The sequence below is a fragment of the Rhizobium sp. AG855 genome (genome assembly GCF_003610655.1).
GTDB classification, from domain to species: Bacteria; Pseudomonadota; Alphaproteobacteria; order Rhizobiales; family Rhizobiaceae; genus Allorhizobium; species Allorhizobium wuzhouense.
Map to the genome: position 1 here is coordinate 2740896 of NZ_RAQG01000003.1, position 56857 is coordinate 2797752.

Annotated in this window: 56 protein-coding genes (2 of these 56 only partly in view); 19 read left to right on the top strand and 37 right to left on the bottom strand. The window is 62.7% G+C overall.

Going from position 1 to position 56857, the window contains the following annotated elements:
• From DFO46_RS13675 to DFO46_RS13710, 8 genes are all read right to left on the bottom strand, one after another.
• Positions 1–128, bottom strand: the 5' portion of a protein-coding gene (locus DFO46_RS13675; protein ID WP_110789738.1) for a F0F1 ATP synthase subunit C. The gene continues 100 nt to the left of window position 1, outside the view; 128 of the gene's 228 nt are visible here — the first part of the coding sequence; its start codon is at positions 126–128; its stop codon lies beyond the left edge, outside the window.
• A 69-nt stretch (positions 129–197) separates the two neighbouring features.
• Positions 198–950: a F0F1 ATP synthase subunit A gene (locus tag DFO46_RS13680; protein ID WP_110789739.1), complete on the bottom strand. Its 753-nt coding sequence runs from the start codon at positions 948–950 to the stop codon at positions 198–200.
• Between the two features lie 57 nt (positions 951–1007).
• Complete coding sequence (locus tag DFO46_RS13685; RefSeq protein ID WP_110789740.1) at positions 1008–1370, bottom strand: AtpZ/AtpI family protein; 363 nt, start codon at positions 1368–1370, stop codon at positions 1008–1010.
• A gap of 460 nt (positions 1371–1830) precedes the next feature.
• Positions 1831–3003 carry a cell wall hydrolase gene (locus DFO46_RS13690; RefSeq protein WP_110789741.1) on the bottom strand — a complete coding sequence of 391 codons (1173 nt, stop codon included), beginning with the start codon at positions 3001–3003 and terminating at the stop codon, positions 1831–1833.
• 179 nt (positions 3004–3182) lie between these two features.
• Positions 3183–5084: a potassium transporter Kup gene (locus DFO46_RS13695; protein ID WP_120277674.1), complete on the bottom strand. Its 1902-nt coding sequence runs from the start codon at positions 5082–5084 to the stop codon at positions 3183–3185.
• Between the two features lie 15 nt (positions 5085–5099).
• Positions 5100–6077, bottom strand: a complete 978-nt coding sequence (locus DFO46_RS13700) for a magnesium transporter CorA family protein (RefSeq protein WP_110789743.1) — start codon at positions 6075–6077, stop codon at positions 5100–5102.
• 150 nt (positions 6078–6227) lie between these two features.
• Positions 6228–7382 carry an iron-sulfur cluster carrier protein ApbC gene (gene apbC / locus DFO46_RS13705; RefSeq protein WP_120277675.1) on the bottom strand — a complete coding sequence of 385 codons (1155 nt, stop codon included), beginning with the start codon at positions 7380–7382 and terminating at the stop codon, positions 6228–6230.
• 367 nt (positions 7383–7749) lie between these two features.
• Entirely contained in the window at positions 7750–8487 is a 738-nt protein-coding gene (locus tag DFO46_RS13710) for an autoinducer binding domain-containing protein (RefSeq protein ID WP_120277676.1), read from the bottom strand.
• A 393-nt stretch (positions 8488–8880) separates the two neighbouring features.
• Here DFO46_RS13710 and DFO46_RS13715 point away from each other — a divergent pair, with 393 nt between their 5' ends.
• Both DFO46_RS13715 and DFO46_RS13720 read left to right on the top strand, forming a co-directional pair.
• Positions 8881–9720: an SMP-30/gluconolactonase/LRE family protein gene (locus tag DFO46_RS13715; protein WP_120278256.1), complete on the top strand. Its 840-nt coding sequence runs from the start codon at positions 8881–8883 to the stop codon at positions 9718–9720.
• A gap of 282 nt (positions 9721–10002) precedes the next feature.
• Positions 10003–10653, top strand: coding sequence for a PRC-barrel domain-containing protein (locus tag DFO46_RS13720; RefSeq protein WP_110789746.1), 651 nt, complete (start codon positions 10003–10005; stop codon positions 10651–10653).
• A 68-nt stretch (positions 10654–10721) separates the two neighbouring features.
• Here DFO46_RS13720 and DFO46_RS13725 read toward each other — a convergent pair whose 3' ends face one another.
• Positions 10722–12764 (bottom strand): NADH:flavin oxidoreductase, encoded by a 2043-nt coding sequence (locus DFO46_RS13725; protein WP_120277677.1) that lies wholly within the window; start codon positions 12762–12764, stop codon positions 10722–10724.
• A 17-nt stretch (positions 12765–12781) separates the two neighbouring features.
• The gene (locus tag DFO46_RS13730; RefSeq protein ID WP_110789748.1) at positions 12782–14323 is read right to left on the bottom strand and encodes a trimethylamine methyltransferase family protein; all 1542 of its coding nucleotides are present in this window, start codon (positions 14321–14323) and stop codon (positions 12782–12784) included.
• An 88-nt stretch (positions 14324–14411) separates the two neighbouring features.
• Between DFO46_RS13730 and DFO46_RS13735 the strand changes: the two genes are divergently transcribed.
• Positions 14412–15314: a LysR substrate-binding domain-containing protein gene (locus DFO46_RS13735; protein WP_120277678.1), complete on the top strand. Its 903-nt coding sequence runs from the start codon at positions 14412–14414 to the stop codon at positions 15312–15314.
• Positions 15315–15326: 12 nt separating this feature from the next.
• Here the strand turns inward: DFO46_RS13735 and DFO46_RS13740 are convergent, their stop codons facing one another.
• Together DFO46_RS13740 and DFO46_RS13745 are read right to left on the bottom strand one after the other, a co-directional pair.
• Positions 15327–16688, bottom strand: a complete 1362-nt coding sequence (locus DFO46_RS13740) for an EAL domain-containing protein (protein WP_110789750.1) — start codon at positions 16686–16688, stop codon at positions 15327–15329.
• 105 nt (positions 16689–16793) lie between these two features.
• Positions 16794–18500: a response regulator gene (locus tag DFO46_RS13745; RefSeq protein ID WP_183041898.1), complete on the bottom strand. Its 1707-nt coding sequence runs from the start codon at positions 18498–18500 to the stop codon at positions 16794–16796.
• 278 nt (positions 18501–18778) lie between these two features.
• Between DFO46_RS13745 and mutL the strand changes: the two genes are divergently transcribed.
• Together mutL and DFO46_RS13755 are read left to right on the top strand one after the other, a co-directional pair.
• Positions 18779–20638 (top strand): DNA mismatch repair endonuclease MutL, encoded by a 1860-nt coding sequence (gene mutL / locus DFO46_RS13750; RefSeq protein ID WP_120277679.1) that lies wholly within the window; start codon positions 18779–18781, stop codon positions 20636–20638.
• An 85-nt stretch (positions 20639–20723) separates the two neighbouring features.
• Complete coding sequence (locus tag DFO46_RS13755) at positions 20724–20954, top strand: DUF2093 domain-containing protein (protein WP_110789752.1); 231 nt, start codon at positions 20724–20726, stop codon at positions 20952–20954.
• On the opposite strand, the gene lpxK is transcribed toward DFO46_RS13755, so the two are convergent.
• The 6 genes from lpxK to DFO46_RS13785 form a co-directional block, all read right to left on the bottom strand.
• The gene (gene lpxK / locus DFO46_RS13760; RefSeq protein WP_120277680.1) at positions 20951–21991 is read right to left on the bottom strand and encodes a tetraacyldisaccharide 4'-kinase; all 1041 of its coding nucleotides are present in this window, start codon (positions 21989–21991) and stop codon (positions 20951–20953) included. The genes DFO46_RS13755 and lpxK overlap by 4 nt on opposite strands.
• A gap of 111 nt (positions 21992–22102) precedes the next feature.
• A complete protein-coding gene (locus tag DFO46_RS13765; RefSeq protein WP_110789754.1) occupies positions 22103–22810 on the bottom strand; it encodes an HAD family hydrolase in 708 nt (235 codons plus the stop codon).
• 34 nt (positions 22811–22844) lie between these two features.
• A complete protein-coding gene (gene waaA / locus DFO46_RS13770) occupies positions 22845–24164 on the bottom strand; it encodes a lipid IV(A) 3-deoxy-D-manno-octulosonic acid transferase (RefSeq protein WP_183041938.1) in 1320 nt (439 codons plus the stop codon).
• 159 nt (positions 24165–24323) lie between these two features.
• Entirely contained in the window at positions 24324–24560 is a 237-nt protein-coding gene (locus DFO46_RS13775; RefSeq protein WP_110789756.1) for a DUF4170 domain-containing protein, read from the bottom strand.
• 63 nt (positions 24561–24623) lie between these two features.
• Positions 24624–25445, bottom strand: coding sequence for a 3'(2'),5'-bisphosphate nucleotidase CysQ (locus tag DFO46_RS13780; protein ID WP_120277682.1), 822 nt, complete (start codon positions 25443–25445; stop codon positions 24624–24626).
• Entirely contained in the window at positions 25432–26778 is a 1347-nt protein-coding gene (locus DFO46_RS13785; RefSeq protein WP_120277683.1) for a TldD/PmbA family protein, read from the bottom strand. The genes DFO46_RS13780 and DFO46_RS13785 overlap by 14 nt, the downstream gene beginning before the upstream one ends.
• Positions 26779–26917: 139 nt before the next feature.
• Here DFO46_RS13785 and DFO46_RS13790 point away from each other — a divergent pair, with 139 nt between their 5' ends.
• Positions 26918–28726, top strand: coding sequence for a monovalent cation:proton antiporter-2 (CPA2) family protein (locus DFO46_RS13790; RefSeq protein ID WP_110789759.1), 1809 nt, complete (start codon positions 26918–26920; stop codon positions 28724–28726).
• A 4-nt stretch (positions 28727–28730) separates the two neighbouring features.
• Here DFO46_RS13790 and DFO46_RS13795 read toward each other — a convergent pair whose 3' ends face one another.
• The 3 genes from DFO46_RS13795 to DFO46_RS13805 are packed head-to-tail and all read right to left on the bottom strand — an operon-like array spanning position 28731 to position 32149.
• Positions 28731–29606: a patatin-like phospholipase family protein gene (locus DFO46_RS13795; protein ID WP_120277684.1), complete on the bottom strand. Its 876-nt coding sequence runs from the start codon at positions 29604–29606 to the stop codon at positions 28731–28733.
• Between the two features lie 26 nt (positions 29607–29632).
• Positions 29633–30193: a 16S rRNA (guanine(966)-N(2))-methyltransferase RsmD gene (gene rsmD, locus DFO46_RS13800; RefSeq protein WP_110789761.1), complete on the bottom strand. Its 561-nt coding sequence runs from the start codon at positions 30191–30193 to the stop codon at positions 29633–29635.
• A 6-nt stretch (positions 30194–30199) separates the two neighbouring features.
• A complete protein-coding gene (locus tag DFO46_RS13805) occupies positions 30200–32149 on the bottom strand; it encodes a pseudouridine synthase (protein WP_120277685.1) in 1950 nt (649 codons plus the stop codon).
• Positions 32150–32218: 69 nt separating this feature from the next.
• Between DFO46_RS13805 and DFO46_RS13810 the strand changes: the two genes are divergently transcribed.
• Positions 32219–32674, top strand: a complete 456-nt coding sequence (locus DFO46_RS13810; RefSeq protein ID WP_110789763.1) for a nucleoside deaminase — start codon at positions 32219–32221, stop codon at positions 32672–32674.
• Positions 32671–32991, top strand: coding sequence for a hypothetical protein (locus tag DFO46_RS13815; protein ID WP_120277686.1), 321 nt, complete (start codon positions 32671–32673; stop codon positions 32989–32991). Before DFO46_RS13810 ends, DFO46_RS13815 begins: the two co-directional genes overlap by 4 nt.
• Positions 32992–33017: 26 nt before the next feature.
• Here DFO46_RS13815 and DFO46_RS13820 read toward each other — a convergent pair whose 3' ends face one another.
• The 11 genes from DFO46_RS13820 to chrA all read right to left on the bottom strand — a co-directional run bounded on the left by DFO46_RS13820 (position 33018) and on the right by chrA (position 44418).
• Positions 33018–33809, bottom strand: coding sequence for a GGDEF domain-containing protein (locus tag DFO46_RS13820; protein ID WP_120277687.1), 792 nt, complete (start codon positions 33807–33809; stop codon positions 33018–33020).
• Between the two features lie 51 nt (positions 33810–33860).
• Positions 33861–34343: a GNAT family N-acetyltransferase gene (locus tag DFO46_RS13825; RefSeq protein ID WP_120277688.1), complete on the bottom strand. Its 483-nt coding sequence runs from the start codon at positions 34341–34343 to the stop codon at positions 33861–33863.
• Positions 34344–34411: 68 nt separating this feature from the next.
• Positions 34412–35041 (bottom strand): hypothetical protein, encoded by a 630-nt coding sequence (locus DFO46_RS13830; RefSeq protein ID WP_110789767.1) that lies wholly within the window; start codon positions 35039–35041, stop codon positions 34412–34414.
• A gap of 136 nt (positions 35042–35177) precedes the next feature.
• Complete coding sequence (gene ileS, locus DFO46_RS13835; protein WP_120277689.1) at positions 35178–38174, bottom strand: isoleucine--tRNA ligase; 2997 nt, start codon at positions 38172–38174, stop codon at positions 35178–35180.
• A gap of 247 nt (positions 38175–38421) precedes the next feature.
• Positions 38422–38661, bottom strand: coding sequence for a BrnA antitoxin family protein (locus DFO46_RS13840; RefSeq protein WP_110789769.1), 240 nt, complete (start codon positions 38659–38661; stop codon positions 38422–38424).
• Positions 38662–38757: 96 nt separating this feature from the next.
• Positions 38758–39984, bottom strand: coding sequence for a GGDEF domain-containing protein (locus tag DFO46_RS13845; protein WP_120277690.1), 1227 nt, complete (start codon positions 39982–39984; stop codon positions 38758–38760).
• A 150-nt stretch (positions 39985–40134) separates the two neighbouring features.
• Positions 40135–40578, bottom strand: coding sequence for a DUF6691 family protein (locus DFO46_RS13850; RefSeq protein ID WP_120277691.1), 444 nt, complete (start codon positions 40576–40578; stop codon positions 40135–40137).
• Positions 40578–41006, bottom strand: a complete 429-nt coding sequence (locus tag DFO46_RS13855) for a YeeE/YedE family protein (protein WP_205908134.1) — start codon at positions 41004–41006, stop codon at positions 40578–40580. Before DFO46_RS13855 ends, DFO46_RS13850 begins: the two co-directional genes overlap by 1 nt.
• 105 nt (positions 41007–41111) lie before the next feature.
• The gene (locus DFO46_RS13860) at positions 41112–42092 is read right to left on the bottom strand and encodes a bifunctional riboflavin kinase/FAD synthetase (RefSeq protein ID WP_110789772.1); all 981 of its coding nucleotides are present in this window, start codon (positions 42090–42092) and stop codon (positions 41112–41114) included.
• 13 nt (positions 42093–42105) lie between these two features.
• Positions 42106–42954 (bottom strand): TIGR01459 family HAD-type hydrolase, encoded by an 849-nt coding sequence (locus DFO46_RS13865; RefSeq protein ID WP_120277692.1) that lies wholly within the window; start codon positions 42952–42954, stop codon positions 42106–42108.
• Between the two features lie 108 nt (positions 42955–43062).
• Positions 43063–44418, bottom strand: coding sequence for a chromate efflux transporter (gene chrA / locus DFO46_RS13870; protein WP_120277693.1), 1356 nt, complete (start codon positions 44416–44418; stop codon positions 43063–43065).
• Between the two features lie 149 nt (positions 44419–44567).
• On the opposite strand from chrA, the gene groES reads away from it, so the two are divergent.
• The 4 genes from groES to DFO46_RS13890 all read left to right on the top strand — a co-directional run bounded on the left by groES (position 44568) and on the right by DFO46_RS13890 (position 48556).
• A complete protein-coding gene (gene groES / locus DFO46_RS13875) occupies positions 44568–44864 on the top strand; it encodes a co-chaperone GroES (protein ID WP_110789775.1) in 297 nt (98 codons plus the stop codon).
• Positions 44865–44932: 68 nt separating this feature from the next.
• Positions 44933–46573: a chaperonin GroEL gene (gene groL, locus DFO46_RS13880; RefSeq protein WP_120277694.1), complete on the top strand. Its 1641-nt coding sequence runs from the start codon at positions 44933–44935 to the stop codon at positions 46571–46573.
• An 806-nt stretch (positions 46574–47379) separates the two neighbouring features.
• Positions 47380–47820 carry a hypothetical protein gene (locus tag DFO46_RS13885; protein ID WP_110789777.1) on the top strand — a complete coding sequence of 147 codons (441 nt, stop codon included), beginning with the start codon at positions 47380–47382 and terminating at the stop codon, positions 47818–47820.
• A gap of 298 nt (positions 47821–48118) precedes the next feature.
• A complete protein-coding gene (locus tag DFO46_RS13890) occupies positions 48119–48556 on the top strand; it encodes a DoxX family protein (RefSeq protein WP_110790352.1) in 438 nt (145 codons plus the stop codon).
• A gap of 191 nt (positions 48557–48747) precedes the next feature.
• On the opposite strand, the gene hisG is transcribed toward DFO46_RS13890, so the two are convergent.
• The 4 genes from hisG to hisS all read right to left on the bottom strand — a co-directional run bounded on the left by hisG (position 48748) and on the right by hisS (position 52703).
• A complete protein-coding gene (hisG, locus tag DFO46_RS13900; protein ID WP_120277695.1) occupies positions 48748–49443 on the bottom strand; it encodes an ATP phosphoribosyltransferase in 696 nt (231 codons plus the stop codon).
• Positions 49440–50561, bottom strand: coding sequence for an ATP phosphoribosyltransferase regulatory subunit (locus DFO46_RS13905; protein WP_120277696.1), 1122 nt, complete (start codon positions 50559–50561; stop codon positions 49440–49442). The genes hisG and DFO46_RS13905 overlap by 4 nt, the downstream gene beginning before the upstream one ends.
• Before the next feature lie 177 nt (positions 50562–50738).
• Entirely contained in the window at positions 50739–51104 is a 366-nt protein-coding gene (locus tag DFO46_RS13915) for a VOC family protein (protein WP_120277697.1), read from the bottom strand.
• Entirely contained in the window at positions 51105–52703 is a 1599-nt protein-coding gene (gene hisS, locus DFO46_RS13920) for a histidine--tRNA ligase (RefSeq protein WP_120277698.1), read from the bottom strand.
• Positions 52704–52857: 154 nt separating this feature from the next.
• On the opposite strand from hisS, the gene DFO46_RS13925 reads away from it, so the two are divergent.
• The 7 genes from DFO46_RS13925 (at position 52858) to DFO46_RS13955 (ending at position 56463) form a co-directional block, all read left to right on the top strand.
• Positions 52858–53085, top strand: coding sequence for a DUF6290 family protein (locus tag DFO46_RS13925; protein WP_110789782.1), 228 nt, complete (start codon positions 52858–52860; stop codon positions 53083–53085).
• Positions 53069–53338, top strand: a complete 270-nt coding sequence (locus DFO46_RS13930; RefSeq protein ID WP_120277699.1) for a type II toxin-antitoxin system RelE/ParE family toxin — start codon at positions 53069–53071, stop codon at positions 53336–53338. The genes DFO46_RS13925 and DFO46_RS13930 overlap by 17 nt, the downstream gene beginning before the upstream one ends.
• 3 nt (positions 53339–53341) lie before the next feature.
• Positions 53342–54088: a hypothetical protein gene (locus DFO46_RS13935; RefSeq protein ID WP_120277700.1), complete on the top strand. Its 747-nt coding sequence runs from the start codon at positions 53342–53344 to the stop codon at positions 54086–54088.
• 53 nt (positions 54089–54141) lie between these two features.
• Positions 54142–54534: a hypothetical protein gene (locus DFO46_RS13940; protein ID WP_147412770.1), complete on the top strand. Its 393-nt coding sequence runs from the start codon at positions 54142–54144 to the stop codon at positions 54532–54534.
• A 4-nt stretch (positions 54535–54538) separates the two neighbouring features.
• Positions 54539–54985 carry a DUF305 domain-containing protein gene (locus tag DFO46_RS13945; protein ID WP_120277702.1) on the top strand — a complete coding sequence of 149 codons (447 nt, stop codon included), beginning with the start codon at positions 54539–54541 and terminating at the stop codon, positions 54983–54985.
• Between the two features lie 96 nt (positions 54986–55081).
• Positions 55082–55789: an HAD family hydrolase gene (locus tag DFO46_RS13950; RefSeq protein WP_120277703.1), complete on the top strand. Its 708-nt coding sequence runs from the start codon at positions 55082–55084 to the stop codon at positions 55787–55789.
• A gap of 8 nt (positions 55790–55797) precedes the next feature.
• Complete coding sequence (locus DFO46_RS13955) at positions 55798–56463, top strand: DNA-3-methyladenine glycosylase I (RefSeq protein ID WP_120277704.1); 666 nt, start codon at positions 55798–55800, stop codon at positions 56461–56463.
• 3 nt (positions 56464–56466) lie between these two features.
• On the opposite strand, the gene DFO46_RS13960 is transcribed toward DFO46_RS13955, so the two are convergent.
• Positions 56467–56857, bottom strand: partial view of a DNA-3-methyladenine glycosylase I gene (locus DFO46_RS13960; protein ID WP_120278258.1) — the 3' portion only. 239 nt of this gene lie beyond the right edge of the window; only the last 391 of its 630 coding nucleotides appear in the window; its start codon lies off the right edge, out of view; its stop codon occupies positions 56467–56469.

The window sequence follows — 56857 nt, forward strand, 5'->3', positions numbered from 1 at the left end:
GCGGCAGACGGGTTGCGCAGTGCGCCCGACAGGTAGCTGCCGAAGATGTTGCCGAGGCCGAGAGCCGTGCCGGCCATGCCAAAGCAAGCCAGACCTGCGCCGATGTACTTTGCTGCTTCCGCTTCCATGAATGAACTCCTTCGAGATGGTTGTTTGCGGCTTTTGACTGGCGCCAACAGCGCCGATGTCGGTGATCCTTAGTGCCCGCCGGGGTGTATTGCGTCGTTGAGGTACATGCAAGTCAGCACCGCAAAAACATAGGCCTGGAGGAAGGCGACGAGGAACTCGAGACCCGTCAGGGCGACGGTCATGAGGAGGGGCAGGATGGCGCCACCGATGCCGAGCGCGCCGAGTGCGCTGAGCGAGGTAACGAAGCCTGCGAAAACCTTGAGCGTGATGTGTCCGGCCAGCATGTTGGCGAAGAGACGCACGGAGAGCGAAATCGGACGCGACAGGAACGAAATCACTTCAATGGCGACGACCAGCGGCAGAAGCGCACCGGGGACACCGCTCGGCACAAAGACCTTCAGGAAGTGAAGGCCGTGCTTGTAGAAACCATAGACCAGAACCGTGCCGATGACGAAGAGCGCCAGGGCAAACGTCACGATGATCTGGCTGGTGATGGTGAAGAAGTAAGGCACCATGCCGAGCAGGTTCGCCGTCAAGACGAACATGAACAGCGAGAAGACCATGGGGAAGAATTTCATCCCATGACTGCCGGCACCTTCGCGCAGCATCGAGGCGATGAATTCATAGGACATCTCGGCGACCGACTGCATGCGAGTCGGGATCAAGCCGCGATTGGCCGTGGAGAAGTAGAGGAAGCCGGCGGCGGCGGCCACCGTTGCAACCATGAACAGCGAAGCGTTGGTGAACGAAAGATCAACTCCGCCGATTTCGATCGGCACAATCTTCTGAACCAGGAACTGATGAGTAGGATCGTTCGACACGTTCTGCTCTTTCGCTTTTGCCGCCGAAGGCGGGCATTCTCTTCCGGCTCAAACCGACTAGCGGTCTTTGCCCTTGTTTTCCAAATCCATCTTGCGTTCGACCGGATTTGGCGTTGCCACCGCTCCGACAGTCCGCAGGACGTTCAACACACCGGCACAGAACCCCAAGAGAAGCATGATTATCATGCCCCAGGGGGACGTGCCCACAAAGTGGTCAAAAAGATAGCCTAGGATCGCACCGACGATCACAGCCGAGATGAATTCACTCGAGATCTTCATCGCCATTCCGTAACCCTTGCGGGTCTCTTCGGCGCGGATCTCGTCGCGTTCCTCGGCCTTGTCCGCGATACCCCGCTGTGCGAGTTCCGCAGTCAGTCGTCGACGACGTTCGTCCAGACTTTCTTCTCGGTTATCCGTCATGATCTCTCCGCCCGCTCCGTCTTTCACGGGCCGTTTGTGCCCGATTTGAATGCAGAAACGGCCGGAGACAAACCCTTCTGGCCCGCTTTGAAGTCGGCCGCACCATAATTTTGAGGCCCCACATAGTCAAGGCATAGAAAGGGCAACTTACACGACAAATTAACCCATAAAAATCATTGACTTAACCGTACTGCGGCGTTTCCGGCCAAATGACATCGGGCAAATCGTGTCACTTGGCCGCGGCGGACGGCCAGAATCCCTCCACCGGCAGGCGGGCGGAGTCGGGTCGAAGTCCGGCCATCCGAGGGCCTCGCCTTCGATGCATCCGGTGATGCTGGACGAGCGTTCCAGCCTCCCGACACAAGGGGCGACATGGTATGATCGTCAGACAGATAGAAGGCTTGGTCAGACGGTGCCTTGGCTCGGGGGTCCCTAGACCTTGGCGCCTGTGCACATCCCGTCAGCTCCAGCCACCGCCATAGGTGCGGTAGAAGATGTGTTTGCCGATCTTTTCCACCCGCTTCATCGTCGGGCCCCAGGCCGGGCGGACATAGGTGGCGTGGTAATGGGTGGCGGAGCCGACATCCTTGAACCAGATCTTGCCGGCCGTCACCGCCATGGCGATGTCCTTGGCGATCTTCCAGTGGCGCGGAGATGTGACGATGTCGGGGATGCGGTCACAGGCGAAGGAGAACTGGCAGCGATTGCGCCAGTCTTCGTTCTGATACACGACGCCGCAAATGCTGTCGGGATAATGCGGATTGCGCACGCGGTTGAGGATGACCTGGGCGACGGCGGCCTGCCCTTTCACCGATTCTCCACGGGCCTCGAAATAGATGCCCTCGGCGAGGCACTTCTGTTCCTTGGCGGAAAAGACGGTCGCTGGAAGCGGCGTTGCAGCCCAGGCATGATCCTGCGGACCGATCTCCGGGATGAAGCGTCCGGCGTTTTCGTCCTTTTCGGTCAGGATCGAATCGAAGGGGGAAACGCTGGCATAGTCCGGGGCGGGCGGTGCATAAGCCGTGGCCAGCACATCCGGCGTGGTGTTGGTGACGAGATCGGCGATCATGGACGGGACGGCGGGATCCACGACCGGTGTCTCGCGCTTGAAGTAGAAGCTCGCAAGTTCAACCGGCTTTGTCTTCTTGTCCTTCGGCGCAAAGGCCGCCGGAGCATTGACCTCAGGATCGAGAAGAAAGCTGGTGCGCTGGAGGATCGAGCCGGCGGAAAAGGCGCGCGGCGGCAGCATGGGCTCGACGGCGACCACCCTGCCCTTCTTCAGGTCACGGGTCACACGCATTTCATCAGGCAGCGCATCGGGATCGGCCTTGCCGCCATCGAAGGCGATGCGGCGACCATCGGGAAGCACCAGACCGGCCCCGGCCTGCAGGCCTTCCGACTGTTCGCCTGGGAAAGAGAGGCTCGCCTCGTGGATGGAGCCGGCCGGCGAGGCCGTCAGCACCATGCGCCAGTTGCTGGCGCCGCGGTCGAGACCTGCCAACATGCCTGCCATATCGGCCTGGGCGGCGACGCTTGGGAAGATCAGCCAGGATGCGAGGCCGAACACCAGGGGAGAGGCCCAGGTCTCCAGACGAGACAGGGCCTTCTTCGAAGGACGGAACGAGAGACGCAAGGCCAAACTCCAAGGCTACGCGGACCCAACGGGAACTACATTAGCAAACTATCTCTCGTTAACCTTGATGGACAGTTAACGGCGGATACCAAGGAGACGGAGCAGACGCGGCTCGGGCGCAAAAAAGCCGCCGGGTTGCCCCGACGGCCTGATGTCTCTTTGCAGCAACCAAAGGCCGATCAGATGATCACGTGCGAGCCAAGTTCGACCACGCGATTGGCCGGCAGGCGGAAGTAATCCGAGGGGTCGGCGGCCAGATCAGCCAACGCGATATAGAGCCGGTCCTGCCAGTGCGGCATGCCCATGGACTTGCCCGGCACCAGCTTGCGGCGGCCGAGATAGAAGGAGGTCGACATGATGTCGAACTTCAGACCGCCGCGACGCAGGCTCGCCAGTGTCTTCGAGACGTTCTGGGTTTCCATGAAACCGAAGCGGATTTCGACGCGCGAGAAGCGATCCGACAGTTCCTCGACCTCGAAACGCTGGTCATCCGAGACGCGCGGACGACCGAGCGTGCGGATCGTCAGGATGATGTTGCGCTCGTGGATGACGTGATTGTGTTTGAGGTTGTGCATGAGGGCGGCGGGTGCACGCGTGGGATCGCTCGTGAGGAAGATCGCGGTTCCCGAAACACAGGCCGGGCCGTGATCACCCTTCTTTTCGATCATGCCGATGAAGGATTCGAGGGGAATGTCATCGCGACGGGTTTTCTGGAAGATGATCGCGGTACCGCGCCGCCAGGTCCACATGACGATGGTGAAGCCAGCGGCGAAAAGCACCGGAATGTAACCGCCGTCATGGATCTTCAGAAGATTTGCGCCGAGGAAGACGAGTTCCAGCACCAGCAGAGGCGTCAATACGGCCACGGCAAGTGCGGCACTCCACTGCCACTTCTTCCGGACGAATTCGAAGGCCATGATCGTGGTCACGACCATCGCTCCGGTGACCGAGATCCCGTAGGCGGTGGCGAGGCCTTCCGAACTCTGGAAGAGCAGGACCAATGCAATCACACCGAAAAGCAGCAGCGTGTTGACCGAGGGCAGATAGATCTGGCCGGTCTGCGTCTCGGATGTGAACAGGATCTGCATGCGCGGCAGGAAGCCGAGATGGATGGCCTGGCGGACCAGAGAGAAGGCGCCGGTGATGACGGCCTGGCTGGCGATGATCGTCGCGCAAGTCGCGAGGATGACGATCGGCAGCAGTGCCCAGGACGGAAACATCAGGAAGAAGGGATCGGAGGCGGTTTCCGGATGCTGCAGGACCATGGCCCCCTGGCCGAGATAATTCAGCACCAGGGAGGGAAACACCAGCATGAACCAGGCCCACTGGATCGGACGGCGGCCAAAGTGGCCGAGGTCGGCATAAAGGGCTTCCGCACCCGTGACCGTCAGGAAGACGGCACCAAGAACGACCACGCCGAGAAAGCCTTCGCGCAGCAGGAAGCTCACCGCGTACCAGGGATTGAAAGCGGCAACGATGCCCGGATCGTCAAAAATGTGGCCGATGCCTCCGGCTGCCATGACGAGGAACCAGACCGCGGTGATCGGGCCGAAATAGCGGGCGACCGCACCAGTCCCGCGCGATTGCACGGTGAACAGGCCGACAAGAATGACGATAGAGATGGGCAGGACAAATTCGCCCATGCTGGGCGCCACGAGCTTCAGGCCTTCGACCGCCGAGAGGACGGACAATGCCGGCGTGATCATGGAATCGCCGAGAAAGAGGGCTGCGCCGATGAGGCCGAGCACCATCAGGATCTTGCCGTGACCATTGGCGGTCTTCGACAGAAGTGCCAGAAGCGAGAGTGTGCCGCCTTCGCCGTCATTGTCGGCGCGCAGCAGAAACAGGACGTATTTGAGCGTCACGATGATCGTCAGCGCCCAGATCATCAGAGAAATGAGGCCGATGACCTCGACACGGGTGATGCCGTCGTGGCCGATCGGCTTCAATGCCTCGCGAAAGGCGTAGAGCGGGCTCGTACCGATATCGCCATAGACGACGCCGACGGAGCCAAGCGCGAGCAATAGCAGGCTTCGCGCACCCTTGGGGCCAGTCTCGGACTGGTTGTCACTGTGTTGCATGGGACTACAGGCTCGTCAGAGCCAGCCTTTCCAACGGAAAAACAAAAAGGGTATCACTGCCGATATCAACATGGCGACCAGCGCCATGGGATAACCGAAGCCCCATTCGAGCTCCGGCATGAGGCGGAAGTTCATGCCGTAGATCGACGCGACGAGCGTGGGCGGCAGGAAAACCACGGACGCGATCGAGAAGATCTTGATGATGGCATTTTGCTCGACACTGATCAGGCCGAGCGAGGCGTCGAGCATGAATGTGATGTTGTTGCCGACAAAGGCCGCATGCTCGCCCAGCGACTGAATGTCGCGGGCAACGATGCCGCAGAGTTCAGTCGCCAGCGCATCCGAACGAACGACCGACTGGGAGCTCAGAAAGGTCACCAGGCGGGAGAGCGAAACAAGGCTGTCGCGCACCTTGCTGACCAGTTGGTGATGGGCAGCGATGTCGAGCAGCTTGTCCTCAAGAAAGCGCGGCGGTCGGCGCTTGGCAGCCTTTCGATCCACGAAGACGGAGACCGACAGCGTGTCCAGGCGGACGGCCAGGGTTTCGAGAATCTCGGCCGTGCGATCGGCAACCGTTTCCAGCAGGCTGCCAAGCAGGGTTGCGCCGGACTTGCACTGGTCGTTGAGCCGCAGGAGGCTCGCGCTGAACAGGGCGAAGGATTTTGGCTCGGCATAGCGGATGGTAATCAGCCTGTTGTCATGCAGGATGAAGGCAATATCGGTCAGCTGTGGCAGGGCCGTATCGGCCTTGTAGATCAGCGAGGCGGTCATATAGACCGCTTCGTTCTCGACATAGAGCCGGCTGGACGGTTCGATGTCCTTCAACTCCTCACGCGTCGGCAGCGGAATGCCGATCGCATGCTCGACAGCATGCTCTTCTTCGACGCTCGGGCTTACGAGGTCGATCCAGATGATGTCGGAAGAAATATGGTCTTTGGCAGCGTCGGGGCCGAATGTTACGGCGCTTCCGTCTGTTCTATAGGCCCTGATCAAGGACAGGTCGCTCTCATGGCACGCCTCGGGTGACTTTGGCCGGACACAATCACAGTCTGCTGATAAAGCCAAGATGATTCATACAGACCGAATTGCAGGTTTTGCACAGCAGCTGCGCAAAAACGACGCATCACCGCCACGTTTCAGGCTTCACTCGAACACAATGGCCGGTGCCGTGCGGCCGGAACGGGCCTTCACTTCTGCCCAGACTTTTTCGGCAATCGACAGATAGACGGCTGTCTGCGGGCTCTCCGGTTCAGCGACCACGACGGGGGTGCCGTCGTCGGAATGCTCACGGATGGAAATGGTCAGCGGCACTTCGCCGAGGAAGGGCACGCCGATTTTCTCCGCCTCCTTGCGGGCGCCGCCATGGCCGAAGATATCGTAGCGATTGCCGGTATCCGGCGCGATGAAGTAGCTCATGTTCTCGACGATGCCGAGCACCGGCACCTCGACCTTGTTGAACATGTTGAGACCCTTGCGGGCGTCGATCAGGGCCAGATCCTGCGGTGTGGAGACGATGACCGCGCCGGACAGCGGCACCTGCTGGGCCATGGTGAGCTGGGCATCGCCCGTGCCCGGCGGCATGTCGACGACGAGCACGTCGAGATCACCCCAGGCGACTTCGCGCAGCATCTGCATCAGAGCGGACTGGACCATCGGGCCGCGCCAGATCATCGCCGTACCTTCGTCGACCAAAAAGCCCATCGACATGACCTTGATGCCGAAATTCTCCATGGGCACGATGATGCGGTTTTCGATCTGCTGCGGGCGGCCGGTGATCCCGAGCAGTCGCGGCATGGACGGGCCGTAGACATCGGCGTCGAGGATGCCGACACGCAGACCATTGGCCTTCAGCGCCAAAGCGAGATTGACGGCCGTCGTGGACTTGCCGACGCCACCCTTGCCGGAGGCGACGGCAATGATCGCCTCGATGCCGGGAACACCGGCCTTCGAACGCTGGGTGCCCGAAGGGGCCGGCGCGTGACTGTGACCATGGGAATGCGCCGGGGCACCCGCCTGCGGACGCGGCGGCGGGGGTGCAGACCCCTGCTTGCGCTCCGCCGTCAGGCTGACCACGGCGCCCTTGACGCCGGGCAGTGCCTTCACGGTGCGCTCTGCTGCCTGGCGCAAGGGCTCCAGTTCCTGGGCGCGTTCTGCGGGAACGTTGATCGAGAAATAGACCTTGCCATCCGAAATGAAGATGTCGGAGACCATCTTCATTTCGACGATGCTGCGATCAAGGTCCGGGCCGCGGACGCGACCGAGCGCTTCCAGAACCGTATCGCGCGTCAAATCGGCCATCGTCTTCCTCTTTCCGCTTCACTGTGTTGCCGAACCAATAATGGAGTGCTGCGGCTTCGCCAACCGCAAATGCAGCGAGCCGCTGCGACAGATTTTCGGGAACGAAGAAACGACCACAAAAAAGGAAAGCCGCCTGCAGGGGGATGAGCTCCCTGCGGCGGCTTGTCCTTGCAGCACCCTTTACGGGCGGCTTGCAGCGTCCCCTCTGGACTGACACTTGAAATGCAGGAAGCGTGCCAATCCGAATAGAGGAGTTCTGCGCCGGATTTACCGGCAAATCAGGGCAAAGAACCGGTAAACTGCGAGGGGATCTGCCAGCAAACTAGGCTCGTCTCGCAAATCCGCCCAAAAAAGCGACAGGTCCGACCTACTTGATCAGACCAAGCCGAAGCGCCTTGGCGACCGCCTGGGTGCGGTTGACCGCATCGAGCTTCTTGGTCGCCCGATTAAGGTAGTGGTTGATCGTGTGCTCCGACAGCGTCAGAATCTCCGCGATTTCGACACTGGTCTTCCCGGCCGCCGTCCAGTTGAGGCAGTCCAGTTCGCGTTCGGTCAGCATGTCGCTGTTGCGGCTGTCCATCTCCCGGATTTCGGCCAGGCGGTTGAAGACATGGACCGACAGATAGGTCAGTTCCATCATCTCCGTTGTCGTGAACGGCTCACGGTCGCCGTTGAAGGAGACGGCCCCGCGGGCACCGCTTGCGTCATGCACCGGGAAATAGGCGCCGCGATTCATCCGGAAGCGGCAGAAAAGCGACTTCGCCACCTCGGTCGAGCGCGGATCGCGAACGAAGCTGGTATCATCCATGTCATAGCGGAACGGGATCGATGCGCGGCGCAGATGGGCAAGGACCGGGCTGTCGGACAGCAGGGAGACCTGGTCGAACTCGGTCAGAAGGTCGGAGGGCCAGTTGGTGATGATCGAACTGCTGCTGAGGTCCCTCGCCGTCGGCCCCGGCATGTTGAGCACCATGAAGCAGCGCGCACCGAACGCTTCCGTGGCCCGCTTCATGAAGCGAAACACGTCGAATTGGGTCTTGAACGTCTTGACCTCGGTCACGAGGCCTTCGATGCGTTCAAACGTGGGCGGATCCAGATCTGTCATGAGCGCGTTTTCTTCACGGCCGGTTCGCCATCAAGAGGAATCCAAACTTGATCGATGAATACGTCAACTGTTTTCCAAACCTACGGTTGTTCGAGCGCCGGTGGGAGGCATCATCCACGATTTGATCCGCAAGCGCCAATCCCATTCCTGGGTACCTGGACACCGTATCGAAAAGAACCCCGGGAGAGCAGAAGTGAGCATCCACGCGAATCTCGACCCCTTAAGGTTATAAACCATAGACTTCTAAAGGCGGGAGGGTCCAGAGAGACCCTGTATTTTACCGTAAACCCCTGTCAGAAATCGGCTAATGGCGACAGATTCACACAGTCCAACGAGGAGAAGAACGTGATCCCGACTAAAAGCTTCAAGGGTAAGGTATTGGTGGCCGAGCAGATGGAACTGGGAGAAGGCCCGACCTACGACCCGCTGAGCGGCTCGCTGTTCTGGTTCGACATCCTGGGCAAGACCCTGTGCGAGCTGACCGTCGAGACCGGCGCCCTCGTCAAACACGACCTGCCCTTCCTCGGCAGCGTGCTCGCCGTGATCGACAAGGATCGCCAGCTGATCGCTTCGGACCAGGGGCTTTTCCTGCGCGAGCGCTCTTCCGGCGTGTTGAAACCGTTTGCCAAGATCGAAGCCGACAAGCCGCAGAACCGCTCGAATGACGGGCGCGTGCATCCAAGCGGCGCATTGTGGATCGGCACGATGAGCAAGACGGCCGACACCGGTGCCGGCGCGATCTATCACGTGGCCGGGACGCAGGTGACGAAGCTGTTCGAGGCGGTCAGCATTCCGAACGGCATCTGCTTCTCGCCGGATGGCGCGGTCGGCTATTTCAACGATTCCAAGGTCAACCACATGATGCGCGTCGACCTCAACCCGGCAACAGGCATGCCGACAGGTGCGCCGCGCGTCTTCATCGACCAGTCGGCGCGCAATGGGGTGATCGACGGATCGGTGGTCGACCTCGAAGGCACGATCTGGAATTCCAATTGGGATGGCGGTGCCGTCGACCGTTATGCCCCGGACGGAAGCCAGATCGGACGCTTCGAGATCCCGACCCGTCGTCCGACCTGCCCCGCCTTCTTCGGCCCAGGCTTCGACCGACTGGCAGTCACCTCCTGCTGGGAAGGGCTGAGCGATGCCGAACGGCAGACAGATGTGCATGCCGGATCGCTGTTCGAACTGGGGCTTCCGGTCCAGGGCAAGCCAGAGCCTGTCTTCAAGCTTTGATCCTCCATGGCCGGCGTGCTCCAGCGCGCGCCGGCCGCGACTTACAGGCCAAGGCGCACTACGGGCTTTCCCAACCCAGGCCCGGCCCGGCCCGGCCCGACCCGACCCGACCCGGAGGCGCCGCGAAACCGCCAAGTCTCTGATTTGTTCCGCATAACAGGCAAAAATAAAGCCGGGAACGAAGCCGCCTCCCAGGCATTTTCCTCTCGAACCGACGCGGCCCAGGCAGTTTTCGCCAAGCCTCGCCAGTCACCAGTTATCTCAGAGGAAAGGTAGCCCACCATGAAAAAGACCCTTACCACGATCGCCGCCGCCATGCTGCTCGGCTCCACTGCCATGGCACCGGTCGCTTTCGCCCAGGACGCCACGGGCACGACCACGACCACTCCTCCGGCCGCCACCGAAATGGCACCGGCAACACCTGACGCCACTGGCGGCGCTGCCACCACCATGGCGCCGAACACGACTGCGGACGCCGCCGGCTCTGCCACCTACCTGACGGAACAGGCTGAAAACCAGATTTCGGTCAACGACTTCATGGGTCAGGCGATCTACACCGCCGACAACCAGTCGATCGGCAACATCAACGACCTGCTGGTGCAGAATGATGGCGGCGTTGTGGCTGCAGTCGTCGGCGTCGGTGGCTTCCTCGGGATCGGCGAAAAGAATGTCGCAATCCCGTTCGACAAGATCACCATCACCCGCGAAACCGCGACGGGCGACGCAGCTGATGCGGCTGCCGATGGCGACACCAAGGCTGAAGTCGTTGCCGAAGCCGAAGTGCGCCTGACGACGACCGAGACGGCTGACAGCCTGAAGAACGCGCCTGAGTTCAAGACCCTGGATGATCAGGCTGCCGACGCAAGCAGCACCACCGGCACGGGCATGACGACGACCGACGGCACCACCACCTCGTCGACGGACAACAACTAATCCCGGAACGAGCTTCGTGCTCCAGGTCCTGATGGGCGGCGCTTCGGCGCCGCCTTTTCATGTTTGGGTTACAGCAGGCTGCAATAGCGCAGCGCATCATAGATCGCGGCGTGGATGTTTCGGCTCTCGATCGCATCGCCGATGCGCAGCAGATCGAAGCCTGCCGTCTCGTCCTTGAGCGGCAGCGGATCCTGACGGGCGATGAGGGCGGTGTAATCGACGGCCCCTCGATTGCGGGAGAGCGGCTTCAGTTCCAGATAGAGATCGGCATTGGCCATGGTGCCATGTTCGACCACCACCTGGGCGACCCGCCGTTCGACCTTCACATCCGAGAAATCGGAGCCGAGCGTGGCGACGAGACCATTGCCCTCGCGGCGAACGCCTGACAGCCTTGTGTTGATGGTGACGCGGACATTCTTCTCGGCAAAGGTTTTTGCATAGGGCACGTGGTTCATGCCGCCCATTTCAGGGGCGAAGAAGCGTTCGGGCGAGACCACTTCGAGTTCTGCGCCCGCATGGGCAATCACTTCCGCAGCGCTCATGCCGGGATGACCGCCATTGTCGTCGAAAAGCAGGACCGGGCCTTCCGGCTTCACGGCGCCCGCCAGGATGTCCCAGCTCGATATCACCAGATCCTCGCCCTCTTCCAGTTCCGGCGATTGCGCGATGCCACCGGTTGCGATCACCACGAGATCCGGTTGATGGGCGAGTACGTCGTCAGCACCGGCATAGGTGTCGTAGTGGATCGTGACGCCGAGGCGGTCGAGTTCGGCGAGACGCCAGTCGACGATGCCGACCATTTCCTTTCGGCGCGGGTTGCGCGTCATCAGGTTGACCTGACCGCCGGCCTTGCCCGACGCCTCGAGAACATCGACCCTGTGCCCCCGCTCGGCAAGCACGCGGGCGGCTTCGAGTCCGGCCGGGCCTGCCCCGACGACGACCGCCTTGCGGGACTTCGCCGCCTTCGGAAGTTCATGCGGGACCAGCGCCTCGCGGCTGGTCGCGGCATTGTGGATGCACAGCGCCTCGCCGCCTTCGTAAATGCGATCAAGACAATAGGTGGCGCCGACGCAGGGCCGGATCTCGGCTTCGCGGCCCTCGATGATCTTCCGGACGATATGCGGATCAGCGATATGGGCGCGGGTCATGCCGACCATGTCGAGCTTGCCTTCGGCGATCGCATGACGGGCGGTCGCGACATCGGCGATGCGGGCGGCATGGAAAACGGGGAATTTGGTCGCGGCGCGCACGTCTCCGGCAAAATCGAGATGCGGCGAGGCAGCCATGCCCTGGATGGGGATGACGTTGTTGAGGGAGGCGTCGTGTTCGATATGGCCTCGGATAATGTTGAGGAAGTCGATCTTTCCGCCGCCGGCAAAACGTTTGGCGATCTCAACGCCCTCGTCACGGCTGAGGCCCTTGTTCCAATCCTCATCGGCGACCATGCGGATGCCGACGATGAATTCCGGGCCGACGGCCTTGCGGACGGCATCGATCACCATGGTGGAGAAGCGCATGCGGTTGTCGAGGGAGCCACCGAATTCGTCATCACGACGGTTGGTCGCTGGCGACCAAAAGCTGTCCATCAGGTGGCCATAGGCTTCGAACTCGATGCCATCGAGGCCGGCATCCTGCATGCGGGCGGCGGCGGTCGCATAATCTGCAACGATGCGCTCGATGTCCCAGTCCTCGATCTCCTTGGGGAAATGGCGGTGGGCCGGCTCGCGAATCGGCGATGGCGCGAGCACCGGCAGCCAGTCGCCCTTGTTCCAGTTGGTCCGGCGGCCGAGATGGGTGAGCTGGATCATCACGGCGCAGCCATGCTCGTGACAGTCATCGGTCAACCACTTCAGATGCGGGACGATCTCGTCCTTCCAGGCCAAGAGATTTCCGAAAGCGGGTGGGCTGTCGCGGCTGACGCTGGCGGAACCGGCCGTCATGGTAAGCGCGATGCCGCCCTTCGCCTTTTCGACATGATAGAGCCGGTATCGCTCGGTCGGCATGCCGGCTTCCGAATAGGCCGGTTCATGCGCCGTCGACATGATGCGGTTCTTCAACGTGAGGTGTTTCAGCTGGAAGGGCTGGAGGAGCGGGTCCCGGCTCTCAGTCATGCGTCATTGCGTCCTATTCAGTACCAGGCATCCGGCTTGGCGCGCTTCGTGCGTTCCACATAATCAAGGAGCGCTTCGTCGGTGGCGATGTCCAAAGGCGGCGCTTCGTATTCGGCGAGCGTCTTTTTCCAGCGCGCATTGGCCCGCGTCGCCATGTCTGTCGAGCCGGCTTCCGACCATTTCTCGAAGGGTTCATTGTCGGAGAGCGCCGAATCCCAGAACGCGGTCTGGTAATTGCGCATGGTATGGGCGCAGCCTAGGAAATGGCTGCCGGGGCCGACCTCCTCGAAGGCATCCATGGCGAGCGTGTTGTCGTCGACCACGACGCCGGCGAGGTAGGAGTGGAGGGCACCGCAGAAGTCGGTGTCCATCACGAACTTCTCATAGGACATGGCGAGCAGGCCATCGACGAAGCCGGCCGAATGCAGGATGAAATTGGCGCCGCAATGCACGGCAGACAGCATCGACATGACGCCCTCCTGCATGGCCTGGGCATCCGGCAGTTTGGAATTGGAGAAATTGCCGGCGCAGCGGAGCGGCAGCTTCAGGCGGCGGGCGAGCTGACCGATGACCATGGAGCCGATGGCGGGTTCCGGCGTGCCGAAGGTTGGCGAGCCGGAGCGGAGTGACATGGAGGAGAGGAAGTTGCCGAAGATAACTGGCGCGCCACGGCGTTCCAGCTGGGTGAGCGCGCAGCCGGCCATGGTTTCGGCCAGCGACTGGGCGATGGCACCGGCCGAGGTGACCGGGCCCATGGCGCCGCCCAGAATGAAGGGCACGATGACGGCGGCCTGGTTGGCGCGGGCATAGGCGCGCAAGGCCTTGGTCATGGTGCCATCCCAGACGAGCGGCGAGTTGACGTTGACATTGCCGAGGATGACGCAGTTTTGGTCGACGAAGTCGGCGCCGAAGAGGATGCGGGCCATCTCGATCGACTCTTCCGCGCGCTCCTCTGCCGTGACCGAACCCATGAAGGCGCGGTCGGAATATTTGATATGGCTGTAGACCATGTCGAGATGGCGCTTGTTCACGGGCACGTCGACCGGCTCGCAGATCGTGCCGCCGGAGTGATGCAGATAAGGCGAGGACTGGCCGAGCTTGATGAGGTTGCGGAAGTCCTCGATCGTGCCGTAGCGACGCCCCTTGTCGAGATCCATGACGAAGGGCGAGCCATAAGCCGGCGAGAAGACCACGGCACTGCCGCCGATCTCGACATTGTTCGCAGGATTGCGGGCGTGCTGGGTGAAGACCGGCGGGGCTGACGCCAGGATCTCGCGCAGCATGCCCTTGGGAAAGCGGACGCGCAGGCCGTCGATCTCGGCACCGGCCTTGCGCCAGAGCTCCAGCGCTGCCGGGTCATCGCGGAATTCGATGCCGATTTCGGCGAGGATGCGATCCGCCACGGCCTCGATCCGTTGCAGGTTCTCCTCGGACAGGATGTCGTAGGTTGGAATGTTTCGGCGGATGAAGGGGACCTTCAGGCCCGCCTGCGAACCGGCGCTGCGTCGCACCGGTCTGTTCTTTCTGCCACCCGTCTGTTCCGCTGTTACGCTGTCCATCGCCCTGCCCTCGCTTTTTTCGCAGGCTAGAGCAGCACAAGTTGCCTGTGACGCTGGAAAAATCCTCGCGATGCAATAAGCTGAACTTATGACACCCTATCGGCACCTGATCCCGTCGGCCAATGCGCTCATCGTCTTCGAGGCGGCCGGGCGGCACGAGAATTTTACCCGCGCGGCGGCTGAGCTCGGCATGTCGCAGGTCGCGGTCTCCTATGCCATTCGCGGGCTGGAGCAGCAGCTTGGGGTCGCGCTGTTCGAACGCCAGCATCGGGCGGCGCGGCTGACGGAGGTGGGCGAACGCTTTCACGCGGATGTTTCGGCCGGTTTGTCGCGCATTGGCCGGGCGGCGGAGGATATTCGCAGCAAGGGGCGGGAAGTGAATGTCACGCTCGCCGCCTCCACGGCCTTTGCCTCGATGTGGATGCTGCCGCGGCTGACGGCCTTGCGGGAAGACCTGCCGGATATCGACTTGCGCATCCAGACCAGTGTGCGGGATCTCGACCTTGAGGAAGAGGCAATCCCGCTCGGCGTGCGCGGTGGCAAGGCGGAAGACTGGCCGCATTACCATTCCGCGCTCCTGGCGCCCGAGGTCATCACGGCGGTGGCAAGCCCGGCTTTCGTCGAGGCGCATGGCATGCCTGAAACACCCCAAGCGCTCACGCGCCATCCGCTGATCTGGCTGGAAGAGCCGGTGCGCCAGGCCTGCAGTTGGCCCGAATGGTTCTCATCGGCCGGCATCGACTACAAGCCGGCCAGCCGGCGCCTCGCAATCAACGACTACGTGCTCGTCATCCAGGCGGTGCTGGCCGGCCAGGGGATCGCGCTTGGCTGGACGCATCTGGTGCGGCAGCTTGTCGCGCAGGGACAACTGGTGGGGGTGGGCGGACACGCCCTTCGCACGGAGCTTGCCTTTCACGTCGTCTGGCCACGGTCGCGTGACCTCAGCGGTGCGGCGACGCGCGTGCGCAACTGGCTGCTCGATCACGCGTGATAGGACAGGGGCTTACGCCGAGATGCGATCCACGAGGGCGAATTCGTGGTGATGTTCGGCGAGATAACGCAGGGTCGCGGCGGCATCGGCGGGGCGGCCGAAGTGATACCCCTGCCCCATGCCGCAGCCGAGATCACGCAGCTTCTGCGCCTCGGCTTCCGTCTCGATGCCTTCGGCGACCACTTCCAGATCCAGCCCCTCGCACATGGTGATGATGGCCTTGATGATGTGTTCGGAGGTGCGGTCGGTGGTGATGGCGGAGACGAAGGCGCGGTCGATCTTCACCTTGTCGAAGGTGAAGTCACGCAGGCGCCCGAGGCTCGACTGACCCGTGCCGAAATCGTCAAGCGAGATGCGGATGCCGGCGTCCTTCAGGTCCTTGATGATGCGGCGCGCGGTATCGGCCGACGTCATCACGGCGGTTTCGGTGATTTCCATCTCCAGCCGGCGCGGGTCGAAGCCGACGCTGTTGAGGATCGACAGCGTGTTGTGCGAGGTGCGCAGATCCATCAGCTGGACGGACGAAAGATTGAACGAGAGGAAGAGGTCGCGCGGCCAGGCGAGCGTTGCTTCGGCGGCCTTGCGCAGCAGGGTCTCCGACAGCGTGTCGATGAAGCCACGCTCCTCGGCGAGCGGCACGAAGACGGCGGGCGAGACGAAGCCGAGATCGGGATCGATCCAGCGGGCGAGCGCTTCGAAGCCGACGACGCGGTTGTCGCGCAGGCGCACGATCGGCTGGAAATGCACGTCGACCGTGTCGTTGATGATGGCGTTGCGCAGGGCCTGCTCAAGCTGCGTCGCGCGCTTCATCTCCTGGGCGATCTCGCGCGAATAGACGGTGATCTGGCCGCGGCCACGACGCTTGGACCGGTAGAGTGCGGTCTCCGCACTCTTCATCAGCTCTTCGAATTCCTCGCCGGCGAAGGGATAGACGGCAAAGCCCAGCGACGCCGAGAGGCGCACGTTGCGGTCACCGAGATCGTAAGGGGCGGAGAGCACGTCCTTGATCAACTGGCCGGCGCGTTCGGCCCCGGTGCGCTCGAAGACCAGCGGCAGGACTATGGCAAACTCGTCGCCATCGTGGCGGGTGACGGTGGCGCCATCGGGCACGCAGGCTTTGAGGCGATGGGCGACCTGGCAGAGGATTTCGTCGCCCGAGGCCTGGCCGAAGAGATCATTGATCGGCTTGAAGCCGTCGAGGTTGACGATGCCGACAGTGAAGGGGGCAGGATCGGAGGCGCGATCGGCAGCGAGTTGGCGGATCTTGTCTGCAAGGCGGTTGCGGTTGCCCAATCCGGTCAAATGATCGGTGTAGGCCAAGCGCTGAAGCTCTTTCTGGTTGTGCTGCTCAAGGGCAGTGCCAGCGGGACCCATTCATTCTTCCTGCTACGGTTCCTTCCACAGCCGGGATAATGGATCCAAAGCATTAATATAATAATAGCAACGGGCACTTGCGGGAGGGCGGCCGCCTGGCGCAAGTCAGCCGGTCGTCGCGCGAGCCACCTGCGGGACGAGGCGCATCAGAGCCTGTTCGACGACATCGGGGCTCAGTGGCTTCAAAATGACGTCATTCATGCCGGAGGCATAACAAGCCTCCCGGTCGCGGTCGAAGGCCTGGGCGAGCACGCCGATGATCGGAGTTCCCTCCGCCTGGTCACCGGCGGCTTCGCGAATGCGCCGGGCCGCCTCGAAGCCGTTGATGCCGGGAAGCGTCACGTCCATCAGGATGACAGCCGGATTGAGTTCGGCCCAGAGCCTCACGACCTCCTCGCCGTGGTCGCAGATCTGATAGGAATAGCCGAGACCTTCGAGGATCTGCGAAAAGACGATCTGGTTGATCTCGTTGTCCTCGGCCACGAGAACCAGCGAGGATACGGGCTGTGGAGCCGGCGAATGCGGTTCCGGCACCTCCGGCGCAGCCAGGTCATGATCGGTGCTGATTTCCCAGTCATCGACAGGTTCCGGCCGTCTCCTCAGGTCTGCCAAACGCTCGAGCACGATGAAGGCGAGTTCAGCGGCGACGTCGTTTTCGGCGATGCTGGCATAGTCGACTTCGGCCGCCTGGAGGACTTGCAGACATCTCGGATCGGCATGGGTGTCGACGATCGCGAGATCGATTGTGACGCGGACGGAACGGGCGGCGTCGAGAAAGGCCTGCAGTTCGTCCTCGCCGCGCACACAGCAGCTGTCGAGGCCGAGAAGTTCGAGAATGTCGAGAGCGGCGGCCTCGAACCGCCGATCGCCCGAAACGATGAGCGCCTTGCGGCCCGCGAGGCTGCGGTCGGGTCGGATCGGCCTTGCAGACGGTGCAGGCGGAGATGGTTCGGCAGCGGACGGGATGGCAACGACGGGAACCGTGCCGATAGCCCCCACTTCCCCGAGGCTTGCCACGACGAAGTAACGGCCCGGCTTGCCGACGCGCTGGACGTGGACGAGGATCGGACGCGGCGGGTCGCCGTAGAGACGCATGGACTGGGTGATCGACGCCGTCAGTCCGCTCTCCAGGACGTCGCGCGAGACAGCTTGAAGCCTCGCTGCGAGCTCGGCATCGAAAACGCGACGAAGGTCGGCACCGAGCGCATTGTCGGCCCCGATCGATAGCGCCGAGCAGAAGACCTTGTTGACCGCGACCAGTTGCAGATTGCGGTCCTGGACGAACACCGGGTGGCCGAGGTTGTCGAGGATCTCCTCGGTGATCTGCACGCGTTCAACATCGGCGCGCCACTGCTCCTCGCGACGCTTCTGCTCGCTGATGTCGGTCATGATGCAGAAGCCGTAACCGGACGGGAGGCGACGCTTGGAAAAGCGCGTCCAGCGTTTGCCGTCCTCGCTGACCTGGGCCTCGTAGCGCTCTTTCCAGTTGGTGGCGATCTGGCGCGTCAGCCATTCGTCACGGCTGAGTGCCGTATCGGGTTCGCCAGCGCGCAGGCCGAGATCGTAAGCCGCACCCAGGAGATGACGCAGGCGATTGCCCCGGTGGAAATGTTCTAAGGGCAGCGGCAGGAAGGTGGTGACCGATCGGCTGGCAAAAATCAGCTCGTCATTGCGGTCGTAGATCAGGAAAGCCGCCTGGAAGGCATCGGACACCGCATCCATCAGCGCAAGGTCGAGCGAGGCCTCGGGCAATGGCGCATCCGGACCCTGGTGTCCCTTTCTGTCGCCGGGGGCCGGTGGATACTCGCTCACACTGCTGCCTCTAAGACCATTGCCGCTGATGCGACAAGCCTGAATTCCTGCTGAAGATAGGCGCTGAACATGCCGATCGTGCTTGATGTGGCAAGGAGTGTGGCAAAGGACACACCGGCTGTGTCCTTCTTCCTCTGGTCCGCAGACCCGCCGAGAAACATCTCAAGTCATTGGTCAAACTAGAATCATTCCGTTAAAACCGGCTTAATGATGGGGGCAGTCAGAACGGACGGCGATTTGGCCTTTCCCGCAGGCGGCGAATCCCGGAAAATGGCTCCATGATCATCAAGCAGCTTTCAGAGACCCTGATCAACCAGATCGCCGCCGGCGAGGTCATCGAACGACCCGCCAGTGCCGCGAAGGAATTGATCGAAAACGCGATCGACGCAGGCGCGACGCGCATCGAGGTGGCAACGGCCGGCGGTGGCAAAACGCTGCTGCGCGTCATCGACAACGGCTCGGGCATGGGGCCGGACGACCTGTCGCTCGCCATCCGCCGTCATTGCACCTCGAAGCTCAGCGATACGCTGTTCGATATCCGCTCGCTCGGCTTTCGCGGCGAAGCGCTGCCCTCGATCGGTTCAGTCGCCAAACTCACCATCACCAGCCGGCCGCAGGGGGCCGGCAGCGGGGCCGAAATCACCGTCACCGGCGGCAAGGTCGGTGATGTCAGACCCGCAGCAGCCAATCCAGGCACGACCGTCGAAGTGCGCGACCTGTTCTTCGCGACGCCGGCTCGTCTGAAATTCATGAAGACGGAGAAGGCGGAGGCCGGCGCGATTACCGAGATCGTCAAGCGCATGGCAATCGCGTTTCCGGCGATCCGCTTCGTGCTTTCGGGCACCGATCGCTCGCTCCTGGAATTTCCGGCGACCGGCGACGACCATCTGGCGCGCATTGCCCAGGTGCTGGGCGCCGACTTCAAGGACAATGCGATCGAACTCGATGCCGAGCGCGAGGATGTGCGGTTGACCGGCTTTGCCGGCGTGCCGACCTTCAACCGGGGCAATTCCGCGCATCAATATGCCTTCGTCAATGGTCGCCCGGTTCAGGACAAGCAGATCCTGTCTGCCATCCGTGGCGCCTATGCCGAGACCATTCCGCAGGGGCGCTATCCTGTGGCTGTCCTGTCGCTGGCACTCGATCCGGCTTTGGTCGACGTCAACGTACATCCGGCGAAGTCCGACGTGCGGTTCCGCGATCCCGGTCTGGTGCGCGGGCTGATCGTGGGCGCGATCCGGCAATCGCTGCAAAGAGAGGGCGACCGGGCATCGACGACGGGAGCCGGAGGCATGCTCCGCGCGTTTCGCCCCGGTTTCAGCCCGCAACCGGCACAAGCCTGGTCGGCGGACGCCTCGCCCAGCCGGCCGCTGCATGGCGGATCCTCCGGTTTTGGCGGCGGGTTCGGCGGTGGTGTCGGCTCAGGCGCGGCTGCGGCCTCGGTCGCACGCGGATTTGGCGAAGTGGCTCAGGCCGCTTTCGACAGCCTCTCCGTTCCGACAGCCCGCAGCGAGCCCGTTGCCGCGCAGCCGGCCGGTCAGGTCGAGGCAATCGCCAGCTATCCGCTGGGTGCTGCGCGCGCGCAGGTGCATGCGAACTACATTGTTGCCCAGACGTCCGACGGTCTCGTCATTGTCGACCAGCACGCCGCGCATGAGCGGCTGGTGTTCGAACAGATGCGCAAGGCGCTGACAGGTCGGCGGCTGCCGTCGCAGGGTCTGCTGATCCCCGAAATCGTCGACCTGCCGGAAGAGGATTGCGACCGGCTGATGACCCATGCGGAGGGCCTGGAGCAGTTGGGGCTCGCCATCGAGCGCTTTGGCCCCGGTGCGATTGCCGTGCGCGAAACGCCCGCCATGCTGGGTGAAATGGACACGGCCGGCCTGGTGCGCGATCTCGCCGACGAAATCGCGGAATGGGACACCGCCGACCGGCTGAACGCCAAACTGGAGCACGTCGCCGCGACCATGGCCTGCCACGGCTCGGTGCGCTCCGGTCGGCAGTTGCGGGTCGAGGAGATGAATGCCCTTCTGAGGCAGATGGAGCAGACACCGGGATCGGGCCAGTGCAATCACGGCCGGCCCACCTATGTCGAACTGAAGCTTTCGGATATAGAGCGCCTGTTCGGCCGAAGCTGATCGCAGGACGAAGCCAAAAGACCCTTTAAAAGGCACGGAGGTCGCTGTATTGCAGGTCCGTGACACGCGGCGCAGGAGAAGAGTGATGAACCGTTTTGAAGGCGGCGGCAACCGCGAGGCCAAGATCCGCTATCTCGATGCCGATTTCCAGATTCTCACTCCGGGCACTTTCGTGACCTGCGCAATCAGCGGCCGGCCCGTGCTGGTCGACGAGCTGCGCTACTGGAGTGTCGCCCGGCAGGAAGCCTATGCCGATGCTGCGGCTTCGCTCGAAGCCGAAAAGCGCGCGGGCGCCCTTCCCAACCAGAAACGCTAGCTCTCGATCGCCGCCACCAGCCTGCGGCGACGGCAATTGGCGATGGCAGCCTCGATGATCAGATCGGGCGCCTTGGGGTCGTCGAAGACCATGTTGACATCCACCACATGCGACAGTTCGGCGAGTTCGCCGCTGCGGCCGTGACCGCCTGCCAGGCGGACGTGATCCTTGGTCGTCGTGACCAGTTGCAAGCCCTGCCGCGCGGCTCGCTCGATCAGGTCGGCGATCTCGTCCTCGGCGAGATGATGGTGGTCGGGGAAACCCTGGCGATCGACAATGAGCGCGCCCATCTGTTCAATCGTCCGGTAGAACTTCGTCGGATCGGCAATGCCGGCATAGGCAAGCACCGACTTACCCTTCAAGGCATCCCGCTCTGCCGGCAGGACCTCGGCGACCATGACCGGCTTGCCGGACCGAGCGGCCTGGCGGACGAGACGATCGGCGGCGTCGCCCTTTCCGACCTTCAGGATCGCGTCGAGGTGGCTCATCTGGACGCCGATCGGCGCGCGCACCGGGCCTGACGGCACGACCCGGCCGTTGCCGACACCCCGAATGCTGTCGATGACGATCAGCGCGTAGTCGACCTTCAGACGGGCACTCTGGAAACCATCGTCCATGATGACGAGGTCGACGCCCTCGGCAACCAGCTTTTCGGCTCCGGGAATGCGACGCCGGGAAATGACGGTGACGGCTTCGCGGGCGAGCAAAAGCGGTTCATCGCCCACTGCGGTCGAGCGGTGATGATGGGGATCAACAACGGTGGTGACATCAAGCGACCCGCCGTAACCGCGGCTGAGGAAGCCCGGTTTCAGGCCCTTGGCCCTGGCGGCGCGCGCAATCGCGATGGCGGTCGGGGTCTTGCCGGCACCGCCGACAGTAAAATTGCCGACGCAGATCACCGGCACGGGCAGCGCGTGACGGCGGCGGTGGCGCATCAGGGCGGCTGCGACCCGGCCATAGACGAAGGAGACCGGAGCGAGGCAACGCGCCTGCCAGCCGATCGACGTCCACCAAAAGGGCGGTGCCTCTGAAACCATCCTCATCCCTGCCTTGGCCGCGGGCTGCTCGCCTGCGTCCTTATGCGCGCAACAAGAACCATCGCGGCAAGAAATGGTCAAGCACCTGCAATCCGAAAGGGTCTTTGAAGATCAGCCGAGAACGGTTTCGAGCTCAGTGATATCCGAAAGCACGGCATCGGCATGCCGGGTCAGCGTCTCGCGCGAACCGGTGCCGGAGAGCACGCCGACCTTGAGACCGGCGCCGGCATTGATGCCCATATGCAGATCGTGATTGTTGTCTCCGACGACGGCGACTTCCGCGGGGGCAAGGCCGGTGGCCGCGCAGAAACCGAGCACCATGCCGGCCTGCGGCTTGCTGCCATGACCGCTGTCGTAGCCGGCAATAAAGTCGAGATAAGGCAGGATGCCGAAGCGTTCGGCGGCGATGCGGATCGAGCGCTCATTGTCGCTCGAGGCGATGCCGAGGCGCAGGCCTCGCCCGTGGAGGCGGGCAAACAGCGGCTCAAGGTCGGTGATCGGCACGGACAGCCTCGCGGCCTCGGCAAAACAATCGTCGATCCTCGGGACAAGCGTTTCGAGCGGCACGGCAGCCCCGGCGGCGATCATGCCCTCGGCGATCTCCTGCGTATTGCCTGATGCAAAGAGGCTGTCGGGCACGATGGCACCGGTAACGGGATCCATGCCACAGGCCAATAAAAGTCGGTCGGCAAGGTCCTGATCTTCGTCTGCGGCGATCAGGGCGACCTTGCGGTTGACCGGCCCCCAGCTCGCATCGAAATCAAGCAGCGTGCCGTCCTTGTCGAACAGGATGCCGGCGATCTTGGCGTTGTCGTTCATGCTGCGTCCTCCGGCTTAATTTTTGCTCTGGCCGTCAGCTCTGGCTTGCGCCGCGCGGCTCGAGCTTGGCCTTGACCGAGAGCGGGCTGATATAGGGCTCAAGCCCCTTCAGCGTCGCGGTCAGAGCGCCCCGCATTTCCTGCACGCTCTCATGACCGGCATCGATCATCTTCAGGCGTGCCACGTCGTTGTTGAGCAGGAAGTGAACCGCCTTGGCCAGCATTTCGGCGTCGCGCACGATGCGGGCCGAACCCTTGCGGACGAGACGCTGGTAGCTCTCACGGAAATTGCTGACATGCGGGCCGGACAGGACGGCACAGCCAAGCAGCGCCGGCTCCAGCGGGTTCTGGCCACCGTCACCGGACAGCGAGCGGCCGACAAAAGCGACTTCAGTCAGGCGAAGATACAGGCCCATTTCGCCGATGGTATCGCCGAGGAAGACATCGGTTTCCGGCGTGATCGCATCGCCCCGGGTGCGGCGAGCAACAACCAGCCCCTTCTCCACCAGCATCGCCTCGATCTCGTCGCTGCGCTCGGGGTGGCGCGGCACCAGCACGGTGAGGAGGCCCGTATGGGCTTTGAGCGCCCGCTGCACCATGGCGGCGATCTTCTCCTCGCCCTCGAAGGTGGAGATGGCGGCCCAGGTCTTGCGTCCGGCGATCTGGCGTCGGTAGAAATCCACAACCGCTTCGTCACAGGGCGGCGCGTCGCTGTCGACCTTGATGTTGCCGGAGACGATCACCGGCCAGGCGCCGAGATCGCGAAACCGCTCGGCATCCACATCCGACTGGGCAATGACCAGCGCCAGTTTGCCGAACAGGGCTTCGGCGACCGACTTGTAACGCTGCCAGCGATCAAAGGAGCGATCGGACATGCGGGCATTGACGAGAATCTGGGGGATATGACGGCGGCGCAATTCCGAAAGTGTCGTCGGCCAGATCTCGGATTCGACACCGATGGCGGCATCCGGCTGCCAGTAGTCGAGGAAGCGGCGCACGGCGGGGCGTACATCGAGCGGCACATATTGGTGGATGACCGTGTCGCCGAGCCGGTTCTCGGCAACGGCGGCCGAGGTGACCGTTCCGGTGGTCAACAGCACGTGGATATCGCGGCGGCGGAGTTCCCGCATCAGCGGAATGACGGCGGTCGTTTCGCCAACGCTTGCGGCATGGATCCAGACGAGTGGCCCGAAGGGACGTTCCAGGCTCGCATGGCCCAGGCGCTCGGCACGACGGCTGCGATCTTCCTTGCCCTTGGCGGCCCGATAGGCGAGCAGCGGCGCGGTCAGCGGGTATGCGGCCGCGCCGAACCAACCATAGGATCGGACCGCGAACGATGCCAGGGCCTCGCTCAACGTCATCGGATCAACCTGCTCATCTTGATCGACAATACCATTTGGCCCTTTCCGGAGGCGGGCAACGCAATATCTGAGAGATGCAAGAAGACTGAGTTCAAAACGTGACCCTTGCGGATCCTCGGGGCGGCGGCTGGGAGGGACCGCCGGGTGCCCGTCCTACTTTTCCGTCGGGTTCAGAAGCCGGTGCATATGAACAATGAAATATCGCATATGTGCATTGTCGACGGTCGCCTGAGCCTTGCCCTTCCAGGCAACGAGGGCGCTGGCGTAATCCGGGAAAATGCCAACGATATCGAGAGCGTCCAGATCGCGGAACTGAACCTCTTCCAGGTTCGACAGTTCACCGCCAAAAACCAGGTGGAGGAGCTGCTTGTTTTCGCTGGAATCCGTCATATTTACCGTCTTTTCCCGTTCGTCATCTGTCGGTCATTCATCTGCGCGATTTCGCCGGAAAGGTCAACTCCGGGAAAGTTGGGTAATATTCTTCAGCAATATCGGAAGAATACTGCCCGAGGCGGCGCACAGGACCGGATGCGTGACCTCGACGCGATTGTAGACGAGCGCCCTGCCCTCAAGATCGGTCAATGCGCCACCGGCGCGCGACAGGATGAGATCGGCGGCGGCCAGATCCCAATCGTGCGCGTTCGGCTTGACCAATGTGCCGTCGATCCGGCCATCGGCGACAAGCGCCAGCCGGTAGGCGAGCGAGGGAATGTGGTCGACGCGGTCGACGCGCGGGCGAAGAGCCCTGTCGATGGCGGCCACCATATCCTGGGCCGAGGCGATCTTCAGTCGGCCCTCCGGCTCCGGCGTCGAAACGGCAATCTCGACGCCGTTGCGCCGCGCGATGCCACCGGCAACGGCGCTGAACTCCTCCTCGAGAGCCGGTGCGACGAGCACGCCCGCAACGGGCGCGCCCTTGTGCACCACGGCGACGCTGACGCACCAGGTCTTCTTGCCGGCAAGGAAAGCGCGCGTGCCGTCGATGGGATCGACGACGAACAGCGTTTCTCGGGCGAGCCTGTCCGGATCATCGTCCGTCTCTTCCGAGAGCCAGCCATAGCCGGGCCGGGCCGCGCGCAGCATCTGTTCGAGCACGCGGTTGGCGGCGTAATCGGCGGCGCTGACGGGCGACATGCCTTCGTTCTTCCACCAGACTTCGGGCGACTGGCCGAAATGCGACAGCGCCACCTTGCCGGCCTCGCGGGCAGCTTGCGTGATCAGGGCGAGATCGGCAGTCCAGTCCACCGGCTGATCCCTGCCGTCAGAGCCCGGCAAGGGTCATGCCCTCGATGGCGAGTGTCGGAGAGGCCACGCCGAACTTGCGGTCGATGTCGTCGGCGACCGTGATCCGCATGAACATGTCCTTGAGATTGGACGCGATGGTGATCTCGGAGACCGGATAGGTCAGTTCGCCGTTCTCGATCCAGTAGCCGCTTGCACCCCGGCTGTATTCCCCGGTGATCATGTCGACGCCCTGGCCGATCATGTCGGTGACGTAGAGGCCCGTGCCGACACCACGGATCAGGTCTTGCGGCGACAGGTTGCCGGGTTCGAGCGCGAGATTGGTCGAGGATGGCGAGACGGCGGTGCCGCCACGCACGCCACGACCATTCGTCTTGAGGCCGAGTTCTCTCGCCACCGAGGAGGAGAGGAACCAGTGCTTCAACACGCCGTCCTCGATCATGGTCAGGGGCTGGCCGGCAATGCCTTCGCCGTCGAACGGCCGCGAGGAGGACCCGCGAACCTTCAACGGATCGTCGGTGATGTTGAGGCCTGATTTCAGAACCTGCTGGCCCATGCGGTCGCGCAGGAAGGAGGTCTTGCGGGCAACCGACGCGCCATTGATGGTGCCGGCGATCGTGCCGACGAAACCGCGCGCCACGCGCGGGTCGAAGACAACGGTGAGATTGGATGCCGTCGGGACTTGGCGCGGGTTCAGCCTGCGGATGGCGCGCTCTGCGGCGCGGCGCCCGATTTCTTCCGGGCTGTCGAGCTCGGCGAAATAGAGGCGGCTGTCGAAATCGTGGTCGCGCTCCATCTTGGTTCCCTCGCCGGCGATGACGCCGACGGAGCGGGAGAAACGCGAGCCGGCATAACTGCCGGAAAAGCCATGCGAGGTGACCAGGACCAGGCCGCCCATGCCGGCAGAGGCGCCGGCGCCGAGCGAATTGCTGACGCCCGGCACAGACCGTGCGGCCTCTTCCATGGCAAGCGCGCTTTCGCGCAGGCTGTCGCTGGAAACCTCGGTCGGATCGTAGAGTTCCAGATCGGCGATATCACGGGCGAGATCGCTCTCGTCAGCGAGGCCGGCGAACGGATCTTCCGGCGAGACTTTGGCCATGGCGACCGCACGTTCGGCCAGCGCCGTCAGGTCGAAGCCCGGATTGGCCGAGACACTGGCCACCTGGCGACCGATGAAGACTCGCAGCGAAAAATCGTCGCTTTCGGAGGCTTCCGTCGACTCGACCTTGCCGAGACGGACGCTGACGCCCTTGGAGCGCGAGCGGACGACAACAGCATCCGCCTTCTCCGCGCCTGCCTTCAGGGCCAGTTGGACCAGTTGTTCGGCACGTTCGAGGAGATTGGCGGAATCAATTTCATGGGGCATGGCTTGGCCTTTCCTTCCCGCTCCATTTATTGTGCCTTAGAAAGGGCATCAAGTGCGGTTCGGGCTTTTCCCGTTCACGAGCCCGACATAGTTCCAGTCCCATTCTTGTCCCTGCATGGACGCCTGAGGAGATCGACACTTGGCCAGCGCCACCGAAGCCCTGTTTGCCCAACCCCTTCTCCTGCTGGGAGGCGCCGTCGTTGCCGCCCCGATCTTCCGCAAGCTGGGCCTTGGAACCGTTCTCGGTTATCTCGCCGCCGGCGTCGTCATCGGCCCGGTTCTGCATCTGATCGGCGGCTCGGGCGAGATCCTGGCGGTTGCGGAACTTGGCGTCGTTCTGCTTCTTTTCATTATCGGGCTTGAGCTGAAGCCGACACGGCTCTGGCACATGCGGCGCGACATTTTCGGCCTCGGCGCCACGCAGGTGGTCCTGACAGGCCTCGTGCTGACCGGGGTCGTGATTGCATCGGGCCTTCTCGACTGGCGCGGCGCGCTGGTCGCCGGGTTCGGCCTCGCCTTGTCGTCCACCGCCTTTGCTTTGCAGCTGCTGGAAGACTATGGCGACATGAACAGCCGTTACGGGCAGCGCTCCTTCTCGATCCTGCTGTTCCAGGACCTCGCCATCGTGCCGCTTCTGGCCATGGTCAGCGTTCTCGGCGGTCCAGGCGGCGAGGCGCAGCAATCGCCGCTGATCGAGATCGCCGTCGCAATCGGTGCCGTGATCGCCATGATCATGGCGGGGCGCTACCTGCTGACGCCGCTGTTCCAGGTGATCGCCCGGACGGGTGCGCGCGAGGTCATGATCGCAGCCGCCCTTTTCGTGGTGCTCGGCTCTGCCTTCGTCATGCAGCTCGCCGGCCTGTCGATGGCCATGGGCGCCTTCCTCGCTGGCGTGATGCTGGCTGAATCCTCCTATCGACACGAGCTGGAAGCCGATATCGAGCCGTTCCGCGGTTTGCTGCTCGCCTTGTTTTTCATCGCCGTCGGGCTGTCGATGGAACTGCAGGTCATCGTCGACAACATGCTGCTCATTCTCGTCGCGGTTCCCGTGCTGATGATCGCCAAGGCGATCACGCTCTACGGGATCTGCCGGGTTGCCGGATCGCCGCATCGCGATGCGCTGAGGATCGGCCTTCTGCTACCTCAGGGCGGCGAGTTCGGCTTCGTGCTTTTCACCACGGCTGCCGCCGGAGGCGTGCTCAGCAATGCTCAAGGCTCGCTGCTGATTTCCATCGTCACGCTGTCCATGGCGCTGACCCCGCTTTCGGCGCTGATCGGGCAGCGGCTTCTGGCGCGCGAAACGAGCGAGCGCGAGGAGCTGGAAGAGGATTTCGAGGGCGCGGGTTCGGACGTTCTGATGATCGGGTTTTCGCGTTTCGGCCAGATCGCGGCGCAGATCCTGCTCGCCAGCGGTCGCGATGTCACGATCATCGACGACAGCGCTGACCGCGTGCGCCAGGCCGCAGCCTTCGGCTTCCGCATATATTTCGGTGACGGCACGCGGCTTGATGTCTTGAGGGCGGCCGGGATCGAGAAGGCGAAGATCGTGGCGATCTGCACGCACAAGAAGGAAACCACTTCGAAGATCGTCGAGCTGATCCAGTCGGAATGCCCTGAAATGCGGATCTATGCCCGCTCCTATGACCGCGTGCACAGCATCGAATTGCGTAGCCGCGACGTTGAATACGAAGTGCGCGAAACGCTGGAATCGGGTCTGTTGTTCGGTCGCCGGACCCTGGAAGGGCTCGGCGTCTCCGAGGATGAAGCCTATGAGATCGGCGAGGACATCCGCCGTCGCGACGAGGAGCGGCTGAAACTGCAGGCGCAAGAAGGCATCCAGGCCGGGCGCGAACTCATGCATCAGCGGCCGGTCAAGCCGGAACCGCTGGTCAAGCCGAAGCGGCCCGTGCAGAGCGTCGAGGCCGAAGACACCGTAGCCGCGGAGTAACGCGTCAGCGGCGGATGAAATCCTCGATCCGCTCCGACAGATCCCGCTTCAGCGGTTCCTTCAGCCTGTCTGCGGCTTCAAGGATCTGGCGCGCCTTGAAGAAGTCGAGCACGCGAAAACCGTTCACGTCGGGCCGCAAATAGATGTCCGGCTGGCAGAGCTTCATCTTCAGCGCGACATGCGACTGCATCATCAATTGCGAGGCGCCGAAGAGGCTGTCGATCCGGTTGGGAATGTGCGCGCCGTCACCTTCCGGCGCGCCGATGACATCGATGGCGACCATCAGATCGGTCTCACCGGCGAGATGGTCGTAAGGAACGGGATTGAAGATGCCGCCGTCGATCATCAGGCGGCCATTGATGACGACAGGGGCAAACAGGGCGGGTATCGCGGCGGATGCCGCCAGCGCTTCATAAAGATCCCCCTCGGAGCAGACCAGTTCACACTGTCCGTAATAATCCGTGGCAACCACCTTGAGCGGCAGGCCGAGCGCATCGAAGGTTTCGGGGATCTGCGGCGGCAGAAAGGTGCGCAGGATGCGTCGCAGATTGAACTGGCCGATGCGAAAGCCGCCGAGCGCGCGGATGCTCGCGGGCCGCAGCCCCCAGAACATGTTCAGCACGCGGGCCCTGTTGTCGGCGAGGTCGAGCACGTATTCGCGGATATCACGGCCGCTCATGCCGGCCGCATAACCCGCCCCGATGATCGCGCCCATGGAGGAGCCCGCGATCAAGGCGGGGCGGATGCCCAGTTCATCGAAGACGTCGAGCACCGCGATATGGGAGAAACCCCGTGCACCCCCGGCGCCGAGCGCCAGACCGATGGTCGGGACCGCCTTGCGGCCAGTGGAGGGAATAGGCGTTTCGGCGATCTGGTCCATGCGACGGGCCTGCTGTGCAGAGAGTGTCAGTCCGGCCTATAGGAAAAGAAGTACATTTTCGTGTCACCGAAGGTGCGCTGTTCGATGAAGTTGAAAACCGGATCGACCGCGACCTGGACATCGGCCCGTTCCTCCAGGATCGCAAGCGCGCCTGGGGCCAGCCAGCCACCCTGATGGGCCGCGAGAAGCGCCTTTTCGCCGAGGCCCTTGCCATACGGCGGATCGGCAAAGACGATTTCGAAGGGCTCGATATTGTTCGAGGGACCGAGATCGGTCGCGTCGCGTCTCAGGATGCGGGCACGGCCATGCAGGCCGAGGGCCTCGATGTTTTCCCACAGAAGCCCGCGACCCTCGACGCTGTTTTCGACGAACAGCGCCGATTTGCAGCCGCGCGACAAAGCCTCGATCCCGACGGCACCGGTGCCGGCGAAAAGATCGAGGATGCGCGTGCCATCGAGCAAGCCCGGATGGGCATGGGCAAGGATGTTGAAAAGGCTTTCGCGCGTCCGGTCGACAGTCGGCCGGATGTCATTGGATTTGGGCGTGGCCAGGTTACGGCCGCGAAACTCTCCGCCAACGATGCGCATGAGGCCTTACCTCTTGCCCTTCGGCGCGCCGCGACCGCCACCGCCGGGCTTGCCGCCGAAGCCGCCGGGACCACCGGAGCGCGGGCCGCCTGACGGGCGACCGCCCGGCTTGCCACCGAAGCTCTTGCCAGCCGGCTTGCCGCCGGGCTTACCAAAGGACTTGCCAGCCGGCTTGTCACCAAAAGGCTTTCCGGCGGGTTTGTCGCCATAGGCCCGGCCGGCCGGCTTGTCGCCGAAGGCCTTGGGGCCGCGAGGCTTGTCACCGAAGGGCTTTGCACCACGCGGCTTGTCGCCGAACGGACGTTCGCCGCGCGGGCGCTCTTCGCCGGAGCGATCGGAGCGGGGGCGATCGCCGAAATCACGGCGGGGAGCCCGGTCTTCGCCTTCGCGACGCGGCGGACGGTCTGCATTGTCACGACGCGGGCCACGGTCGCCAGCTTCGCGGCGCGGACCACGGTCTGCACCTTCACGACGCGGTGCGCGGTCGTCACCGTCGCGACGGGGGGGACGGTCGCCGAAACCACCGCGCTTTTCGCCACGGCCACCATCGCGACCGCCGGGCTTCTTGTCCGGGCCGTCGGCGCGGATCCATTCGCCCTCGTCGTCATGCGCGCGGCTGACGATGACGCGCGGTCCTTCGCGATCGTCGAAGCGATCGACCGGGCGCTCCGGCCGGTTGTCGGGCTTGCGGCGGGCGGCAGCAGCGGCCGCCTTTTCGCCGAGCGGACGGGCACCCGGCGCCATCCAGACATTGGCGGTGCGGTTCTTGGTGGCCGCCGGCGCGCGCTTCGGCTTGTCGTCGAACTTGTTGTCGGCGAATTTCTTGTCGCCAAACTTCTTGTCGCCGAATTTCTTGTCCCCGAACTTCTTGCCGCTGTCGCTGCGGCTGGTGTCGAGACGTTCCAGCGCACGATCGCGGCGATCGTTCTTGTCGAGCTTGTCCGGGCGCTTGCCGCCCGTGGAGCGCTCGTCGCGGGCCCATTCGGCCTTTGCGGGGCGAGCCGGCTTCTTCGGCGTTGCGTCTTCGTCGTCCTCGACCTCGGCGCCACCATGGCTGTAGACCGGCGCGTCGAAATTGGCCTTGGCTTCTTCGATCAGACGGGGACCAAGCTGGTCGCGCAGCATGCGGCCGCGAACTTCCTGGACCTGGCCTTCCGGCAGGTCGCCGAGCTGGAACGGGCCATAGGAGACACGGATCAGGCGGTTGACCTCGAGGCCGAGCGCGCCAAGCACGTTCTTGATCTCGCGGTTCTTGCCTTCGCGAAGCCCCATGGTGATCCAGACATTGTGGCCCTGCTTGCGGTCGAGCGTCGCATCGATCGCACCGTAGAGCACGCCGTCGACGGCGATGCCTTCCTTCAGCGCATCGAGCGCCGGCTGGTCGACCTCGCCATAGGCGCGCACGCGGTAGCGACGCAGCCAGCCGGTGGTCGGCAGTTCCAGAACGCGGGCGAGACCACCGTCATTGGTGAGCAGCAGCAGGCCTTCGGTGTTGATGTCGAGACGGCCGATGGACATGACGCGCGGCAGGTCTTCCGGCAGGTTCTCGAAGACCGTCGGACGGCCTTCCGGATCGGAATTGGTCGTCACCAGGCCGGCCGGCTTGTGGTAGAGCCACAGACGCGTGCGCTCGATGCCACGGATCGGCTGGCCGTCAACCTCGATCTTGTCGGCGAGCGTGGCGTTCAGGACCGGGCTGTCGAGCACGGTGCCGTTCACGGCCACGCGGCCTTCCATGATCATGCGCTCGATGTCACGGCGCGAAGCGACGCCGGCGCGCGCCAGCAGCTTGGAAATGCGCTCTGGCTTCATCGTGTCGTCACCGGCCGGCGCCTCAGGGCGGGCGGCACGGGCGGGCTTGGTTTCGGATTTCGCGGCCGGCTTGCGGGTGAGCGGTTTGCCGCCGCGCTCACCGGGCTTGCCCGCCGGACGCTTGGACTTGTCTTTGAATGTCATTTGTTGTTTGCCTGTGGTTTGGGCTGTCGTATCAGGTCATGCGGCCCGGGTTAAGCAGAAAGTTCAGGCATGGCGCAGACAAACGGCTTCATGGATGCCGCCTTTGCGGAGGCACTTGCCGCCGGCGAACGCGGCGAAGTGCCGATCGGCGCGGTCGTTGTGCGCGACGGCGAGATTATCGGGCGGGCCGGCAACGAGACGCGGGCGTTGAACGACGTGACGGCGCACGCGGAAATTCTGGCCATCCGACGCGCGGCACAGGCTGTCGGCGACGAGCGGCTGATCGAGGCCGATCTCTATGTGACGCTCGAGCCCTGCACGATGTGCGCGGCGGCCATTTCCTTTGCCCGCATCCGCCGGCTTTATTATGCAGCGCAGGACACAAAAGGCGGCGCAGTGGAAAGCGGCGTGCGCTTTTATGCCCAGCCGACCTGCCACCATGCGCCCGAGGTTTATTCCGGCATCCGGGAGACAGAGGCGGCCGAGATGCTCAAGGGCTTTTTCCAGACGAAGAGAGAGACATGATCCTGATTGCTCCGCTCCTGTCGCTGATCGCCATGGGGCTGATTGCGGCCTGGGGCCATCGCAACATCGCGCCTGAGCGCGCCTATCTGCCCTTGCAATGGTTGGCAGACGGTACGGTCAACCGACAGGCGCCCCGGCTGGTGGCGGTTTCGGGCATACCTGTTGTCATGGCGTTCGTCATGGGTCTCGTCGCCTATCTCTCGCGCGACAATCCGGGCGATCGGGATATGGCCCTGATCTGGATTTCGATCATCGGCCCAGGCATCGAGGCCTTCTATCTGGCACTGCTCGCAAGAGCTGTCGAGACGGACGAGTGAGCTTTCAGCCGGTTGGGCGGCCTGGCTCAGCCGCTTCCTGCCACCGACGTGAACGCGACGCGATTGCGCCCGGCATTTTTGGCTCGGTAGAGCCCGGCATCGGCGCTGCGATAGAGATCGGCGACGACGCACGGGGTTTCCGCGACGGCGAAACCGATGCTGACGCTCAGGGGCACACGCCGTCCATCGTGGACAATGTTGACGCCTGAAACGGCATTGCGAATACGCTCGGCAATGGCAAGGGCGGCATTCTGACTTGCGTCCCGCATGAGAACCGCGAACTCCTCGCCACCGATGCGTCCGCAGACATCGTCCGGACCAATGCTTTCGCGCAGCGCCTGCGCAAGCCCGCGCAAGGCTTCGTCGCCTGCATCATGACCGAAGGTGTCATTGATCTGCTTGAAGTGGTCGGCGTCGAGGACAAGAAGAGCAAGCCGTGTGCCCGGGGTCCCGCAGGCTTCTTCAAGCGCCGCGAAGACGGCCTCGCGATTGAGCCCGCCGGTCAGGCTGTCGGTGCGGGCGCGAATGCTCAGGACCTGGTGCAAATCGTGCAGTTCGCGATGGGCGCGATCAAGCGCCCGGTGGGCGGCGGTGAGTTCGTCGCGCGCCCGCACCACACATTCCTTCTGATGGAACTGCCAGGCGCTGGCGGGGGCCGCGATGAGCAGCGGGCACAGCAGGCTCATCCAGAAGCCCGGACCATCCGGCGTGCCCCCGAGCATCGGCACCAGCAACAGCACGATCGACACCGACGCCAGAACGGAGAGCGCCGTGGCTATCGCCGATTTCCGGATGGTTGCACTGCTGATCCTGGCCATGCCAGCAGCCCTAGTTTGCGCGGGTTAACGTAACGTTAGTCTCGAACGAGACTATTCGGCGCGGGCAAAGTCTGCAAGAGCCTCACCGCTCATGCGATAGCGGATCCATTCGGTCTGGGGTTCGGCGCCGATTGAGTCGTAGACACGAATGGCAGGCTCGTTCCAATCGAGCACGCTCCATTCGAAACGACCGCAGCCCTTCTCGACGGCGACTTGAGCGAGATGCTTCAGGAGCAGTTTGCCAGCGCCGGAGCCACGATGGTCGGGCGAGACATAGAGGTCTTCGAGGTAGAGACCGTTCTTCGCCTGCCAGGTGGAATAGTTGTAGAACCAGACGGCAAAGCCGGCCGGCTTGGCATCGGACTCAAGGATCACCGCGTGGGTCACGGAGCCTTCGCCGAAGATCGAGGCGCGGATCGTCTCCTCCGTCGCCTCCACCTCGTGACCTGCCTTTTCAAAAACGGCAAGCTCGGTGATGAAACCGAGGATGGTGGCGGCATCATCTGATGTTGCGGGGCGAATGGTGAAGGGCATCAAGAAACCTCAAAGAAAAAGGCAGGGCGTTTGCGCCCTGCCCCGATCGATTGCATTGAAAGCGCCGCTTATTGGAAGGGCGTCCACCACGAGCTGTTTTGCTGGGCGGCCTTGGCCATCTTCTTGCGGCGCTTTTCCTTCTTGACTTCCGGTTCGCCGAGATCGGTGAGCGTCGCTTCCTCAGCCTGACGATATTGCGACGGCGGGTCGGACAACAGGCGGCGCTGGTCGAGATAAGCGCCCTTCTGCAGCTTGCGGGCATCGCGGAAGGCTTGCCACTTCTGTGTCTCGGTCATGGTGCCCGAGGTGCCGTAACCGGCGAGCAACGGCGAGCGGTACCGCGGATTGTCGGCATTGGCGTCGGCTTCGGCGACCAGGCGTTCACGCGCCTCTTCCGGGGATTCGACCCAGTTCGGATTGTTTTCGCGGCTGGCGACCGACTGCTGCGGCGCGACCAGCGAGGCCGTCGCACCCGGCGGGGGCAGGACCAGAGACGGCCGCGGATTGTATTTTGTGCCCTTGTTGGCCGGTTCACGCGGGGCGACGGACACGGCGGAGCCGACGTCGTCCACCAACTGTTCCATCGCCGTCTTGTCCGTGCCGTAGGTCGGGCTGCCGACGCAACCGGAAAGACCTGCCGTCACGCCAAAAAGACCAGCCAGACCGAGGCCAACTCTGAACAGATATGCCGATTTCATGAATGCCTACCAGCCTCGCCGCAGTTCATCTGTGCTGCCGAATAATTCTTTCCCACCGCTGCCGGGAGAATTCGGCCAATTTCAGGCAGTTTTACCGGATGACCCACGAAAGCGCAAATCATCCGGTTCATTTTCCTTATCCGAGTGCCGCAAGCTCACGCAACGCCTGGGCGTCGCGGGCCGAAACATCGGGATAGTCGGGGTCGGAGCCGACGTCCCTGGTGATCTTCCAGGAGCGGGCGCACTTCGTTCCCTCGGCAAGCTTCGGCTCGACGGCGACCTTGGTGCCGTCGTCAAGACGGAAGGCTTCGGCCGGGCCTTCACCTGCGACCACCTGGATATCCGAGGTGATGCAGATCTCGGCGAAGTCGAGACCGTCGAGCGCCTTCAGAAGCTCGGCATCGCCGACATGCACGACCGGGGCCGCTTCCAGCGAGGAGCCGATGCGCTTTTCCTTGCGCTCGATTTCCAAGGCGCCGGTGACGGCACGACGGACCGCGCGAACGCCCTTCCACTTCTCGGCGACCGCCTCGTTCGACCAGTCGGCCGGGACCGCCGGGAACTGTTCGAGGTGGACGGACTCGGCGTTCGGATCGCGCGAGAGCCAGGCCTCTTCCGTGGTGAACGGCATCATCGGGGCAAACCACAGGACGAGGCAGTCGAAGAGCTTGCGGATGACGAAGAGGGCCGAGCGGCGCTTCAGGCTCGACGGGGCGTCGCAATAGAGCGTGTCCTTGCGGATGTCGAAATAGAAGGCCGAGAGTTCGACATTGGCGAAATCGCTGAGTGCACGGACGATGCGCTTGAAGTCGAACTCGTCGTAACCCTTGCGCACGATCTGGTCGAGTTCGGACAAGCGATGCAGCATCAACTTTTCGAGTTCCGGCAGATCGGCATAGGCGATCTCGTCGCCATGGTCATGGGCGAGCGTGCCGAGCATCCAACGAACCGTGTTGCGGATCTTGCGATAACTGTCGATATTCGTCTGGATGATCGTCTTGCCGAGGCGCTGGTCTTCCCAGTAGTCGGTGTTCATGACCCAGAGGCGCAGGATATCGGCGCCGGATTCCTTCATGACATCCTGCGGCGTCACCGTGTTGCCGAGCGATTTCGACATCTTGCGGCCGTCTTCCGCCATCGTAAACCCGTGGGTGACGACAGCATTGTAAGGCGCGCGGCCACGCGTGGCGCAGCTTTCGAGCAGCGACGAATGGAACCAGCCGCGATGCTGGTCGGAGCCTTCGAGATAGACATCGGCTGGCCATTTCAGGTCGGGGCGGTCTTCGAGCGTGAAGGTGTGGGTGGAGCCCGAGTCAAACCAGACATCGAGGATGTCGGTGACCATCTGCCACTTGTCGCCGTCGTGCTCGCCGGCCAGGAAGCGTTCCTTGGCGCCTTCGGCAAACCAGGCATCGGCGCCTTCGACTTCGAAGGCTTCCAGGATGCGGGCGTTGACCGCCTCATCCTGCAGCACATTGCCTTCAGCATCGGCGAAGACGCAGATCGGAACGCCCCAGGCGCGCTGACGGGAGAGAACCCAGTCCGGGCGCTGCTCGATCATGGCGCGCAGGCGGTTCTGGCCGCCGGCGGGAACGAAGCGGGTCTGGTCGATCGCGGACAAGGCGCGGGTGCGCAGCGTCGTGCCGTCGGCGAGGTCCTTGTCCATATAGACGAACCACTGCGGCGTGTTGCGGAAGATGACCGGCTTCTTGGAGCGCCAGGAATGCGGGTATTCGTGCTTGATGCGGCCACGGGCGAAGAGGTTGTTGGCCGCGATCAGCGCATCCATGACGCGCTTGTTGGCGTCGCCCTTCTTGCCGTTGTCGTCGAGCACGCGGGCGGCGCCACCTTCGGCCGAGGGGCCGAAACCGGGGGCGTCTTCCGTGTAGAAGCCGGCGTCATCGACCGGGAACGGGATTTTCACATCGATGCCACGGGCTTCGAGCTGGCGGACATTCGCCATCCAGGCTTCAAAGTCTTCGCGACCATGCGACGGGGCGGTGTGGACGAAACCGGTACCGGCGTCATCGGTGACGTGGTCGCCATCGAGCATGGGAACGGCGAATGTGTAGCCGAGGTCCTTAAGCGGATGGGCGCAGGTGATCGCGCTGAGTTCGGCAGCGGTCACGTCGCGGACGAGCTTGAGGGTCACCTTGGCCTTGTTTGCTGCATCTTCGGCGAGGCGCTTGGCAAAGATCAGCTTCTCGCCCGGCTGCGGGCCGAAATCGTTCGTGGCTTCGGTGATCTCGTAGAGGCCGTATTCGATCTTGGACGAGTAGGAGATCGCACGGTTGCCCGGGATGGTCCAGGGCGTGGTGGTCCAGATGACGACGGAAGCGGTTAGCACGTCCTCGAAGTCAGCCATCACATCGGCTGGTTCAGAGGCTTCACCTTGGGACTTCAAGATCGCTGCAATTTTGACCACGTGGTCGGCGTAAGCCTTCGTGTCAAACGCGACCACCGGGAACTTCACCCAGATCGTGTCGCTCTCGACCTCGGCATATTCCACCTCAGCCTCAGCCAGCGCCGTGCGCTCGACGACCGACCACATGATCGGCTTGGAGCCGCGATAGAGCTGGCCGGACATGGCGATCTTCAGGAGTTCGCCGGCGATGCGGGCTTCCGAATGGAAGGCCATGGTGGTGTAAGGATTGTCGAAGTCGCCCTCGATGCCGAGGCGGCGGAATTCTTCAGCCTGGATGTTGATCCAGCCTTGCGCGAACTCACGGCATTCCCGACGGAATTCGTTGACCGGGACCTCGTTCTTGTCCTTGCCCTTCTCGCGGTACTTTTCTTCGATCTTCCACTCGATCGGCAGGCCGTGGCAGTCCCAGCCGGACACGTAGTTGGAATCGAAGCCGCGCATCTGGAAGGAGCGGGTGATGACGTCCTTCAGCACCTTGTTCAGCGCATGGCCGATATGGATGTTGCCGTTGGCATAGGGCGGGCCGTCATGCAGGACGAATTTTTCGCGTCCGGCGGCGGAGGCGCGCAGGCGCTTGTAGAGACCCATCTGTTTCCACTTCGCCGCCATTTCCGGCTCCTTCTGGGGAAGGCCGGCGCGCATCGGGAATTCGGTCTCGGGCAGATAGAGGGTCTTGGAGTAGTCGATCTTCTCAGGGGTATCGGTCATGGATCAGCCATCGAATGGGGCGACCTCAAGCGGTCGCAAAATTATGTCAAGGAGTGGCGGCAAGCGGGCGCGGGGCTTGAAACCCAACGCCAAAAACCCGGACCTTCCCGCGGCTCTTCAAGCCGCCGGGAGGGCCGGGCCAATAATTCGAATGATCCGGGCCGCCGAAAGATACGTCATGGCCGCGTTCTTTAGGGGTTTTTCGCGCCAAAAGGAAGGGGCAAGATGGGCTGTCGCATACCCCCTTTTACTCGCCGCCTTCAGCCTCGACCACCTTGCGCAGGGCATCGTTGATGCGGTCCTGCCAGCCGGGGCCGTCCTTCTGGAAGTGTTCGAGGACTGCGCTGTCGAGCTTGATCGACACCATCTCGCGAACCTCGGGCGGCGCGCGGCGTTCGACGGCGGGGGCCACGGGCTTCGGCGCCGGCTTGAACAGCGCCTCGGCGGCATCCTTCGGGTTCACGGGTCTGCGTGGCGTCGTGGCCATGGGGTGCCTTTCGGTCTCTTTCAGTGATTTGCTGGGCGCACTAGGCGCCATCGAGACGTAGGCGTCAAGCGGAAGCGCTTGACTGCAACGCAAGCATCAGGCCGACAGAAGGACTGGCCTGTGGCTCTCGGCTGAGCCGGTTTTCGGACCTGGGACCGTCTCGGGATTGGCGTCCGAGAGCGCGGCGTGCTGGAACACGACGCGGTTACGCCCCTGGTTCTTGGCCTCGTAGAGGCCGATATCGGCCTCAGCCATCCAGGCATCGAGGCTGCGTGCCGTTCCATCCGTGACGACCATGCCGCAGGAGAAGGACAGGCGAAAACGGTTGTCGCCCGAGCGGATATCCTCGGAGGTGATCGCCAGGCGCGCCGCCTCGATGGTCGCGAGTGCCGTGGCGCTGTCCCGGTTCGGCAGGCAAATCCCGAACTCTTCCCCGCCCAGCCGGCCGAAGATCGCATCCGGAGGCAGAAGCGCGCTCGTCCTCTCGGCGAACTGCTGCAGGGCGTCATCCCCGCCCTTGTGGCCATAGGTATCGTTGACGCGCTTGAAATGATCGAGATCGAGCACGGCGATGGCTGTGCCCTGCCGTTCCGCGAGCTTGGCAGCCTGATGCAGGAACATGCGGCGGTTCGCCAGACCGGTCAGGTTGTCCCGCTCGGCCAGCTGGCGCTGGATCTCGCCGCCGCGTTCGAGCTTCAGCACCATGGCCATCAGGAAGGAGAGGAGGTTGAAGATCAGCAGCAGCATGCTGGTATAGGTCATCCAGTCGGAGACCGGGATGCGCCCTTCGAAATGGACGGGATAGAGGACGGGAAGCGGCGTGATCAACAGCGTGGAAAGCGCATAAGCCCCATAGACCACGGCCGCCAACCGCGCCGAGGGCAGTCGTTCGCCCGGCTTCGCCCGCCAGAGATCGAGGGTGCCGAGCGCCAGATTGACGGCAGAGCCAAGGTAGACGAGCGAAATGCGCACCGGGGTCGGATCTTCGAGAAGGCCGGCAAGAACCATGCCCATGCATGTGAGCACTGCAACGTGAAAGCCGTGCCGCAGCCGATAGGGCTGGCCGTAGAATTCCTTGAAGCCGAGCCGCGTGAGACTGGTGCGCGCCACGTAGATGAGCCCGCCGATATATCCCATGATGTTGTAGGGAACATATTCGGTGAGGCTGGTGCCGATGGCGCCGATGACCATGAACCAGGAGGCGAGCGCCCAGAAGACGATTTCCTTCTGGTGCGGGTTTCGCACCCAGGCGATCGTTGCGACGACCAGCACGGCGAAATTGATCACCGCGTTGTAGGAAATGACCGTCAGCAGGTCCAGCATCGGTTCAGCCAAGCCTCAGGGAACGTTGCTGCCTTTAAATCACGATATTCCGGTAAATAAGATTAATTCGCGGAAAAGTCCGGGCAATTAAGGGCCGGAAGGTTAAACCGGGGTAAACCGGCAGGACCTCCTGACCCGCCGCAATTCCGATCACATGCTTCGGGTGGGATCCGCGAAGACATCAACCCGGGCCAGCCTGCGGGCAATCAGGATGCCGACGAGCAGAGCCCCGACGAAGATGGCCGCTGAGGCATGTCCCAGACCAAGGGCCGGGATCGATGCGCCGGGGCAAAAGCCGGCAATGCCCCAGCCGATTCCGAAGACCGCCGAGCCGCCGATGAGTTTGGTATCGATGGCGCTCGCTTTCGGCAGGCGGAAGGACTGGTCGAAAACCGGCTTCTGCCGCATCCGGAAAAGCAGCGCATAGCCGGGTGCGGCAACCGACAGTGCGCCCGCCATGACAAAGGCGAGGCTGGGATCGAAGCTGCCGGCGAGATCGAAGAAGTTGAGCACCTTGGCGGGGTTCGCCATGCCCGAAAGCACGATGCCGGTTCCGAACAGGGCGCCGATCAGGAAAACGACGAGGAAGCGCATCAGATCGCAGCTCCGAAGACGTGGCGGATGACGAAGACGGTCAACACGGCGAAGGCCATGAAGGTCGCCGTGGCTGCGATCGAACGACGCGAGAGGCGCGCCATGCCGCAGATCCCATGGCCGGATGTGCAGCCGGAGCCGAAGGTGACGCCGATGCCGGCAATGAGGCCGCCGACGATCAGCGCCGAGGTCGATACGGGCACGGAATATTCCACCTGATAGCCGCTCAAAGAGAGGGCCAAGGGCGCAAGGATCGCGCCGGCGAGAAAGGCTGCCTTCCACGACCCGTCGGCGCCGAGCGGCGGCAGGATGCCGCCGATGATCGCGGTCATTCCGGCAATCCGGCCCCAGGTGAGCATCAGCAGAAGTGCGGAAAGGCCGATCAGCAGGCCACCGGCAAAAGACATCAGGGGGGTGAATTCGGTCAAGGCGCCCTCCGGGTTTCCCGCGCGAAGGACCGGGAACCAGTTTACATAGCGATACCAATATGTGAGCCGGGGGTGCGCGGCAATGCAAATCTGCGGTTTCAGCCGTCAGAAGGCGATGGCGGCATCCAGTTCGCCAATCGGCTTGACGCCCGCCAGAAGCGCCCTCGCCTCTTCCACATCCTTGCGGATCTGGGCGACCAGCGGATCAAGGCCATCGAATTTCCATTCGTCGCGCAGGAAGCCGAAGAGCGAGACGGAACAGATCTCGCCGTAGAGATCGCCGGAGAAATCGAAGATGAAGGTTTCGAGCCAGGGGTCGCCATTGTTGGTGACGGTCGGGCGGTAACCGAAGCTTGCGACGCCATCGCGAATGATGCCGTCTGGTCGGCGGAAGCGAACGGCATAGATGCCGGGCCTGAGCGTTGCCTCCGGCGGCAGATGCATGTTGGCGGTGGGAAAGCCCAGCGTGCGTCCGAGCTGCTGGCCCTTCATCACCTCGGCCTCGACCGTATAGCGATAACCGAGCAGGCCGGCGGCCTCGGCAACCTCACCCTCGGCGATCAGGCCGCGAATGCGGCTCGACGAGATGACGGCAGCGCCCTCGTCGCGGAAAGCGTCGATCAGGCTGACGCCAAAGCCATGGCGGTTGCCAGCCTCCATCAGGAAAGCCGGGCCACCTTCCCGGCCCTTGCCGAAATGAAAATCGAATCCGGTCACCACTTCCTTGGCGCCCAGCCAGTCGCGCAGGATCGTGACGACGAAGTCTTCCGCCGAACGCTGCGAGAATTCCCGGTCGAAGGGGTATTCGATGACGGAATGAAAGCCCATGGCCTCCAGAATGCGGGCACGCAAGGACGGCGGGGTCAGGCGGAAAACCGGTTTGTCCGGATTGAAGACGGTGCGGGGATGCGGCTCGAAGGTCAGGACAAGCGCGGGTACCCCGAGGGTCTCGGCTCGCTCCAGCGCGCGGTTCAGCACCGCCTGATGGCCGCGATGCACGCCGTCGAAATTGCCGATGGCCACGACACCGCCACGCAGGGCGGCGGGCAGCACTTCCTTCTTTTCGTTGCGGTGAAAGACGGTCATCCGAGCATGCGCCTCATGCCAACCTGTGCATCCAGTATTGCGGCGCGACCTTTTCCCGTTCGAGGAAGTTGGTGAGACGAGCCTCATCGGTCACGCCGTTCGTCGCGTAATCGGCCGCGTGAATGCCGCCGGAGATGTAGAGAAGGTCGAGGCCGGCATCGACAGCGCCCCTGACGTCGGTCGGCATGCCGTCGCCGATGGCCAGCACGCGAGCCTTGTCGAACTCACCCCGCGCTTCGCGGGCGGCGGACAGCGTCGCCTCATAGATCGGCTTGTGCGGCTTGCCGGCGATGCGGGTCTCGCCGCCGAGCGCCGTGTAGAAGGCCGCAACCGCGCCGGCGCAAGGAATGATGCGGTGGCCGCGCTCGACCACGAGATCCGGATTGGCGCAGATCAGCGGCACCTTACGGGCGACGAAACCGGTCAGCAAGTCGCGGTAGTCTTCCGGCTGCTCGACCTCATCGTCGAAGAAGCCGGTGCAGACGACGCAATCGGCCTCTTCCTTCGAGACGACCTCGACATCGAGGCCATCAAAAAGCGGCAGATCCCGTTCCGGGCCGAGCAGGAAGACCTTCTTCGGTCCGGCGGCGATCAGCGTGCGGGTAACGTCGCCCGAGGTGACGATGCGATCATAGGCCGTGTCGGGCACGCCGATGGCGCGCAGCTGCGGAATGACGCCGATGGCGGGCCTGGGCGAATTGGTGATCAGCACCACCGTCAGGCCCTTTTCGCGGGCCGCCGTCAGGGCTTCGCCTGCCAGCGGAAAGGCGTCGATACCGTTGTGCAGCACGCCCCAGACATCGCAGAGAATGACGTCGTAAGCGTCGGTCACGTCGCCGAGGGTGGAAATGCTGCGGGTCATCGTCTGTCCTGACTGCTTATTGTGTGTCCGGTGACATGGCAAAGGACGGGCGGCAAGGCAAGGGGCAAGCGTGCGGTGACTTAAAAATGCCCCTCCCCCTTCGCGCGGTCAAAGCAGATAGCGAACGCCAAGGCCGAGCAAACCGGCCGCGATCAGAGTCCGTCCAATTCCGAGATGAAAACGGAAGATCATGACGCCGGCGACGACGGCGATCACCAGCGCCTGGATGTCGAGCGAGGACCAGACGGGGTGCGGCACGGAAAGCGTCACAGGCCCCAGGCGTGCCCAGGCAAACGGCTCGACGTCGGTGAAAATGACATGCAGGGCAAACCAGACGGCGAGGTTGAGAATGACCCCGACCACGGCGGCGGTGATCGCCGAGAGCGCCGCGCTCAAGAGGCGATTTCCGCGCAGGCGCTCGATATAGGGGGCACCGGCGAAAATCCAGATGAAGCTCGGAATGAACGTCGCCCAGGCGGCGAGCAATCCGCCGAGCAATCCGCCAACCAACGGATGGAGCGCGCCGCTCTCACGGAAACCGGCGAGGAAACCGACATAGGAAAGAACGAGGACCAGCGGCCCCGGCGTCGTTTCGGCAAGGGCCAAACCATCCAGCATCTCGCCCGGTTTCAGCCAGGCATAATGATCGACGGCCACCTGGGCGACATAGGCAAGCACGGCATAGGCGCCGCCGAAAGTGACGAGCGCCATCCTGGAGAAGAAGCTCTGAACCTCGGGCAATGCGGTTTCCGGAAGTGTCAGCCACAACAGGGGAAGCGGGGCCAGCCACACGACGACCCAGAACAGAAGGGCGGCGAGCTGCCGTAGAAATGGCGGGCGGGCGCGGAATTCTTCGGACATTTCCACAGGTGGGGATGTCACGCCTCGGGCGTGTATGAGGCCAATCATTGCGGCCGCAAGCACGACGAGCGGGAACGGCAGGGCGAAGAGGAAGAGCGAGATGAAGGCTCCAGCCGCGAGAAGGCGGTGAAACGGTGTTTTCAACGCCCGCTTGCCGATGCGGATGACCGCTTCGACGACGATGGCCAGCACCGCCGCCTTCAGGCCGAAGAACAGTCCGGCGACCAGGCTCGTCTCCTGGTAGAGCGCATACAACGTCGATAGACCGAGAATGACGGCGAGACCCGGCAGAACGAAGAGCAGGCCCGCCACGATGCCACCGCGCACCCCATGCAGGAGCCAGCCGATATAGGTCGCGAGCTGCTGGGCTTCGGGTCCCGGCAGCAGCATGCAATAATTCAGAGCATGCAGGTAGCGGTCCTCGTCGATCCAGCGTTTTTCCTCGACACAGATCCTGTGCATGAGCGCGATCTGTGCGGCCGGACCGCCAAACGACATGAGGCCGATGCGGGCAAAGGCGGAGACCAGTTCGGAATAGGCCGGAGCGACGGGGGGATCGCCGGATGGATCGGCGGTGCGGATGTCGGTCTGTTTCGCCGGCATGCACCCTTCCTTTTTTCACGCGCGCGCTTGACTCGTCGCGAGCCTGTTCTTATCTCAACGTCGCTGGCACTCCCCAAGGGAGAGTGCTAACAAATTCCAATGTGGCTCCAACCGGGGTCACTGATGTCATTTGATCGAGGGATTAGACAATGGCAAGCACCAATTTCCGTCCGCTGCACGACCGCGTTGTAGTCAAGCGCGTCGAGTCCGAAGCCAAGACCAAGGGCGGCATCATCATTCCTGACACGGCCAAGGAAAAGCCGGCTGAAGGCGAAATCGTCGCCGTCGGCCCGGGCGCCCGCGACGAAAGCGGCAAGCAGATCGCTCTCGACGTCAAGGTCGGCGACCGCGTCCTGTTCGGCAAGTGGTCCGGCACCGAGGTCAAGCTCGACGGCGAAGACCTGCTGATCATGAAGGAAGCCGACATCATGGGCATCATCGGCTGATATCGGCCTGATACCCCTCTTCCTCTTTAACAATTCACCAATGGGCTAGACGCCCGGGAGTTTTGAACATGGCTGCAAAAGAAATCAAGTTTGGCCGCACCGCGCGCGAAAAGATGCTGCATGGCGTCGACATCCTCGCAGACGCCGTGAAGGTAACGCTCGGCCCCAAGGGTCGTAACGTCATCATCGACAAGTCCTTCGGCGCTCCGCGCATCACCAAGGACGGTGTATCGGTTGCCAAGGAAATCGAACTGGAAGACAAGTTCGAGAACATGGGCGCCCAGATGGTCCGCGAAGTTGCTTCGAAGACCAACGACATCGCCGGCGACGGCACCACGACCGCAACCGTTCTTGCCCAGGCCATCGTTCGCGAAGGCAACAAGGCCGTTGCTGCCGGCATGAACCCGATGGACCTGAAGCGCGGTATCGATCTGGCCGTTCTCGAAGTCGTCAAGGACCTCCAGGCCAAGGCCAAGAAGATCTCGACCTCGGAAGAAGTTGCCCAGGTCGGCACGATCTCGGCCAACGGCGACACGCAGGTCGGCAAGGACATTGCCGAAGCCATGCAGAAGGTCGGCAACGAAGGCGTCATCACCGTCGAAGAAGCCAAGACCGCTGAAACCGAACTCGAAGTCGTCGAAGGCATGCAGTTCGACCGCGGCTACCTCAGCCCCTACTTCGTGACCAACCCGGAAAAGATGGTCGCCGATCTCGACGACGCTTACATCCTCCTGCACGAAAAGAAGCTCTCGAACCTCCAGGCCATGCTGCCGGTTCTCGAAGCCGTCGTTCAGACCGGCAAGCCGCTCGTCATCATCGCTGAAGACGTCGAAGGCGAAGCTCTTGCAACGCTCGTCGTCAACAAGCTGCGTGGCGGCCTGAAGATCGCTGCCGTCAAGGCTCCGGGCTTCGGCGATCGCCGCAAGGCCATGCTGGAAGACATCGCCATCCTCTCGGGCGGCACTGTCATCTCGGAAGACCTCGGCATCAAGCTCGAGTCGGTTACGCTCGAAATGCTCGGCCGCGCCAAGAAGATCTCGATCACGAAGGAAAACACCACGATCGTTGACGGTGCCGGCCAGAAGTCGGACATCGAAGGTCGCGTTGCCCAGATCAAGGCGCAGATCGAAGAAACCACCTCTGACTACGACCGCGAAAAGCTGCAGGAACGTCTTGCCAAGCTCGCTGGCGGCGTTGCCGTGATCCGCGTTGGCGGCTCGACGGAAATCGAAGTCAAGGAACGCAAGGACCGCATCGACGACGCGCTGAACGCAACGCGCGCTGCCGTTCAGGAAGGCATCGTCCCCGGCGGCGGTACCGCTCTGCTGCGTTCTTCCACGAAGATCACCGTCAAGGGTGCAAACGACGACCAGGAAGCCGGCATCAACATCGTTCGCCGCGCCCTGCAGTCGCTGGTTCGCCAGATCGCCACCAATGCTGGTGACGAAGCTTCGATCATCGTCGGCAAGATCCTCGACAAGAACGAAGAGAACTACGGCTACAACGCCCAGACCGGCGAATTCGGCGACATGATCGCCATGGGTATCGTCGACCCGGTCAAGGTTGTTCGCACCGCCCTGCAGAACGCAGCTTCGGTTGCTTCGCTGCTGATCACCACCGAAGCCATGATCGCCGAACTTCCGAAGAAGGAAGCTGCTGGCGGCATGCCGGGCGGCATGGGTGGCATGGGCGGCATGGACATGATGTAAGACCCATCGGGTCTTACAATCAGGTCCATCAAAGCCGCCCATCACTTAAGGTGGTTCAGCGCGTCAAGCGCGCTGAACTGGCGGCATGGACATGATGCAAGACATCAGGGTTTTCATCTGGACCATCCGGTTCATTTAGAAAGGGCGGCCTTCGGGTCGCCCTTTTTCTTGTCCTGCAGGTGCACTGGCGTGACAAACCTGGGATTAAATCCCAAAATGTACATGCAACTATTCGTCGCACTTGTTGACATGGTCATTTTGTATGTGAATACTTATTAACCAAACGAAATTCTTATCTAAGCGGTTTAAAACCCAGCATTATAGGCGAATCTGAAATTTAGAATTATCTAATTTACTAGAGCGCGCCTCCACATCCTTTGCTGTTTGTTTCCGGGATCTGGCGAATGTGAGCCGTTTTCATCTAAATACTTTCATGGTATCTAGCCGGTTAAATTCGTATGGCGAACTGTTCATTTCTGGGATTGGCACATGGACAACATGTCTTGTCGCTGCCTGCATGGGATGAAAGGTTTGTCGGCGTTGCGAATGGGCAAGGTGTGGGCCGCCCCGCATTGGGACGGCTGAGGACGTGAAACGGGTGTTCACGCCCGACCTTGAGGAGTTCTCGGACACTCCGAGACGCAGGTGGGGGCTCCTGCGAAAGTAAGGCGTGCGGCTTGTGAAGTGGCACGTCCCGACCTTGATAGGGCACCGGTTTCGACCGGATGAGGGCTTTGGACGTATTGTCTGGCAGGGCAACGCGTTCATCGTGTTGGGGGCCAATAGGCTCGGAGTTGGGGACTACCTTGTTCAAAATTGCAAATGCAGATCTCGCAACCAGCTTTGCGGTGGGCGACGCAGAGGACGAACGCCTGCTGGGGCAGGACGCTTGCCGGTTTGGCATATCCGAAGACTGGACCGGCGACTTGACGAGCGGACTTCTGACGCTCGGCGACCGCGCACGGCAACTCCATGGGCTGGACAGCCATGAATGCGGCCTGCTGACCGTGATGCGGTGCTACGATCCCGCCGATCGCGGGCATATTCTCCGGCTGTTCGAACAGGCCGCCACCGAACCCTCCCGCTTCTGTTATTCGACGACAATCCTGTCGGCCAGCAACCAGCGCCAGCCGGTTTTCTGTATCGGCGAATCCACCGGCTTCGAGGCCAGTCGCGGCAAGATGGTGGGGCTGTTCATATTCCCCCATTTCCAACTGCCGACAGCCGCCACCGTAACGCCCGCCTGATCGGCAGCCCGACGGCGGAAGCTCCATCCGCCTCGACAACCACCAGCGCAGATTTTCTGACGGCACCTGCGGCCAAGTCGGCGGGTGCGCTGGCGATTGCCCGGCGCTCCGGAGCACGTCGGTTTCCAGGCTGTCGGCATGACGGAGCCATCGGCATCGGGCGCCTTATCGTTTCGTTTTTGTGAACGAACAGTCAAATGTCGTCAACCTATGCGCCCGATGAAAAAGAGGGCATCTAGGCTTCACATTCTGGAGCCCACAGGGGTGAGGTTTCAGTTGCAACCCAATGGAGCCCTCGATGTCGTCCGCCAACAATGCTCTTCTCGTTCTCGTCCGCGTTCTCCTTTCCTTCATGTTCATCATGTCGGGTTACGGCAAGCTCGCCGATCCGGCTGGCACCGCCGGCATGATCTCCGGCGCTGGAATTCCTGCCGCCGACCTGATGGCCTATGCCGCCGGCCTCTATGAACTCGTCGCCGGCCTCTTCATCCTCGTCGGCTTCCAGACGAAGATCACTGCCTGGACCGTCGCGCTCTTCTGCGTCTTCACCGGTCTCGTCTTCCACACCGGCACCGTTGCCATCGAAGGCTGGCCGGAAGGCGCACTCGGCTGGATCAACACGCTGAACCAGATCATGGTGATGAAGAACTTCACGCTGGCTGGTGGCTACATCGCCCTCGCCATCGTCGGTGCCGGCGCCTACTCGATCGACGCCCGCCGCGGTTCGGCTGCCTGATCCCTGCCCTTAACGGCAAAACGAAACCCGCTGGAGCGATCCGGCGGGTTTTTTCGTGTGTGATTGCCCCTCAACCGCCTGCCGGCACCTTCTCCCCGCTGGCGGGGAGAAGGACGAACCCGCCAAGGCCTGCAGTCCCCTCTCCCCGCTTGCGGGGAGAGGGTCAGGGTGAGGGGCATTCCAGATTGTGATTAAAGCACGCCGCGCACGGCCTCGACGATGCGGCCGATCATCGGATTACCCTCATGCTCCGGCTTCCGTGCCCGCACGAGGCAGGCTTCCGAGCGCAGGATCACGCCATCCGACAACACCTTCAGGTGATTGGCCCTCAGCGTCGAGCCGGTCGAGGTGATGTCGACGATGATATCGGCCTGGCCGGCGGCGGGCGCCCCTTCGGTGGCGCCCAGGCTCTCCACGATGCGATAGAGCTGGATGCCGTGGCTGCCGGAGAAATGCTGTTGCGTCAGGCGCCAGTATTTGGTGGCAATCGCCAGGCGCCGTCCGTGGCGGGTGCGGAATTCGGCGGCGACGTCGCCGAGGTCGGCCATCGTGTCGACGTCGTACCAGATCTCGGGCACGGCCACGACGACATCGGCATGGCCGAAGCCGAGGCGGGCGGCGATCTCGACACGGCTGTCTGCTTCCGCCAGCCCTTCGCGGATCAGGTCTTCGCCGGTCACGCCGAAATCGACCGTGCCGTTGCCGATCTCGCGCGAGATTTCGGAGGCCGAGAGATAGGCGATCTCGACATCGTCGAAGCCTTCGACGCGGCCGCGATAGGAGCGATCATTGCCGACGGCGACGATCTTCATGCCCGCCTTCTCGAAGATGGCGGAAGCATCGTCCTTCATGCGGCCCTTGGAGGGCAGACCGATGGTGATGGTCATGAGCCTGACCTCTCAGTTTCTATGCGGTCGAGCCAGAGCGAAAAACCGACGGCGGGAATATGGCTTTCTGCGCCGAGCAGGGTCAGCAGCCGGTCGAAACGGCCGCCACCGGCGAGCACGGCGGGCTTACCCTCAACGACCACCTCAAAGACGAGGCCGGTATAATAGTCGAGCGGACGACCGAAGGCGGCGCGGTAGGTGATGCGGGTGAGATCGGTGCCGATATTGGCGAGCGCTGCGACACGTTCGTCGAAACGGGCGAGCGCTTGCCCGAGCTTCAGGCCGGCGGCATCGGCGAAGCCGGCAAGCGCTGCGGAGGCATCGGCGAGCGGCAGTTCCAGCGAGAGGAATTCGCGCAGCAGCAGCAGGGCGGCACCATCAAGGCGGGTCTCGGAGAGCTCAAGCTTTTCCTTCAGGCGCCGGGCGATCTCGGCCGGCGTGCGGCTGGCATTGGTGAGATAGCCGGTTTCCTGCATGGTCGCATCGATATGGGCGATCAGGGCCTGCTGGTCACCCTTTGCCAGCAGCTCCGAAACCTCCGGCGCAAGACCCGGGACCGGCGTCGGCGTGGCGAGCGTGCGCAGGAGCTGGTCGATCTGGACCGGATTGCCGAAGGCCTGGATGAGGCGCTTCTGCCAGCCGGCGGGCAGGCCGAGCGCCTTGACGACCGCTTCGAAGACCGACTGGTCGCCGAGGGTCACGGCAAGCGGCTTCGTCGGCAAAAGGCGGGTAAGGATCGCCATGCTGTCGGCAACCGCGCGGGCGTCCGATGCGGCAATCGCGATGTCGCCCAAATCCTCGATGCCGGCCTGATAAAACTCCTGCGGGCCTTCGCGGCGCTGTCGGAAGACTTCGCCGAGATAGGCATAACGCTTCGGCGTGCCGGTCGCAGTTTCGATATGGCGCAGGCAGACGGGAATGGTGAATTCTGGACGCAGGCAGAGGCTTTCGCCGCGCTCGTTCTCGGTGAGGAAAATACGCCGACGCAGGTCTTCACCCGCCATGTCGAGGAAGGGAGCGGCCGGCTGGATCACGGGTGTGTCGACGCGGGTCGTGCCGCGAGAGGTGAATTCCTGCAGGATGGTGCCGGCGAAATCGGGCATGTCGGTCAGGGGCATGTTACACCACAATCAAAGGAATACCCCCCTCTGTCACTTCGTGACATCTCCCCCTCAAGGGGGGAGATCAGAGGGAGTTCGCGGCGCCTGCCGTCCACCGATCTCCCCCCTTGAGGGGGAGATGCCAGGTAGGGCAGAGGGGGGCAAAGGCTCGGCATTACATCAACCATGCTTCATTCAACCAACTGTCTGCATCAGTTCGATCCGATTACCAAAGGGGTCATAGACATATCGTCTTTCAAACCCCTCCAACGACTCGTCAGATACGACCTCATAACCTGCAGCTTCAATCCTTGCGGTCAGCTCCGCGAGATCGTCAACGAGCAAAGCCGGATGAGCCTTGCGAGCCGCGCGAAAATCCTCTTCCACCCCTAGATGGATCCGCAGTGCCCCCAGCTCAAACCAGCAGCCACCACGGCGCGCCAGATTGTCCGGCTTTTGCACTTCGACCAGTCCCAGCACTTCACCATAGAAGCCACGCGCCCGGTCTTCACCACCCAATGGCATCGCCAACTGAACATGGTGAAGCGCCAAAAGGGCCATTTACTCACCCTTCGCCCGACGACGATCTTCCGCCTGGGCGGCCAGGATCTCCTTGACCTTCGCCACCAGCTCGGTCTCCGGCACCACTTCCTGCGCCACACGCGCTTCACGCCATTCGGCGTTGTCGGTGATCTCGCCCGACAGGCGCTTGCCTTCGATCAGGTCCTTGATCTGCACGACGCCTTGTGCGCGCTCGTCGCCGCCCTGGATGATGGCGATGGGGGCGCCACGGCGGTCGGCATATTTCAGCTGGTTGCCGAATTTCTTCCAGTTACCCTGGTACATTTCGGCGCGAATACCAGCGTTGCGCAGATCCTGCGTGAACTTCTGATAGCGGCCCATGCTCTCGACATCGCCATCCATGACGGTGACGAGGACGGGGCCCAGCACTTCATCCTGGCCGAGCTTGCCGAGGTTCTTCAGCGCCGTCATCAGGCGCGAGACGCCGATGGAGAAGCCGGTGGCCGGGACCGGCTGGCCCATGAAACGCGAGACGAGGCCATCATAACGCCCGCCGCCACCGACCGAGCCGAAGACAACCTTTTCGCCCTTTTCATTGGTGACGTCGAAGGTGAGTTCGGCTTCGTAGACGGGGCCGGTGTAGTATTCGAGGCCGCGGACGACGGAGGGGTCGATCTTGATGCGGTCGGGGCCGTAGCCTGCCGCGTTAAACAGGTTTGCAATTGCCAGCAGGTTTTCACCCGCATCGACTAAAATCTGGGATTGGCAGCGCTCACCGTAGCGCAGCACCCTGAGGCCGTATTCGGTGTTTGCATTGGAGTAAGAAAGTACAGCATTGCCAGCTATCATTGAGCTGATTTCTCGCTCTGTGATCGTTCGGACCGGCACCAAGTCAACGAAGTCCAAAAGCTCATCAATTTGCTGTTGAGCGAGACCCGCCCCCTTGGTGAAGTCGCCGGACTCATCCTTACGGCCTTCCCCGAGCAGCAGACGCACGCCCTCAATGCCAAACTTGTCGAGCTTGTCGATGGCGCGCAGCACACCCAGGCGCCGTCCCGCATTCTCCTCGCCGCCGAGGCCGATGGCCTCCATGACGCCATCCAAAACCTTGCGGTTGTTGACCCGGATCACATAATCCCCGCGCTTGATGCCGAGCGCTTCCAGCGTGTCGGCCATCATCATGCACATTTCGGCGTCGGACTGGACGCCCGGCGCGCCGACGGTGTCGGCATCGAACTGCATGAACTGGCGGAAGCGGCCCGGGCCAGGCTTCTCATTGCGGAAGACGTAGCCAGCGCGATAGGTGCGGAACGGCAGCTGGATTTCCTGGAAGTTCTCCGCGACATGACGGGCCATGGGGGCCGTCAGGTCGTAGCGCAGCGACATCCACTGTTCGTCGTCATCCTGCAGCGAGAAGACGCCTTCGTTCGGGCGATCGCTGTCGGGCAGGAACTTGCCGAGTGCATCGGTGTATTCGAAGAGCGGGGTCTCGATCGGGTCGAAGCCGTAGCGCTCATAGACCTCGCGGATCGTCTCCATCATCTGGTTGGCGGCACGGATATCGGCAGCCTCGCGATCGACGAAGCCGCGCGGCAGGCGGGCCTTCAGCTTACTTGGCTTCTTGTTCTTATCGCTCATGATGACAACCGGAATTTTCGTTTCAAAAAGGTGCCGGTGTCTTAGAGGATCAAGGATTTGGCGGCAAGGGCGAAGGCGGGTGGGGGCGAGGCCGGATGCTGGAAAATGGTCGGGTGCGGTGGTATGTTTGCACGCGAAACCAGAGGTTGGACCGATGAACAAGCGCGTCACGCTCGATATGCCGGAAGAAATGCATCAGTTGATCGTCGAATACGCGTCGGAGGCGGGTGCGGAGCCGGATGATTATCTGCGCCAGATGATTCAGCGCGAACTTGAAAATCTCCAAGACCTCGCCGCCGCAGATGAGGCCATGAAGCGAATACAGAGCGGAGAGGACAAGGTCGTCAGTTCCGAGGAGTTCTGGCGTGGCCTGGACGATTGAGTATCGGCAGTCCGTTCAAAAAACGATCAAGAAACTCGACCCCGTCGTTCGCCGACGCATCAAGCAGTTTCTGGAAGAGCGGCTCGCCAAACACGACAATCCCAGAAGCCTTGGCGATCCTCTTCATGGCAGCAAGCTTGGTGCCTATTGGCGCTACACAGTTGGCGACTACCGCATCATCTGCGATATCCAGGACGGCAAACTCGTGGTGCTCGTGGTCGAGATCGGCCATCGCAGCTCCGTCTATCGGTAAGACATGATCCTCGAAGCCCTGAATTATGCCGCGACGTGGCCGCTCACTTCCGCCGCGCACCGCCCCTTCATCCGCTCCTCCGTCAATCTCTGGGCGCGCGCCAATCGCTGCCGCACGGCCTGGGCCGAACATGAACGGCAGACGAAGGCGGCCATTCTGAAGGCGGCAGAGCAATGCCGGCAGCGGCGGACGGTGGTGGTGCTCGGTTCGGGGCTGCTGCGGGACGTGCCGATCACGGAACTCTCTCGGCTCTTCGATACGGTGGTGCTGGTTGATCTCGTGCATCTGGCCAGCGTCCGAGGCTGGCTGAAGCTCAAGGGCCTGAAGAACATCCGGCTGATCGAGCGGGATCTTTCGGGGCTGGATGCGCTGCTTGCTGGCGAGGTTTTGGAGCCGCTCGCGTTTCTCCGGCAGGTGCCCTATCTCGATCTCGTGGTCTCGGCCAATCTCCTGTCGCAGATCGGCATTGGCGTGGCACGGCGGCTCGGTGGGCAATCCGAAGACGGCGACAGGGTCCGGCAGGCGATCGCAGCACATGTCGAGGGACTGGCGCAGGTTCCAGCTGCCACCTGCCTTGTCACCGATGTCAGCTATGCGGTGATCGACCGTGGCGGTCTTCGGCACGAGACTGTGGACCTCATGCATGGCGTCGACCTCGGCACACCCTCGGCCCGATGGGACTGGCCGGTCATTCCCTTCGGTGAAGAAAGCCGCGACTACCAGATCGTCCATCACGTGATCACGCGTTGAGACCAGGGCTGCCAGCCTTGCTTTCGTCGAAATGGCGGACCATCTTTTGCGGCATGAAATCACTCGTCCGCCTCCTGCTGCTCGTCGCGGCGCTCAGCTATGGTGCCATGCCCATGACTGGCATGCCGGCCATGGCGATGCCTGTGGCGTTTGAGACGGATCATGCGGGCGATGAGCAAAAGCCGATCCCGGCTGCAAAGGGGATGGCAAGCATCGATTGCCCGCATTCCGGCGGTGAGATGGCCGCTGCTGATCCGGGCGACGGCGCCGATCATGCTTCCAAACCGATGACGAACGGCGGGCATTGCGCCGCCTGCCTGACGCTGCCTGCCAGCCCTCTTCTGCGCGACAGCGGAAAAGCTGCCCGTGCGGCGGAGGCCGCATCGGCTGCACCCCGGCTCGTCTCCACCTTTTCCGCTCCGCTGACACCCCCTCCCCGCGCCTGATCGGATGAAAGCGCGCGGCCCTTTGGGCTTGCGCATTGCCATCACAGATCAGCACAGGAGAACTCACATGCTGAAAACCATTCTCGTTGCGGCGTCGCTTACGGCCGTATTGTCCACGTCCGCCGTTTTCGCCCAGGACAACACCATGCATCAGGGACACGACATGTCTTCCATGGGCCAGGGCATGATGGACGACAGCCCCTCGTCCAAGGCCTTCCAGGAGGCCAACGAAAAGATGCACAAGGACATGGCCGTTCCGCTCACCGGCAATGCCGATGTCGACTTCGTGCGCGGCATGATCCCGCATCATCAAGGCGCGATCGACATGGCGAAGATCGTGCTCGAGCACGGCAAGGATCCCGAAATCCGCAAGCTCGCGGAGGGCGTGATCAAGGCCCAGGAAGGCGAGATTGCCATGATGAAGGACTGGCTGAGCAAGAACGGACAGTGAGTAAGCCTTCAAGAACCTGCAATGGCGCCAAACGGCGCCATTGCTTTGCCCTGCGGAGAGATTAGTCTCACGCGTCCTGACCGAAAAGGAGGCGTCATGTCCAACCGCCCTGTCTCCGTGATCGGCTTTGATGCCGACGACACGCTCTGGCAGAACGAGCAGTATTACAAGCTGACCGAAAGCCATTTCCGCAGCCTGCTCTCCGCATATGCCGAAGGCGATCGCGTGTCGGAGCGCCTGCTCGAGGCGGAAAAGCGCAACCTCGCCCATTACGGTTTCGGCATCAAAGGTTTTACCCTGTCGATGATCGAGACGGCCTTGGAAATCACCGAAGGGCGTGCGCCGTCTTCCGTCATCAGCGAAATTCTCGCGATCGGTCGCGATCTGCTCGGACACCCCGTCGAATGTCTGCCGCATGCCCGCGATGCCCTGGAGGCGCTGGCGGGCAAATATTTTCTGGTGATGATCACCAAGGGCGATCTCTTCGATCAGGAGCGCAAGCTCGCACAATCCGGGCTCGGCGACTATTTCGATGCGGTCGAGATCGTCTCGGACAAGACCGCCACCACCTATCGGCGGATTTTCGGCAAACATGGCGAGGGGCCGGAGCGGTCGATGATGATCGGCAATTCGCTGAAGTCCGACATCGTGCCGGCGATCGCCGCCGGGGCCTGGGGCGTGTTCGTGCCACATGACCTGACCTGGGTGCTGGAGCATGTCGACAAGCCGACCGAGGCGCCGCGTTTTTGCGAGATCCCCGATCTCGGACATGTGCCCGACCTCGTCGCCAATCTGAAGGGCTGAAGACCCCCATGCGCAATTTCGACGAGATCTACCAACTCGCCGTGGCCCGCAAGGGCGAAGCGGGCGTTCTGGAAAGCCTCCTTCATCCGAAGTCACAGGCCGAAATCGCTGAGATGCCGGACGATCGTTTCCTGGCGCTGATGACCAAATGCATCTTCCAGTCTGGGTTCAACTGGAAGGTCGTCGAGGCGATGTGGCCCGGCTTCGAGGCGGCCTTCAAGGGCTTCGATATCGGGCGTTGCGCCATGCTGCACGACGAGGATTTCGGGCGACTGGTTTCCGATGTCAGGATCGTGCGGCATGGACCGAAGATCCGGGCCGTACAGGAAAATGCGGTTTTCCTGTCGGACATCGCCCGCGAGCATGGCAGTGCCGGCGCCTTCTTCGCCGGCTGGCCGACGGAGAATTACGTCGGTTTGCTTGACCTCCTGCAGAAGAGAGGATCGCGGCTCGGCGGCAATACCGGGCAATATTTCCTGCGATTTTCCGGCATCGACAGCTTCATCCTGTCGCAAAGCGTGGTGAACCGGCTGATGGCCGAGGGCATCGTGACCAAGGCGCCGACCTCGGCGAAAGACAAGGCTGCGGTGCAGGCGGCGTTCAACACGTGGCGGGAGCAATCCGGCCGGTCACTCACGGAGATCAGCCGCATTCTTGCTGTCAGCATCGACTGAGGCTCAGGGGCGCACGAGCCGTGCCCTCAGCTCTTCATTGCGGGCACGGCAGCAACAGCCCTCGATGTGGTCGTTGACCAACCCCATGGCCTGCATGAAGGCATAGACCGTGGTCGGGCCGACAAAGGTCCAGCCGCGCTTCTTCAGGTCTTTCGACAGGCGCACCGAGGTGGGCGAGGTCGGGTTGGCCTTGAGCGTGGCGTAATCCATGCGGGCCGGGCGTTCGGCGGTTTCGGGTTCGTAACTCCAGAAGTAACGAGAGAGCGATCCGAACTCCGCCTGAAGGTCGATCGCGCGGCGGGCGTTGTTGATGGTCGAGACGATCTTGCCGCGATGACGGATGATGCCGGCGTCAGCCAGGCACCGGGCGATGTCTTCGTCGCCGAAGCGGGCG

Excerpts from the sequence above, each read along its gene's own strand:
- DFO46_RS13685 (WP_110789740.1), bottom strand. The coding sequence starts at position 1,370 with ATGACGGATAACCGAGAAGAAAGTCTGGACGAACGTCGTCGACGACTG.
- DFO46_RS13695 (WP_120277674.1), bottom strand. The coding sequence starts at position 5,084 with ATGCAACACAGTGACAACCAGTCCGAGACTGGCCCCAAGGGTGCGCGA.
- apbC (WP_120277675.1), bottom strand. The coding sequence starts at position 7,382 with ATGGCCGATTTGACGCGCGATACGGTTCTGGAAGCGCTCGGTCGCGTC.
- DFO46_RS13710 (WP_120277676.1), bottom strand. The coding sequence starts at position 8,487 with ATGACAGATCTGGATCCGCCCACGTTTGAACGCATCGAAGGCCTCGTG.
- DFO46_RS13715 (WP_120278256.1), top strand. The coding sequence starts at position 8,881 with ATGGAACTGGGAGAAGGCCCGACCTACGACCCGCTGAGCGGCTCGCTG.
- DFO46_RS13720 (WP_110789746.1), top strand. The coding sequence starts at position 10,003 with ATGAAAAAGACCCTTACCACGATCGCCGCCGCCATGCTGCTCGGCTCC.
- DFO46_RS13725 (WP_120277677.1), bottom strand. The coding sequence starts at position 12,764 with ATGACTGAGAGCCGGGACCCGCTCCTCCAGCCCTTCCAGCTGAAACAC.
- DFO46_RS13730 (WP_110789748.1), bottom strand. The coding sequence starts at position 14,323 with ATGGACAGCGTAACAGCGGAACAGACGGGTGGCAGAAAGAACAGACCG.
- DFO46_RS13735 (WP_120277678.1), top strand. The coding sequence starts at position 14,412 with ATGACACCCTATCGGCACCTGATCCCGTCGGCCAATGCGCTCATCGTC.
- DFO46_RS13740 (WP_110789750.1), bottom strand. The coding sequence starts at position 16,688 with ATGGGTCCCGCTGGCACTGCCCTTGAGCAGCACAACCAGAAAGAGCTT.
- mutL (WP_120277679.1), top strand. The coding sequence starts at position 18,779 with ATGATCATCAAGCAGCTTTCAGAGACCCTGATCAACCAGATCGCCGCC.
- DFO46_RS13755 (WP_110789752.1), top strand. The coding sequence starts at position 20,724 with ATGAACCGTTTTGAAGGCGGCGGCAACCGCGAGGCCAAGATCCGCTAT.
- lpxK (WP_120277680.1), bottom strand. The coding sequence starts at position 21,991 with ATGGTTTCAGAGGCACCGCCCTTTTGGTGGACGTCGATCGGCTGGCAG.
- DFO46_RS13765 (WP_110789754.1), bottom strand. The coding sequence starts at position 22,810 with ATGAACGACAACGCCAAGATCGCCGGCATCCTGTTCGACAAGGACGGC.
- DFO46_RS13775 (WP_110789756.1), bottom strand. The coding sequence starts at position 24,560 with ATGACGGATTCCAGCGAAAACAAGCAGCTCCTCCACCTGGTTTTTGGC.
- DFO46_RS13785 (WP_120277683.1), bottom strand. The coding sequence starts at position 26,778 with ATGCCCCATGAAATTGATTCCGCCAATCTCCTCGAACGTGCCGAACAA.
- DFO46_RS13795 (WP_120277684.1), bottom strand. The coding sequence starts at position 29,606 with ATGGACCAGATCGCCGAAACGCCTATTCCCTCCACTGGCCGCAAGGCG.
- rsmD (WP_110789761.1), bottom strand. The coding sequence starts at position 30,193 with ATGCGCATCGTTGGCGGAGAGTTTCGCGGCCGTAACCTGGCCACGCCC.
- DFO46_RS13805 (WP_120277685.1), bottom strand. The coding sequence starts at position 32,149 with ATGACATTCAAAGACAAGTCCAAGCGTCCGGCGGGCAAGCCCGGTGAG.
- DFO46_RS13810 (WP_110789763.1), top strand. The coding sequence starts at position 32,219 with ATGGCGCAGACAAACGGCTTCATGGATGCCGCCTTTGCGGAGGCACTT.
- DFO46_RS13815 (WP_120277686.1), top strand. The coding sequence starts at position 32,671 with ATGATCCTGATTGCTCCGCTCCTGTCGCTGATCGCCATGGGGCTGATT.
- DFO46_RS13820 (WP_120277687.1), bottom strand. The coding sequence starts at position 33,809 with ATGGCCAGGATCAGCAGTGCAACCATCCGGAAATCGGCGATAGCCACG.
- DFO46_RS13825 (WP_120277688.1), bottom strand. The coding sequence starts at position 34,343 with ATGCCCTTCACCATTCGCCCCGCAACATCAGATGATGCCGCCACCATC.
- DFO46_RS13830 (WP_110789767.1), bottom strand. The coding sequence starts at position 35,041 with ATGAAATCGGCATATCTGTTCAGAGTTGGCCTCGGTCTGGCTGGTCTT.
- ileS (WP_120277689.1), bottom strand. The coding sequence starts at position 38,174 with ATGACCGATACCCCTGAGAAGATCGACTACTCCAAGACCCTCTATCTG.
- DFO46_RS13840 (WP_110789769.1), bottom strand. The coding sequence starts at position 38,661 with ATGGCCACGACGCCACGCAGACCCGTGAACCCGAAGGATGCCGCCGAG.
- DFO46_RS13845 (WP_120277690.1), bottom strand. The coding sequence starts at position 39,984 with ATGCTGGACCTGCTGACGGTCATTTCCTACAACGCGGTGATCAATTTC.
- DFO46_RS13850 (WP_120277691.1), bottom strand. The coding sequence starts at position 40,578 with ATGCGCTTCCTCGTCGTTTTCCTGATCGGCGCCCTGTTCGGAACCGGC.
- DFO46_RS13860 (WP_110789772.1), bottom strand. The coding sequence starts at position 42,092 with ATGACCGTCTTTCACCGCAACGAAAAGAAGGAAGTGCTGCCCGCCGCC.
- DFO46_RS13865 (WP_120277692.1), bottom strand. The coding sequence starts at position 42,954 with ATGACCCGCAGCATTTCCACCCTCGGCGACGTGACCGACGCTTACGAC.
- chrA (WP_120277693.1), bottom strand. The coding sequence starts at position 44,418 with ATGCCGGCGAAACAGACCGACATCCGCACCGCCGATCCATCCGGCGAT.
- groES (WP_110789775.1), top strand. The coding sequence starts at position 44,568 with ATGGCAAGCACCAATTTCCGTCCGCTGCACGACCGCGTTGTAGTCAAG.
- groL (WP_120277694.1), top strand. The coding sequence starts at position 44,933 with ATGGCTGCAAAAGAAATCAAGTTTGGCCGCACCGCGCGCGAAAAGATG.
- DFO46_RS13890 (WP_110790352.1), top strand. The coding sequence starts at position 48,119 with ATGTCGTCCGCCAACAATGCTCTTCTCGTTCTCGTCCGCGTTCTCCTT.
- hisG (WP_120277695.1), bottom strand. The coding sequence starts at position 49,443 with ATGACCATCACCATCGGTCTGCCCTCCAAGGGCCGCATGAAGGACGAT.
- DFO46_RS13905 (WP_120277696.1), bottom strand. The coding sequence starts at position 50,561 with ATGCCCCTGACCGACATGCCCGATTTCGCCGGCACCATCCTGCAGGAA.
- DFO46_RS13915 (WP_120277697.1), bottom strand. The coding sequence starts at position 51,104 with ATGGCCCTTTTGGCGCTTCACCATGTTCAGTTGGCGATGCCATTGGGT.
- hisS (WP_120277698.1), bottom strand. The coding sequence starts at position 52,703 with ATGAGCGATAAGAACAAGAAGCCAAGTAAGCTGAAGGCCCGCCTGCCG.
- DFO46_RS13925 (WP_110789782.1), top strand. The coding sequence starts at position 52,858 with ATGAACAAGCGCGTCACGCTCGATATGCCGGAAGAAATGCATCAGTTG.
- DFO46_RS13935 (WP_120277700.1), top strand. The coding sequence starts at position 53,342 with ATGATCCTCGAAGCCCTGAATTATGCCGCGACGTGGCCGCTCACTTCC.
- DFO46_RS13940 (WP_147412770.1), top strand. The coding sequence starts at position 54,142 with ATGAAATCACTCGTCCGCCTCCTGCTGCTCGTCGCGGCGCTCAGCTAT.
- DFO46_RS13945 (WP_120277702.1), top strand. The coding sequence starts at position 54,539 with ATGAAAGCGCGCGGCCCTTTGGGCTTGCGCATTGCCATCACAGATCAG.
- DFO46_RS13950 (WP_120277703.1), top strand. The coding sequence starts at position 55,082 with ATGTCCAACCGCCCTGTCTCCGTGATCGGCTTTGATGCCGACGACACG.
- DFO46_RS13955 (WP_120277704.1), top strand. The coding sequence starts at position 55,798 with ATGCGCAATTTCGACGAGATCTACCAACTCGCCGTGGCCCGCAAGGGC.